The sequence below is a fragment of the Pseudomonas asplenii genome, from assembly GCF_001293465.1.
Taxonomy (GTDB): Bacteria; Pseudomonadota; Gammaproteobacteria; order Pseudomonadales; family Pseudomonadaceae; genus Aquipseudomonas; species Aquipseudomonas fuscovaginae_B.
This window is the reverse complement of sequence record NZ_JSYZ01000023.1, coordinates 1-55274: the sequence shown is the minus strand read 5'-3', so window position 1 is coordinate 55274 and position 55274 is coordinate 1. Positions and strand designations below refer to the sequence as shown.

Genomic DNA, 55274 nt, shown 5'->3' with positions numbered 1-55274 from the left:
AATGCCACCTCGGCCTCGGAAGCGTCCGGGCAGACCAGCAGGGAGGCCGCCAACGGTCGCGACCAGGCCCGCGAAGCGGTCAAGGCCATCACCAGTGTGAACAACGAGATTGGCCAGTCGACGGTGATCGTCGATGAGTTGGCCGGCAGTGTGCGCGATATCGCCAAGGTGCTCGATGTGATCCGCGGTATCGCCGAGCAGACCAACCTGCTGGCGCTCAACGCGGCCATCGAGGCGGCCCGGGCCGGTGAACAGGGGCGCGGCTTTGCGGTGGTGGCTGACGAAGTGCGGGCCCTGGCGGCCCGTACCCAGGCCTCGACCGGTGAGATCGAGGCGATGATCGCCAGCGTGCAGTCGCGCGCCGACGACGCGGTCAAGGCCATGGGCAACAGCCGGACCCTGGCCAGCAGCACCCAGGAGCTGGCCCAGGCGACGGGCGAATCCCTCGAACGCATCGCCCAGAACATCGCCGCGATCAACGACCGCAACCTGCTGATCGCCACGGCCTCGGAAGAGCAGGCCAACGTCGCGCGCGAAGTGGACCGCAACCTGGTCAACATCCAGGACCTGTCCACCCAGACGGCGGCCGGCGCCAACCAGACCAGCGCCTCCAGCCAGGAACTGTCGCGTCTGGCTATCTCGTTCAACCAACTGGTGGGCACCTTCAAGCTGTAAGGACCCGCTGTCGGGCTGCCGAGGCGGCTATCCCGCAGCTCGCCGGGCGGCGTCGCTTTCGGTGGCCTGGAACCAGGCCTCGCGCTGGCTGTCCAGCAACTGGCGCTGCCAGGCCTGCATCTGGCTGTTGGGCTGCTGCTGACGGATGAACGCCAGCAGCGGGTCCACCACCGCGGTACGCACGCCCGACAGGGCCTCCAGCGTCGCCAGGCCACAGAACGGCACGTACGCTTCGGCATAGCCGCCTTCATGCACCAGCACCAGACGACCACCGCACAGGCGATCAGCCACCTTGCGCACCTTGGCGGTCATCAGGCGGAACGACTCGCTGTGCAGCAGCATCCGCGCCAGCGGATCGACCGCGTTGGCGTCGTAGCCGCAGGCGACGAGGATGAGTTCCGGTTCGAAGCGCTCCAGCGCGGGAATGACCAGCGTGTCCATGGCGTACTGATAGGCGTCGTCGCCGCTGCCCGGCAGCAGGGGGATATTCAGGTTGGTGCCGACGGCAGGCCCCTCGCCGCGGTCTTCGGCACCGCTGTAGCCCGGTGGGAAGCAGCCTTCCTGATGCAGCGAAATGGTCAGGACGTCACTGCGCTCGGCATAGATCGCCTGCGTGCCGTTGCCGTGATGCACATCCCAGTCGAGCACCGCGACCTTGCCCAGACCGTGGCGGGCCTTGGCCGTTTCGATGGCCACCGCGATGTTGTTGAAGAAGCAGAAGCCCATGGCCTGGTCGGCCGAGCAGTGATGCCCCGGCGGGCGCGACAGCGAGTAGGCGTTGCTGGCCTCGCCGAGCAGTACCGCCTCGACGGCGGCAATGGCCAGGCCGGCCGACAGCCTGGCGATCTCGAAGCTGCCCGGCCCGATGGGCGCGTCGTTGCCCAGGCTGCCGCCGCCAGCGTCGCTCAAGGCCTGGAAGCGCTGCAGATAGTGGGCCGGATGCACCCTGAGCAGGTCGGTGTCGGAGGCCGGCTCGGCGCTGCGCACTGCCAACTGGCGGGTCAGGCCGCTGACATCCATGAGGTTCTTCAGGCGTCGTTTGGTTTCCGGCGACTCGGCGTGTCCGGCCGCCGACGGCGGTTGCACCCAGCCGCCCACCGGCAAGGTCAGGGCGTGCAGCCCGGCGCTGTGCCACAGGCTGAGTTCGTCGAAGAAAAAGGCGGTCTTGTGCATGTTATCGGTCTCTTTCAAGGGTGTACGGTAGCAGCGGCACCTGGGCGCCGGCCCGCGAGGATCAACAGCAGCGACAGCAGCGTCAGGGCCGCCGCGCCCAGGAGTGTGGTGCGGTAGTCGCCGCTGGCCTGGATCAGGTGCCCGGCGATCCCGGGGCCGATGGCCAGGCCGGCGCCGATCACCAGGTTGCTGAGGTTCATCAGCCGGCCGCTGGGGTCGAGTTCGGCCAGGCAGGCCAGGATCAGCGGCAGGACGAAGGTCCAGGTGAACTTGAAGATCAGCGCCGCGCAGGCGAAGCGCAGGGCGGCCGGTTCGTTCTGCAGGAGCAGCACGGCGCCGAGCATCAGTGCGTAACCCAGGATCAGCAGCGGGGTACGCGGCAGGCGGCCACCGATCAGGGCGGTGCACGCCGCGCCGACGATGCCCATCAGGGTGGCGATTGCCAGGATCTGGCCGCTGTCCTGGGGGCTGATCGAGGCATGGCTGGCGATGCCGCCGATGAAGGTCCAGACGCCGCTCAGGCTCACGTAGAAGCACAGGATGGCCAGGATCCCCAGGAGCGCACGGCCCTTGGCGACCGGTGCCCGGGGCTGATCCGCAGCGCTGCTGAGGGCAATCGGGAAGGTGCGCACCAGAGGCAAGGCCACGGCCATCAGGGCGGCGAGGCTCAGGTAGCAGGCCGCCAGGCCATGGCGGGCGAACAGCAGGGGCAGTACCTGCAGGCCGATGGCGCCGAGGACCAGTTGCCCCAGCACCCAGAAGCCATACACGCGGCTGCCATTGCCCATCAGGGCGGCACTGACCATGCACAGGATCATCAGCGACCCGCCGCCCAGGCCCGCGGTGATGCGCATCAGCATCAGCAGGGAGTAGTCGCTGACCAGCGCCGAGAGCAGGTTGCCGACGACGAACAGGGCACCGGCGAGCAACCCGGCCTTGCGCAGGTCGACCCGCTTGAGCCACCAGAAGGCGGGCACTGTCGCCAGGCTCATGGCGCCCAGCTCGGCCATGAACAGGTTGCCGATCCGGGCCGGTGCCAGCCCCCACTGACTGGCGAGCTGCGCCGCCACGGCCGGGGCCGTCATCAGCAGGGAAGGGGTGATGGCCGCCAGCACTACCAGGGCGATCATCAGGGGCCGTTGGCGGGTGATTGCCGGGGCGGATACCTGAGTGTTATCGATGGAAAGGCTCATGAAGGAACGCTCCGGTGCGGGTTAAAACACATGGACCAGACGCAGCAGCGCCTGACTGCCGTGGTAGCCGTTGTCGGTGTCGACATTGCGGGTCAGGGCCAGCAGCCCCTGGTTCCGCTTGTCGAACCAGTGGCCCAGCTCGAAGCCGACCTGGGTGTAGCGCTGGTGGGTGTCGGCCAGGCGGTTGTCATTGAGGCGCAGTTCCCCGCCGTCGGCGTGGATCAGGCGCAGTGCGCCGTAGGTGGCGGGGGTGAAGTCGTAGGAGGCGAAGGCCTGCAGGCGATAGAGCGGGTCCTGCTTGAGCGTCGAGCCGTAGTAGTCATCGTTCTTGCCGTAGACCTGGGCCTCGAGGTTGGCCTCGAGCAGCCACTTTTCGCCGATGCCCTGGGTGAAGTTGTAGACGAAGTGCCCGGCCCAGCGATTGGCGCCGGGCGAGACGTCCGGGTTCTGGCTGTGGTATTCGCCCACCGGCAGGCTGATCAGGCTCAGGAAGCCGCTGTAGGTGCGGCTGGCCGGGTTGTTGATCAGGTACAGGGTGCCGCCGACCTGTGGATCGCCGAACCCGCTCTCGTGGCTGCGCGAGGTGGCGCCGGGCAGGCGGGCGTCGATGTCGGCGAACGGTACGATGAACTGCGGCGTGCACAAGGTGCCGCAGATGTCGGTGAAGATCAGCTGGCGCCAGGCCAGGGCGTTGACGTTCAGGTCCGCCCGGCCGGTGCTGTTGGCGCGGCCGTGGTAGTCATTGTCGCGGGTCATGGGCAGGTAGAAGACGCCCAGGGTCGTGCCCACGGGAGCGCTGACGAAGTCGCGGGCGTTGAGGTCGGCGGCCTGGGTGCCCGTCGAACCAAGGGCTGCGGTCAGTGCCAGTGCTGCGGTAAAGCCGGGTGCGTGGGGCGATTTCATCGATCAGGCTCACTTCTGTCGGGAGAGGGGAAGGGCAGATTTCAGGCATGAGGGCGCCCAGGCCGCCGGTGGGGCGGCAGGATTGCTCAGCGTGGAAGACGTGGCCGGGTGGTCAGTCGGGTGTGGCGCGCAGCAGTTGGGCGATGCGCGCCTTGTCCTTGACCCCGAGCTTCGTATAGATCGTGCGGATGTGATGGCGCACGGTGTTCGGCGCCAGGCCCAGCTCGCGGGCCACTTCCTTGTAGGTCTTGCCTTCGCCGAAGCCCTGGGCGACGTCGTACTCCCGTGGGCTCAAGCGTTGCAGTGGCGTGCGCGGACGGGCCGCGAGCACGAACAGGTCTCCGGTGCGGGAAATGCTCAGTTGCAGCGTGCCCAGTGTCTGTTCGCCCTCGGTGATGGCAATGGGCAGGTTCGGCCCGCTCCAGTCGGCAAAGCAGCCCAGCCAGCGCTCGATGAAGCCGCGTTCGGCGCACTGCAGGGTGCCTTTGCGATCACACACGGCCAGGGCCAGGTTGTGCGGGGAGTCGAGGCTCTCGCGCTGGGCGATCAGGGTGCGGATCTGGTTGGCGGAAATGGCCGCCGCCAGGTGCGGCATCACGTGGTCCAGCAGCAGCCGGTCGGTGTCGCTGAAGCGCGGCTGGCCAGGGCTGCGGTACAGCGCCAGGTGTTCACTCAGTTGTGTCAGCGGGTCGATGACCATCACGCACAGCAGCTCCTGGATGCTGTGCCGCGCTCCCAGCCAGCGCAACCCTTCAGTGCTGTGCATGTCGATGATCACGGCCTGGCCCGGGTGCGAGTGGGTCATGGCAAGGGTGATGTCATCCTCGTGGATGCAACGCCAGTCCTGCAGGTAGTCCGCGGGCAGGTGAAACAGATGATTGCGGTGCTCTTCAAGCATGCCGTCAATCAGGGCGGCGCGCCCCCACCAGGCCTTGTCGAAGGAGACCAGCCCCTGCAACCGGGCCAGCATCGCGTCATGAAAGTGCTCGACGCTCCGGTCATTGGCCAGGCGCTGGATATCCAGAAGGGCGCTGCTGAATAGGCTCAGCAGCATGTTGCCGGTAGGGCTGCTCATGGGCGGTACCTCGGTGCGACCTGTTATTTTTATTGGCACGCGATCGGTTGGACCAGACGCCGGGGACGGCGTGGGCAGGGCCAGTGGGGGCAGTATCCGCCGGGGGATGGGGGATGGCTATCCTACAGATGCAGGATGCGGAACCCCCAGGGTGTCGTGCGCCGGCCCTGGGGATCGACGACAGGCCCGACTGGCCGCTCTAAAAAAACGTGGCGGGTGGTTTTGAGGGAAGTCATTACCCAAATGGCTTTCTTTATGATTCGCCCATGGAGGAGGCTGTACCCGCTGATGCCATGTACTGCTCGGCCTCTGCCAGCAGCCACGCTGCAAAGGCATCTCGCCGTACTGCCGAGCGCGACTGCAGAGGTTGTACCAGCCAGTAGGGGTAGGGATACGGCACGACATGCTCGGACAACTGCACCAGTTCTCCCCGCTGGATGGCGTCATGCACCAGGCTGCGACGCTCCAGGGCGATCCCCTGGCCCAGGGTCACGGCGCGCAGGACGAGGTTGGAGTCATTGCTGCGCAGGCCTCTTCGAGGCGCCTCGATATCCAGGCCCGCGGCCTGGCACCACGGCTGCCAGGACTCCATGCTGAAGATGATCGGGCTGTCGACGATTTCTGCGGGTGTTCCTGGAAGGCGCCCGCCATTGAAATGCGGGGCGGCCACCACGACCGACTCATCCTGGAACAGCAGGCGGCTCTGCACGCCCTCCCAGTCGCCACGGCCCATGCGAATGCCGATGTCCATGTTTTCCTTGGGCGAGCGGGACACCGCCAGGCTCGCCTGCAGACGGACATTCACGTCCGGGTGCAAGGCCTGGAACCCGGGCAATCGGGGTACCAGCCAGTGGGCGCCGAACGAGGGTACGACGGCCACGACCAGTTCGCTGGCGGCGGGCTGGGTTTTGACCGAGCGCGTGGCTTCAACGATGTGGCCGAGGGCTTCGCGAATCTGCAGGGCGTACAGCCGTCCATCCTCGGTGACCCGCACCCCGCGACCCTCACGAGCCAGCAAGGTGACGCCCAGGGTCTCTTCCAGCAGTTTGATCTGCTGGCTGACCGCCGAATGGGTGACGTGCAGTTCCCTGGCGGCCGCGGTCACGCTGCCCAGGCGGGCCACGGCCTCGAAGCTGCGCAGGCAACTCGTAGGAGGGATATCGAACATGTAAGTCAGGCTTACCAAAAGTGACAGTATTTACCGATATTACGCCGATTTTCAGTCAGGTAGTGTAAGTGGGAGTGAAATAACCCCTGATGCAAGGAGCTGGAATCGTGAAACTACTGGGTATGCTGGATTCACCTTACGTGCGCCGCGTTGCCATCTCGCTTGACCTGCTCGGTGTCGAGTTCGAGCATGCGTCGCTGTCGGTCTTCAGCCAATTCGATGCCTTCGCCGCGATCAATCCGGTGGTCAAGGCGCCGACGCTGGTACTCGACGACGGCACGGTGCTGATGGACTCCTCGCTGATCATCGATTACCTCGAAGCGTCCCAGGCTCACGACCATGGCTTGTGGCCCCGGCAACCTCAGGCGCTCGCCAGTGCATTGCGCACCACCGGCCTGGCATTGGCCGCCTGCGAGAAGGCGGTTCAACTGGTCTACGAGCGCAAGTTGCGCCCGGCCGAAAAGCAGCACCAGCCGTGGATCGATCGTGTCATCGGTCAACTGGTTGCCGCCTGTCGGGCGCTGGATCAGCAAACCGCATCGATGGCACAGGATTCAAGCGGGCGGCCGGATCAGGCCGCGCTCTCTGCGGCGGTGGCGGGGTCGTTCATCGAGCTGATGCTACCCGACCTCATCAGACTGGAGGACTTTCCGGCCTTTCATGCACACACGCAGCGCCTGGAGCAGACCGAGCTGTTCAAGCGCTACCCAGTGCAGTAGTTCTGGCTGGCGGAGATATCCTCCCAGAGATCCACAGGCTCGATCTGCCGGTGCGTGGTGTCCGTGTCGATCTTATAAGTCGACAAAACGATCAGCCTGGGTCAGTAGCAGGGCAAAGAGACGCGGCATTTTCTGGCAGGGCAGGCGCATTGGCTCGATCAGTCGCCTGCATAGCGTTGGCTTGGGTAGTCAGTGGGGAAGGGCGGGTCTGGCGGCGTTGAGGAGGGCAAGTTGTTCAGGCCTGGTGCGAGCAGCCAAGGGAGCGGCAGTTCAGCTCACTTGGGCATAACGCTCGATGGGGGGGGGCCCGCGTCGTTACTCGAACAGCTCCGTCATCCCTCCGCCCCCGGCGCATAACCAAAATACGCCTTGTACGCATGATTGAAATTCGCCGGATTGGCGTACCCCAACCGATACGCAATCTGCGCCACCTGCCATTTCTTCTGCTGCAACAACGTCCGCGCCAACTCCATCCGCTGTTGCCGCACATACTCCAGCATCGACTGCCCGAACACCTGCCCGAACGCTCGTCGCAAGGTGGTTTCGCCGACTCCCAACTGCTGCGCCAAAGCCAGGCTGCCAGGCGGGTCGAGCAGATGAGCATCCAGTTGTCGGCGTGCCTCATGCGCCAGGTCCCGATGCCCGCGTACCGCTGGTGCCTGCTTGGCCACCTGGCCCTTGAGATGCGCCGCCAGTTCCACCAGCACCGCCAAACTGAGGCTCTCCTGGTGCAGGCGTTCCAGCGCACCTTCGTACGGCGAATGATAAAGCCGCTCCAGCAGACTCCCCAGCGCCCGGCAACGCTTGAGCGCCGAGAACTGCATGCCCTTGTCGAGCAGCTCGAGCAAGGGTTGCAAGGTTGAATCCTCTTCGGCCAGTTCCCGCAGGTAGTCACCGGCGATCCGTAGCCCGGCCATGCGCGCATGGCTGCCGGCCGGCAACTGGTCCACCGCTTCCATGCTCTCGCTCAGGCCCAAAACATGCGGGGCACCGATGGTGTACTGGTTGAGCCGGCCGTCGACCCGATGCTGCCACTGCCCGTGCAGCACCTGGACGATGCACAGGCTGCCGGGCAGTACCTTGTCGATGCGCAGGGGCTCGGGGAACTGCAGGTCGCAGTCGAAGTACTGCAGGTGCGGGCGCACGGTCCGTGCACGATAGTGACCGCTGGCGCTGCCCAGCACCTGGCCGATCGCGGGATCGAGCACGCCGGTGTGGGCCAGCGAGGCGGGGCGGTCGAAGCAGAATTGTGTATCCAGATAGGCGTTCCAGCGTTCCATCGACACGGCGTTTCCATGAAAACTTGGCTACATGGTCACAAATGTTAACGCGATCACGGGCACGGCGTCAGCGCTTGTGATCGACGGCGTGATTGTTGTGGGTGGCGGCCATGGCGGTTGGCAGTACGCCGGGGGCGGACTTCAATAGTCGCCCCTCCCACCTTCAAGGAACCTGAACGATGCTCGATTTTCGCAAGTGGGCGCTGCTGTTCGTCACCACGCTGGCCCTGCTGGCCGGCTTCGCCCAGGCCGAGGAACGCCCGCCGGTGGCGGACAAGGTCCTGGCCTATTCCGGCCAGCAAGGCGTCAAGGTCTGGACCCTGCGTATCGGTGAGCGCAGCGATAACCAGGCGCTGGTACAAGTGGAAGACGTGGACCATGACTGGAACCTGCGCATCCAGAAAATGAATGTGGAGAAAACCGCGAAGGACACCCGCTATTCCACCACCGTCGATGGCCAGAAGTTCGTCGTGCTGATCCTCCAGGAAGGCTGGGGCGAGCTGTATCTGCCGGGCGAGTCCAAAGCCCTGACCGTCGGCTATGACGAGAACCTGTCCAGCCGCGGCGATGCTCAGGCGTTTCTCACCGAATACCTCAAGAAGCAGTAAGTGATGAGCCAAGAGAGCGAGACTCCGATGACCAATCCTCAACAACCCGACCTGTCGGCCAGTCTCGGCGGTGAGTACGACCGCTTCAGCGCCGCCCAGCGCGAGCAGACGATCGCCGAACTCAAGCAGGTGATCGAGCGTGTACCCGAGCAGTCCGAGTTCACCAACACTGGCCGCTACAAGTTGCTCGGCCCGCTGTTCACGGTGATTGCGCTGGGCATGCTGGCCCTGGGCGTGCATCATGGCAAGACCGGCCTGATGGTCTGTGGCGGGTTCCTGGCCCTGCTTTTCCTGCTGGTCACCTGGCAGCACCGCAACGCCGGTCAACACGCGTTCATGCGCCTGACCCGTCGCCAGTTGTTCGTCGACACCCTCAGTGCGCCGGTCAACCTGGCGGACGTCGTTGACATCTTCGTCAAGGACGAGGGCTTGGTGACGCTGCAGAAGCTGACCCTGCGTCCCGGCAGCCCACTGCCGACCCACCGTGCCGTTCGGCAGTTGTTCGGCAACCAGGCCATGGCGTTGAAGAAGCCGGAACCGCACATCCGCATTCATTCGGCAGGGCTGATGAGCAATGGCCGCAAGCTGGACTGCGACGAGATCGACGCGCTGCTCAATGCCTATTGGCAGGCCGCACATGCTCAGCAGGAACTGGATGCGTTGCAGCGCAACGGTTGAGAAAGCGGGCACGGCTTCGGCTCGTGCCAACCGCGTGAATGCTTGCTGAATCAAGCCCGGCTCCGGGCAACCCCTGCCCGGAGCCGGGTCACCGTTACTCGAGCAGTTGTTCCAGGCTCGGGTCGCGAATCACGCGCTGCAATGGCAGTTGAGGCGCGCTGCCGGACTTGAGCATTTTCAGCTTCGGACTGGCCACTTTCGTGCAGGCATTGCCGCCGTTGGCGTAGATCCCGCCCATGGCGCATTTCCACTCGTAGAAGTTCGCCAACCCATTGGACATCTGCAGGCTGAAGTCCGTGCTCTGGGTGCCTGGCGTGAACGGATGACCGGCCTGGATGTTCTGGAACCACTTCATCCATTCAGGCGAGCCCACCGGTGGCACCTTGTCCGGACTCTGGAACGTCGGGTTCATGAGCGCAACTTGCGGTGACTCGGCCGTCATGTGGCAGCTCTGGCAGGAACTGACGGGGTTGTCCACCGGGCCATTGAGGCGCCCGTTCCAGCCCAGGTGGGTCGGTGGCAGCTCCTGGGTGTTGGCGTTGATGGCGGTCTGTTTCAGCGCGGTGTTGATCTTGGTGACGGTCGGCTGCTTGTTGGTGAAGTCATCGCCTGTCTGTTGCGGATCGTTGCCCCACATGATCCCCACCGGTACCAGGTTGTCCCAGCCGGCCTTGCCGGTCTTGGCCCCGTTGTACTGGAAGGTGCCGAAGATCCAGCCGGTGTCTTTCATGCGCGTGTCGCGCACGGCGATGTCCATCTGGATCAGCGCGACGTCGCGGACCACACGGTTGGTCGACTTGAAGGTATCGGTGATGTATGCCTGCCACAGGACCGGGTTGGCCAGAAATGGCACGGTGCTGCGATCGATGTCGGCGAACAGCGCCTTGCACACCACTGTCCCGTTGGGGAAGCTGTTGGGTTGCGAGGTGTAGCTCGGGTCGGGGTTCTGCGGGTCTTTCCAGACCTGGCCGACGGTGTAGGCGCCGATGTCGTTGTAAATGCCCACGGCATAGGTCTGGCCGGTGGCGGTCTGCGTCGGTGCCAGTTGCTTGACCTGGATCTGCGCTTCCTTGGTCAGGCCATGGATGCCCTCACGCCCCAGCGGACCATAGTGCTGCCACGGCATGTGGTACCACTGGCGCACCTTGTTCTTCTGCACGTCCCAATTGACCTCGATGTTGCCCTCCAGGCAGTAGTTCTTCACCTCGTTCATGTAGACGCGCCAGGTTTCGAAGTTGTTGTCCGGCTTGGCCGGCAGTTTCTTGAAGAACGCCGGTGGCGAGCCGGTCGGCGGCTGGGTGGGGTAGTTCTGGCTGAGCACGAATTTGGGGCCGGTGTAGCTGTCCGGCGGCGCATAGCCGTAGTCGGGGTAGGTTCCGGCCTGTGCCGCGACGCTGAACAAGGCGGCCGCCACCGCCAATCCTGTGAGTGTTGTCTGGTGCTGGTTCATCGATTATCTCCTTGATGGGGAATACGCCGGGCACGTTTCGAGTCTGTGCTCGTGCTCAGCCGGGCTTTCCTTTTTTTCTTGGTCTGGGTCTCGGTTTGGCCATCGAGACGGGCTTCACGGGTCAGCAGGGCATGGGGTGGTTCACCTCCTCGGCAGTGCCGGACAAACGAGTTCAATCCCCGGCAATTGCCGGAAATGCGGGAAAAGGGGAGACGGATTGTGCGCAGCGGATGCGAGGGGGGAATTGCCTATCGACTCCTTGTCGATCGCGTGCCGTTCTTCCTTGCTACAGGTGTAGGCGACTTCCGTAAAAACGCCATGCCCTGGGTGAAAAATAGCGGTCTTTCGGTTGCCCGGGGTTCTGCGAACTGCATCTGACCTGCGGCCGTCCACCACACTGGCGCGTTCGACAGAGCTGATCTTTACTCTCCGGCGACTCGTGGGCGAGTGTCGGGAGGGGATCCCTGTGTGGGGCCGCTGCCGGGAGCGATCGTCTGCGAGTGTCCGTGATGACCGACTGTACCCTCGATCAGGGACAGGGAACGTTCGATTATTAACCTCAGGAGGTTGCAAATGAAGAAAGTACTGTTGGCCGTGTTCCTGCTCTGTGGCGTCTCTCTGACTGCCCAAGCCGCCTGCCCGGTGTTCGGCCCGTCCAAGGATCCGTGCAGCGGACCGGTGTTCGGTCCGTCGACTTGCGAATGTCCTTGAGGTAGGTCGCATGGCGGATCCGGTGCGCCGGGTCCGTCAAGGATTCTCTGATCAAGTCACCACAGGCCATCCGAACGCTTGGGCAGCAGGATCGTTTTGTATTGGAACCGGACTTGAATGCGTTATTTAGCCAGGAGGGCTAAGGATATGTCTGCGCAACCGCTTACACATGTGCTCGTGGATACCGATGTCGATTTCGACGACTACATGGCCATCTCGTATTTGCTCAAGCACCATGCGATCAAGGTTGACGGCATCACCGTGACCGGAGTGGGGGCTGTTCACCTGAGTCACGGCGTGGAAAACATCAACAACTTCCTCACGCTGTTCAATGACAAGACCATCGAGCAGACGCCGGTCGTGGCGGGCTTCCAGCGTCCGCTGCTGTATAGCAACACCTTTGCCTTCGATACACGCCAGGCGGCGGATAAACATTACGACGCCGCATTTCCCCGCAAGAATGCCAACCCGACGCGCACCGGCGCGGTCGAGTTCATCAGGGAAACCCTGGAAAGCGCTGACCACAAGTTCACCGTGCTGCTGATCGGCGGCGGCACGACCTGGGGCCACCTGTTCCGGCAGGCCAGGACGGACGCGGTCTTGCAGAAACTCTTGCGCAGCAAGGTCGAGCGCATCGTGGTGATGGGCGGCAACCTGCTGCCGCAGTACGTCAAGCCCGGTGCGGGCGGCAACATCAAGGACGCGCTGGGGTCTACGCCGTACTACACCAACGAGGTGGCCGAATGGAACATCTTCCTGGACCCACTGGGCGCCCAACTGGTCTTCGACAGTGGGATTCCCGTGCAACTGGTGGCGCTCAATGCCTCCAATGATATTCCCATCACCCAGGATTTCGTGCGCCAGCTCTCGCAGATCAAAGATCCGGTCGCACAGTTCCTCACCCAGGTGCTGGGCAGCTCGACCATCGTCCACGGCATCGGCAACTACCTGTATTTCTGGGACCCGCTGGCGGCCGTCGCCATCACCGATCCGCAACTGATCACATTCAAGCCCTACAAGCTGCGGGTGGAGCAGGAACTGAACGAGGAGCAGGACACCAGCGGGCAACTGATCCCGGACGAGGCCAAGTCTGCGGTCGACGTTGCTCTGGACGCCGCCAGCGGGTTTGTCCTGTCGCTGTATCTGGCCACTCTCGCAGGTCGATCGACCGAGGCCACGGTAGAAAACACGCGATGATCGTCAGGGGCTGCGTGGCCCCACAAACGGCAACGCCAGGGAGCACCGGTCTCGTCGAGTCTGACCCTGCGTTGCCCATCCCCCTCTTGCAGACAATGGAAATGCTGTTGCTTCAGGACACTCCACGGCCTGGGGCAGCGGTCACTTCAACGGAGTGAAAACATGAACCTCAGAACGGTGCTTGGCCGCTCGATCGTGTGCCTGTGTGGTTTATTGGCGACCTTTTCGATCCATGCGGAAAATTTCATTGTGGCGACACCGCAACAGGGTGTCGGCATTGCAGTCGATGTTTTCGATAAACCCGACGCCGCCAGTGGCACGCCTGCCTTTTCGAGTACCGTCAGATTTACGCTGCCGGCCTATTTCGTGCCTTCAGTTAATTCGTTCAAGGGCAAGGTGTATATGTTCTGGTCGAACAACTATGACCAGAAACATGTCTACTTCTCCAGTTCGCCCGATGGGCGCAACTGGTCCAGGGCGCAAGCCATTGACGTGGGCAGTGTACTGGGCAATGTCTCCGTCAGTGCCTTCAACCAGAAGCTGGTACTGACCTTCACCGACGCCCAGAGGCGGCTCAAAACCGTCAGTTCCGAGGATGGAACGGCCTGGTCCACGGCTCAGCCGATCGATACGAATCACACTGCCGTCACCAATAAGCCTGTGGTGTATAATGGCAAGTTGTTCGTGCTGTACAGCGAGAACTCGGGCAAGGCCGTGTACTCGGTCAGCTCCCGCGACGGGATCGCCTGGAGCCGCGAAAGCCTGGCCTTCCAGGAGACCGCCGATTCGATTCTGACGATGGTCCCGGTGGTCTACAACGGCCAGTTGTGGGCTTACTACGCCTTTGAAAATGGCGCCACGTTCGCGCGTACCTACGACCGGGCTGGCCAGTGGGGCGCCCGGCGTGACCTGCAGGGGATTGCCGGCCAGGGTGGGCTCAAGGGGTTTCTGAACAGCGCCGCGATGATTGACGATCGGGTGTTCATCAGCAGCAGTTCCACCACGTTCTATTCGACCGATGGGTTGAACTGGCATCCGTACTTCTCCAAGCGCTTCTCCGGCAATTCGGCCTACCCCTCCGGGCTGGGTGTGTCCTATGCGATCAGCGCAAACGACCTGACCCGCAGCAACCCACCATTGCCATCGGACCTGGCGACCGGCATCAGCCATACCGACTATGCCACCTTTGCCTGGCGCAGCTTCATCGCCCTGAACAACACCGCCAACACCCCGTTGCCGGCCAACCGCGGGGTGGGCAACCCGAACGGCAGCTTCGCCGATTCGGGCAAGGCCTCCCAAACGGCCAACCCCCTGCTGTGGCAGACCTTCGCCCACCGCACCGAGCTGTTTCCGGCGGTAGGCAAGAGCGCTGTCGGCGGCCCAACCCGTCCGTTCGGCTCCAGCCCGCAGTACAGCTACGTCCAGTTCCCCGATGGGGCGCCGTTGGCGCCGGGGGCCAGCTATGCCCATTACAACAACCTCGATGAGGCGACCCAGATCGGGCAGAACGCGATATTTTTCCCGGTCAATCCGCCGAAGGCGGCGATGAAGGGGAACGATTACGCGCCTTCGAACGACAGCCAGATCCTGTTCGAGGCCAAGGCCAACCCGGTGGTCTACGAGTATGCGAAGAGCCTCAGGAGCTACCCGGATCACATCGTCCTGCCCAACGGTGCCGTGGAAGTCAAGGCCGCCTGGCGCAAGCTGGCTGACATCCCGGTGGCGCAGCGTTCGCGCTACCACACGGCAACCGTGGTGACCTACCACGGCGATGACAGCAAGCCGGTGGCCTATAACGAGGAGTACGCACTGGTCGCCTTGCACATCATCCACAAGACGCCCAACTACCCGACTTTCATCTTCGCCACCTTCGAGCATGAAGATGCGCTGAACCTGCCCGACAATTCGCCGACCGGGCTCTACTACATCGCCAACTACGACAGGATCGCCTACGCCTCGCCGCCGGATGACACGCCGCCGCCGGTGGCGACCTTCTCGGACGGCAAGGGCATTCACCGGGTGACCTTGCCCAAGGGTTACCTGGCCGATGCGAAGCATACGCCGCCGATCTACTCCGGCAGCAACGGGATTCCCAAGGGACAGGCCGGTCCGATCACGGTGGTGCAGCCGCAGACCACCCATGCTGAAGTCGCCGCAGTGAACGAGCAGGTCAGGCAACTGATGGACGCCAGTGGCCAGTTCGGCAATTCAGTCTGGAAGCACTACCGGCTCAAGGGCGTGCAGGCCATCCCGTCGAGCAACGAGACCGACCCGGACTACTACCTGGCCAACATCATGGTCGAGAGCAGCCAGCCGGGGATTCAGCTGTTTCGGGGGACCAACATTTTCCCGGTTCCGCAGAACAACACCCTGACCAACATGCGCAACGTGGCCAACATCAAGGTGCCGGACTATGACCACAGCAGCCAGAGCCTGACCATGGGCGGTTGCATGGGCTGTCACGGTGTGGCCCAGTCTGCACTGAAGCAGGGTTTCAGCTTCCTGTTCGATGCCATCAATATTCCGGCTGGCTCCGGTACCCCCACCGGTTTCGCCAACCCGGAAACCATTGGCCTGCCGGATGTACGTGTCCAGCAGCAGCGGGCCCTGAAGTACTCGCTGAGCGTCAAGGACCGGGGCGCGGCCCAGTAAGCCAAGGCCGGGCCATCCCTTGTGGGTGAGGGGATGGCCACGGCCAGGGCATCATGGACACGGGCCTTAACCCTCCGGGCGTCCTGTACAGTGCCACCGGCCGGTGGCCTGGGTGATGCCGACTTATCTGTCCGCAGATCCGCCAGGCGTACGCAGCGAGTCGCCGAGAAAGCTGCACAGGGCTTGCAGTTTGCCAGAACGCTGCTTGCGCGTTGGCACCAGCAACAGGATCGGTGCGGACTCGAACTGCCAGTCGGCCAGCACCCGCAGCAATGACCCGCTGGCCAGGGATTCGGCGACATCCCACTGCGATCTGAGCACCAGCCCCAGATCCTGTTCCGCCCAGCGACGGGCCACGCCGCCATCGTTGGTCACCATCGCCGGTGTGATAGGCAGGGTTGCCTGAAGCTGCCCTTTGCGCAGTTGCCAGACCGTCGCCGGTTCATGGTTTTCCCGAATCGAAATGCAGCGGTGCCGGTCCAGTTCGTCGGGATGTCGAGGCACACCGTACTGCTTCAGGTAGCCGGGGGAAGCGCAGAGCCAGCGCTCGTTGCTGGCCAGGGTCTGCGCCGTCCACGAGCTGTCGCTGATGGGGCCGATATGGATCACGGCATCGCAGTTGTGTCGATCCGCCCAGGGTGCTTCGCGCAGATCGAGTTCGAGCCTGAGCCGCGGGTGCAATTTGGCAAAGCGCGCGATGATGGGGGCGATGCGCAAGCGACCGAACCCGAAAGGGGCTGCCAGTTTGAGGTGGCCCCTCAGTCCCCCGTCGGGTGACACCATCGAATCGGACAACTCCTCCAGTTGCCGCAGCAACTGCAGGCCTTCCTGCGCCAGCCGCTCACCTTCCTCGGTCAGCCTCAGGCAGCGGGCATCCCGGTTCGCCAGACGTACTCCCAGGTCCGCCTCGAGCTTGCGCAGGCGCATCGAGAGTGCTGGCGCAGTCACCTGCAGATGGCGAGCCGCCTCGCTCAGCGATCTGGAGCGGGCGAGGGTGGTCATCAACTGCAGGTCGGGGATGCTGATCATGTAGCTGAGCTTAACGTATGGATAATGGGACGTTAACCAGGGAATGGGGTGTCTGTATTAGTTTTCAGCGCTCACCATCCCCCTGGAGATCAGCCATGAGTGCGTCGCTCGAAACCCTGAACACCCCCGCCGCGATCATCGATGTCGCCCGCATGCACCGCAACATTGCGCGCATGCAGGCCCGGGCGGACAGGCTGGGTGTGCGTTTGCGGCCTCACGTCAAAACCTCCAAGTGTCTGCAGGTGGCTCGGGCACAGATCGCTGCCGGAGCCAGCGGGATTACCGTGTCGACGCTCAGGGAGGCCGAGGCCTTTTTCGCGGACGGCATCACGGACATTCTCTACGCCGTGGCCATGGCCCCGAGCAAGCTCGACCAGGCCTGGGCACTTCGCCGTCGGGGCTGCTCGCTGAAAATCATCACCGACAGCGTGCTGGGCGCCCAGGCCATGGTGGACTTTGCCCGTAGCCACCGCGCCAGCTTCGAGGTCTACATCGAAATCGACAGCGATCATCATCGCTCGGGAGTGCGCAGCGACGATCCGTTGCTGATAGAGATCGCCAAGGTCCTGCACGACGGCGGCGTGACTCTGGTTGGGGTTCTGACCCATGCCGGCGAAAGCTACAAGCTCGACACCCCGCAGGCCTTGCAGGCCCTGGCCGAAGTCGAGCGTCGCGAGTGCGTGGCGGCGGCACAAGCCATTCGCGCGGCAGGGTTGCCATGCCCCGAGGTGAGTGTGGGGTCCACGCCGACGGCATTGAGTGCCGCGGATCTGGCGGGTGTCACCGAACTGCGTGCGGGTGTCTATGTGTTCTTCGATCTGGTGATGCTCAACATCGGGGTCTGCGCGATGCCTGAGCTGGCGTTGAGTGTGTTGACCACCGTCATCGGTCATCAGCCGCAGAAGGGTTGGATCATCACCGACTCGGGGTGGATGGCCATGAGTCGCGACCGTGGTACCCAGTCCCAGGCCCGGGACTTTGGCTATGGGCAGGTCTGTGCCGCTGATGGGACGCCTATCGAAGGCCTGCTGCTGAGCAGTACCAACCAGGAGCACGGCGTCGCGTCCCATGAGTCGGTCGAGTGCGATGTGCTGGAGCGCTACCCGATCGGTACCCGTTTGCGCATCCTGCCGAACCATGCCTGCGCCACGGGTGCCCAGTTCCCCGGCTATGAGGCCCTGGAAGAGGACGGGAGCCTGCGGCGGTGGGGACGCTTGCACGGTTGGTGATCGGCCCGGCGGGCCACGCACTCGCTGGCATCAACCCAGCGGCGTCAGTTCCTGTAACTGCTCGCTGGTGGGAAAGCCGGTCGTGCGATAGCGCGGAGGATAGACACTGGCCGGTGTCAGCAGCGTTGCGACCCTGGGCACCAGCTCATCCCATGCGAACACCTGGGTCCGGGCGCTGCCATCCTCCTGCGGCTCGACCAGGACCACCCGGTCGGTCTGGGGCAGCAGGCTGTCGACGCTCTGTGTCCAACTGCACATCGAGAAGGTCCGGCTGTCGTCCTCCGAGCGCTGGTAGAGCATGTAGGAGGCCACGAACACGTCTTCCTGCTGCTCTTCATGGATCTTGTCGAGCAGTTCCTTCTGCGTGTGGTAGGTACCCTGCAGCAGCAGGTGTTCCAGGGTGGCAAGACGCGCCTTGAGCGCTTCGTTCCCGGCCTGGAAGGGGACGATGTCCTGCTCCTGGTAGGTGTAGATCTGGCTGGAGACGGCCCGGCCGTTTTCCATCGCCTTGAAGCTGACCTCGACCATCTGGGCCATGCCTTGCTCGTCCTTGTCGCCGGTCACCATCAGCACGTCGTTGGTGGGGATCATGAACACCGGGCGGCCCTTGATCGGGGCACGCTGCAGGACATCCGGCAGCAGCACCCGGCTGATGTCGTAACCGTCGCCCCAGCGACCCAGATACAGCCCCGGGATGATGGGTTCGAAGGCCTCCGGCGTCGTTTCCCGCAGGTTCTGCACCGCGCTCGACAAGGCTTCGTCGAAGGTCACGCCCCAGCTTTCCTCCGGCCCCTTGGTCAAGGTGGCCGTGGATTCGGGGGAATCGACCGCCAGCAGCATCACGCAGTCCTTGCCCAGGGCGCGGTGGACCACCGTGTAGGGGGCTGCCCAGCCTTCGCTGCGAACATGATGCAGGCGCACTTCATCCAGCATGCCGAGGTTGCGAATGACCGGCCGCAGCGCGGGGCGGACCTGTGCGAAGGTTTGCGGGGTCTTGCTCTTGGTGTTGAGCAGCGTGGCCACGTAGCCGTCGAGTACGGCGGCCTTCTTCGGCTTCTCAGCCTTCTGGTAGTCGCGAAACGCGTTGTGAAGGTTGAAGTAGCCACCGTTGCCGTGCAGCAGCCGAAACTCATCGGGCACGTATTCGAGGTGGTCGCCATAGCCGGCCTGACGAGCGGCCTGGATGAACTTCCGGGCGAACTCTTCTTCGGTCAGCGGGCGATTGAAGAGTTTGCCGAGTAGGGTGCCGAACATGCGCGACGTTCTCCTTGAGTGCGAAGGCGTTATGGTGCGGGGTGAACAGGGCGGGGGTAAAGCACCTGCACGCAGCGCCGTGTGCCGCTCACGGCCCGGCAGCCGCCCTGTAGCGATTCTGGATGCGCTCCAGCTCGCCTGACTGACGCATGTGTTCCAGTGCGCGAGCCCAGTTGGCGACCACCTGGTCGTCGGAGTCGAGGCTGAAGGCGATGTAGAGTGAGGACCGGTACAGCTCGATGGGAACCTGCCGCAGTGTGCCGGGCTCGATGCCCAACTGGCGGCAGTAGTAGGCCACGCCGGCATCGGTGTCGCCGACGACGATCTCGGTGCGTCCGGCCAGCAGCATGCGATAGAGCTGCTGGCTCCCGGTGGCGCTTTTCTCGAGGTTCTGGAAGCCCTGCGCCTGCAGGGTGTCGGGGATCAGGCCGGCATGCCGGGTGGTGATGCGTGGAGCCTGCATCAGTTGCTCCAGGGTAGTCACCGGCTGCCGCGTATTGGCCAACTGGTAGGGATGAATGGATTCCTCCGCGATGGGCCCGACCCATTTGTACAAGGGCTCGCGCTCCGCCGTGCGAAACAGCGAATACATGATGGTCCTGGGCTGGTTCTGCAAGGAACGGGTGGCGCGCATGCTGGGCACCATCATCATGTCGAACTCGTCGCCGGTCATTGCCATGATGCCCCGTACCACCTCCGTGGCCATGCCGGTAAGTTGGCCGTTCTCCAGATAGTTGTACGGCGCCCACTCCTCGGTGACGACCTGATAGTGCTCGGCCCTGGCAGGAGTGCCGGGCAGCAGGCAGAACAGCACTGCAACAAGTACCGAATACTTCACGTCTTGGGCCTGGTGAGCTGTGGGGTGATCAAGGAAGGGTATGGTTCAACGGCTAGCGTGAGTATAGACACTAAACCCCTGAGAACGGTTCTCATGGGCTGCGGATGTTCAATTCTGTTAAGGCTGGAGGAAGGGCTATACGGCAAAGTGTGTGGCAATCGTTAGGGGTGAGGTGCTCGTGCATCAGCACTGTCACGTTGATGGAGCTGATCTACGGCGCTGAAAAATCCTCGAACCCTGAGCGCAACCTGGCTGATGTCGAGGGCTTTGCAGCACGCCTGGAGGTGCTGGCTTATGATCAGGCCGCAGCGGTACACACTGGCCAGCTTCGTGCAGAGTTGGCCAGGGTTGGACAGCCCATTGGTCCCTATGACCAGATGATTGCAGGGCATGCCCGCTCCCAGGGACTTATTGTCGTCACTAACAACGCCATTTGAGTCGGGTTGGGTGGTGTTACTGGCACCACCCTCGGAAAACCAACAGTCAGTAGACCCCACCCCCCGACGTTGCGGGTTGTCCGGTTTCCTTGAAACGCGCCGCCAGCGTCTGCAATCCACGCATCAGCACCGTGGTGTCGACGCCCACCGCGACGAACAGTGCGCCCAGTGCCAGGTAGCGTCGAGCCAGTGTCTCGTCCGCACTCAGAATCCCCGCCGCCTTGCCAGCCTTGCCCACCCGCAGGATGGCATCCTCGATCGCCGCCTGCACTTGCGGATGGCCCGGATTGCCGCGATGGCCCATCGACGCCGACAGGTCGGCCGGGCCGATGAACACCCCGTCCACGCCCTCGACCGCAGCGATTTCGTCGAGGTTGGCCAGGCCCTCGCGGTTCTCGATCTGCACCAGCAGGCACATCTGCTCATCGGCCTTGTCCAGGTAGCCGGGCAGCGTGTTCCAGCGCGAGGCCCGGGCCAGGGCGCTGCCCACGCCGCGAATGCCCTTGGGCGGGTAGCTGATGGCGCGGACCAGTTCCCGTGCCTGCTCCGCGGTCTCGACCATCGGCACCAGCAGGGTCTGCGCGCCGATGTCCAGCACCTGCTTGATCAGCGCGGTGTCGCCGATGACCGGGCGGATGATCGGCTGTGACGGGTAGGGCGCCATCGCCTGCAACTGGCCGAGCAGGCTGCGCAGGTCGTTCGGGGCGTGTTCGCCGTCGATCAGCAGCCAGTCGAAACCGGCATTGGCCGCCAGTTCCGCGCAGTAGGCATCGGCCAGCCCCAGCCAGAGGCCGATCTGTGGCTCCCTGGCTTTGAGGCGAGCCTTGAAGGTATTGATCAGCATGAGCGTGTCCTCCGGTTCAGACGAAGCGGCAGGCGATGCTGCCGAGCAGGTCGTAGTCGACGTGGAAGGTATCGCCAGGGTTGGCGGCGACCGGACGGGTGAACGAGCCACCGAGGATGATCTGTCCAGGCAGCAGAGTGACGTCGTACGGTGCCAGCTTGTTCGCCAGCCACGCCACGCCCTTGGCCGGGTGGTTGAGCACCGCGGCGCTGACGCCGGATTCCTCGATCACGCCATTGCGGTACAGCACCGCCGGCACCTTGCGCAGATCGATGTCGGTCGGTCGTACGGCGCGGCCACCCATGACCACGCCGGCGTTGGCGGCGTTGTCGGAGATGGTGTCGAAGACCTTGCGCGTGGCCTTGGTCTGCGGGTCGATCTGCTGGATGCGCGCATCGATGATTTCCAGGGCGGGGATCACCCACTCGGTGGCGTCGAGCACGTCGAACACTGTGCAGTTGGGGCCCTTGAGCGGCTTGCCGAGGATGAACGCCAGCTCCACTTCGACCCGCGGGACGATGAAGCGCTCGAAGGGAATGTCGCTGCCTTCGTCGAAGAACATGTCGTCGAGCAACGCGCCGTAGTCCGGCTCGGTGATGTTCGACGACACCTGCATGGCACGCGAGGTCAGGCCGATCTTGTGGCCGACCAGCTTGCGGCCGCCTTCGATCTTTTTCGCGACCCAGGCGCGCTGGATCGCGTAGGCGTCCTCGATGGTGATGCCGGGGTGGTCGAGCGAGAACTGGCGGACCTGTTCGCGCGAACGTTCGGCCTGGTCGAGGCGGGCGGCGGCTTGCTGGATCAAGGTGGAGTCGAGCATGGAGGCAATCTCTTTCAAGGGTTGACGGTGGCGGCCCGGGTGCGCAGCACCAGCAGGCCGCCGAAGACGATGAACAGGGCCAGGATGTGCAGGGCCAGGCTCGGGCTGTGGGTGGTGTCGCGCATCCAGCCGATGAAGTAGGGGGTGAGGAACGAGGCGATGCTGCCCAGGGAACTGATCAGGGCGATGCCGGTGCCTTGGGTCCGGTCATTGAGGTAGGCCGGCGGCAGTTGCCAGAACATCGGCAGAGCGGCGCTGGCGCCCATGCCGGCGATGATCAGCCCGGCCATCACCGGTAGCGGCTGCTCCGGTGCGAGGCCGGCCAGGGCGATGCCGAAGGCGGCCATCAGCAGCGGCACGCACAGGTGCCAGCGGCGCTCCCGGCGACGGTCCGAAGAGCGGCCGCAGGCGAGCATGAACACGCAGCCGATCAGGTACGGCAGTGCGCTGAGCAGGCCGACGCTGGCGTCGTTGCCGATGCCGGCGCCATGGATCAGGCTCGGCATCCAGAACGCCAGGGTGTTGACCGCCAGCATCACCGCGCAATAGATCGCCACCAGCAGCCAGATCGCCCGGTTCGCCAGCAGGCCGGCGAAGGAGGTGACCACCTTGCGCTGTTCCTCGCGGCCGAATGCCTCGCGCAGGGCGGCTTTCTGCCCGTCGTCGAGCCAGGCCACGCTTTCGAAATGCTCCGGCAGCACCGCCAGCACCAGCAGGCCGAGCAGGATCACCGGCGCGCCCTCAAGCAGGAACATCCATTGCCAGCCGGCCAGGCCGGCGGTGTTGTGCATGAGGCTGAGAATGGCACCGGACAGCGGTCCGCCGACCACGCCCGCCAGGGGCACGGCAATCGCGAACAGCGCGGTCACCTGCGCCCGGCGCCCGGCCGGATACCAACGGTTGAGGTACACCAGAATGCCTGGGAAGAAGCCGGCCTCGGCCGCCCCCAGGGCAAAGCGCAACAGGTAGAACACGCCGCTGCTGTCGATCAGCAGCATGCTGGTCGACAGCGCGCCCCACACCACCATCAGCGTGGCGATCCAGCGCCGTGGCCCGATCCGCTCCAGCGCCAGGTTGCTCGGCACGCCGAACAGCGCGTAGGCAATGAAGAACAGCCCGGCACCCAGGCCGTAGACCGTATCGCTCAGGTGCAGGTCGGCGGCCATCTGCATCTTGGCGAAGCCGATATTGATCCGGTCCAGGTGCGCGAACAGGTAGCACACCAGCAGCAGTGGAATCAGTCGCCAGGTCACCTGGCGGTGAGCGCTGGCAGCAGGGTCCTGTGCCGCGCACAGGGTCGAGGCGGAGTGGGGCGTGCTCATGGTCTTGTACTTTTTATGGGATGAGACGGGATGGGCTCAGGCGCGGCCGTTGAACAGCGGGTGCAGGCTGCTGTGCTTGCCGTCGTAGACCTGGGCCTGGCTTTCGTCGATCTGCAGGGTGATGCCGATCGGTCGTCGCTTTACCAGCGGGTCCAGGACTTCCTTCAGCACCGCCAGCAGGCTGTCGCCGACCGCACTGTGCACGGCCCGGCTGCGCCCTTGGCCCATGCGCAGGTTGGCGTAGAGAAAGCCGTAGTCACCCCGGCCGTCGGCCACCGCGCAATGCGCGGCGGGGTAGGCCAGCACCCGGGTGCCGCCGGTGGGAAACACCGCCTTGCCGCTTTCGTCGCGGGCCTGGAGCATGGTGTCGGCCAGGCGTCGGCACAGCGACGGGATATCGGCCTCGGCCTCAAGGTCCGGGGTGTAGAGCAATACCAGATGGGGCATGAGCGGCTCCTGGAGTCAAAGGCGGTTGGCAAGGCCGACCGACGCGGGGTTGGAGGCCTGGGCGGCGGGGATCGCCGAACCGTCCTGGGGCGTGACCGGGAACAGGGCGTTGATCTGCCCGGTGCCGGAGGAGCCGAAGTACGGGGTCAGCACTTCGACATGGCCGTCATAGGCCGACCAGCCGAGTGCACCGAGCAGCATCGCCGTGTCATGCATGAAACCTTCGCCGTGGCCCTTGGCGGCGTATTCCGGGAGCATCGCGCAGAAGTCCGCCCATTCGGCGTCTTCCCACATTTTCACCACGCGGTTGTCCAGGGTTTCCAGGAACGGGCTCCAGACCTTGGTGGCGAAATCCGGCGCCTGGCCGTTCTGGGCAAAGCGATGGGACAGCGAGCCGCTGGCGAGAAACGCCACGGTACCGTCGTAGTGGTCCTCGACCGCCTTGCGCATGGCCCAGCCCAGGCGCGCGCTGTCGGCGAGGAAGTGCGAGGTGCACAGGGCCGAGACCGAGACCACCTTGAAATGCTGGTCCTGGTTCATGTAGCGCATCGGCACCAGCGTGCCGTATTCCGGGCCCAGGGTGGTGGCGTGGTGGGCCATGGTCTCGACCCCGAAGCGGTTGCAGGTGTCGGCCAGCAGCTTGCCCAGTTCACTGTTGCCGGGAAAGGCGTAGGGCATGTTGCTGATGAAGTGCGGCAGCTCGTTGCTGGTGTAGACGCCCTCGAAGTGCGGGCTGCAGAGCACGTGGTAGTTGGCGTTGACCAGCCAGTGGGTGTCGAACACGACGATGGTGTCCACGCCCAGTTCGCGGCAGCGTCGGCTGATCTCGTGATGCCCGTCGATGGCGGCCTGGCGGAAGCCCTGGCGTGGGCCGGGCAGTTCGGACAGGTACATGGACGGCACGTGGGTGATCTTGGCGGCCAGAGCGAGCTTGCCCATGGGGTTCTCCGGTAGTTGATTGTTGTTGTAGGCCCGCGTCGGCGGTAGGAGCCGGCCGGGCCGGCTCCAGCAGGATCAAGTTACACGCCCCAGCGCGGGATGTGGTGGCTGCCCATGGAGATGCACACGTTCTTGATCTCGGCGAACACCTCGAAGCTGTACTGGCCGCCTTCGCGGCCGGTGCCCGAGCCTTTCACACCGCCGAACGGCTGACGCAGGTCGCGTACGTTCTGGCTGTTGATGAACACCATACCGGCCTCGATGCCGCGGGCCAGGCGGTGAGCCTTGCCGATGTCCTGGGTCCAGATGTAGGAGGCCAGGCCGTACTCGGTGTCGTTGGCCAGTTTGAGCGCTTCGGCTTCGTCCTTGAACGGGATCAGGCAGACCACCGGGCCGAAAATCTCTTCCTGGGCGATGCGCATGCTGTTGTTCACGTCGGCGAACACGGTCGGCTGGATGAACTGACCTTTTGCCAGGTGCGCCGGCAGGTTGGCCGGGCGCTCCAGGCCACCGGCGAGCAGGGTGGCGCCTTCCTCGATGCCGATGCGGATGTAGCCGGTGACCTTGTCGTAGTGCTGCTGGGTGATCATCGAGCCGACCTGGGTCTTCGGATCGGTCGGGTCACCGACGATCAGGCGTTTGGCCCGCGCAGCGAACTCGGTGACGAATTGCGGGTAGACGCTTTCCTGGATGAAGATCCGGCTGCCGGCGGTGCAACGCTCGCCGTTGAGCGAGAAGATGGTGAACAGCGCGGCGTCCAGTGCACGTTCCAGATCGGCGTCTTCGAAGATCAGCACGGGCGACTTGCCGCCCAGTTCCATGGAGTACTTCTTCAGGCCCGCGGTCTGCATGATCTTCCTGCCGGTGGCGGTGCCGCCGGTGAAGGAGATCGCCCGCACGTCCGGGTGACGCACCAGCGCGTCGCCGGCGGTCGCGCCGTAGCCCTGGATCACGTTCAGCACACCGTTGGGAATGCCGGCCTCGACCGCCAGGCGGCCCAGCTCGTTGGCGGTCAGCGGCGACAGCTCGGACATCTTCAGCACCGCAGTGTTGCCCAGCGCCAGGCAGGGCGCGGTCTTCCAGGTGGCGGTCATGAACGGCACGTTCCACGGCGACACCAGGCCACAGACACCCACTGGCTGGTACAGGGTGTAGTTGAGCATCTGGTCGTCGACCGGGTAGGTGTGGCCATCCATGCGGGTGCAGACTTCGGCGAAGAAATCGAAGTTGTGCGAGGCGCGTGGAATCAGCACGTTCCTGGTCTGGTGGATCGGCAGGCCGGTGTCCAGGGTCTCCAGCTCGGCCAGATGCGGCACGTTCTGGTCGATCAGCTCCCCGAGCTTGCGCATCAGCCGGGCGCGTTCCTTGGCCGGGGTGTTGGCCCACTTCGGAAAGGCTTCCTTGGCCGCAGCCACGGCCTGGGCGACTTCCTCGGCGCCGCCGCTGGCGACTTCACCGATCGCTTCGCCGGTGGCCGGGTTGTAGTTGATGAAGGTGTCTTTGCTCTCGACCTCACGGCCGTTGATCCAGTGCTTGATCATGCTGCTCATGCCTTGTTGTTCTTGAAGAAGTCAGTTTCACTGACGATTCGATTGACCAGGCGGCCCACGCCTTCCACTTCCACCACCACTTCATCGCCCGGCACCACGTCGGCCAGGCCCTCCGGCGTGCCGGTGGCGATCATGTCGCCCGGCTGCAGGGTCATGAAGCTGGAGAAGTATTCGATCAGGTACGGGATGTCGAAGATCATGTCCGCAGTGGTGCCTTCCTGTTTCAGTTCACCGTTGATCCAGGTGCGCAGTTTCAGGTTCGACGGGTCCGGCACATCGGCGACATCGACGATCCACGGGCCGACCGGGGTGGTGGCGTCGCGGTTCTTCACCCGCAGGTTGGGGCGGTAGTAGTTTTCCAGGTAGTCGCGGATGGCGTAGTCGTTGCACACGGTGTAGCCGGCCAGGTACTGCAGGGCGTCCTCGCGCTTGACGTTCTTCGCCGGTTTGCCGATCACCGCGACCAGCTCGCACTCGTAGTGCATGTAGGTCACGCCGTCCGGGCGCCAGGTCTGCTGGTTGTGGCCGGTGTAGGTGCCCGGCGACTTGATGAACGCCAGCGGCTCGGTCGGCGGGGTGAAGGCCAACTCGCGGGCGTGGTCGGCGTAGTTCAGGCCCAGGGCGAACATGTTGCCGGTGGCCGGTGGCAGCCAGGTGACCTGCTGCTCGCCGAGCACGCGGCCGTCTTCCAGGCGCACGCTGTGGTCAGCGTCGACCAGCACCGCATGCACGGCGCCTTCGAACTGGATACGGGCGTGTTTCATGGGCGTGGCTCCTGTTCGCTGACGATGTGGTTGGTCAGGCGGCCCAGACCTGTGATCTCGACGTCGACCCGGTCGCCCGGCTGCACATCGACGCGGCCTTCCGGGGTGCCGGTGATCAGTACGTCGCCGACATCCAGAGTCATGAACTCGCTCAGTTCGGCGATCAGCCTGGCCACGCCACGCACCTGGTTGGCGGTGGTGTTTTCCTGCACGACTTCGCCGTTGACCCACAGCTTGATGGTCAGCGTCTGCGGGTTGGGCACGTCCTGGGGCGGTACCAGCACCGGGCCCAGGGCACAGAAACCGTCGCGACACTTGGCCTTGACCGCCGGGCGGTAGTAGCTGTCTTCCGGCAGGCTGAATTCGTTGGCGATGGTGTAGCCGGCCACATGCTCCAGGGCCTGGGCCTCGCTGACCCGGCTGGCGCGCTTGCCGATCACCACGGCCAGAGCCGGGCCGGGTTGCAGGCGCTCGCCGGCGGGATGTTCGACGGTACCGTCGTGCTGGTTGCGGGTGTTGGGCGTCTTGATGAACAGCACCGGTTTGACCGGTGGTTCCTTGTAAGGCGCCGCGTTGAACTCGGGCAGGCGCTGGGCGAGCAGGCCTTGGTAGTTCAGGGCGATGCCGAACAGCGTTCCGTGGGCCGTGTCGTACAGGCTTCGGGGCATCTCGATCTCCTGGAGGGGCCTGGGGCCCGATATTGTTAATGTGTTAACGTTATAATTAAGATGTTAACGATCGTCAAGCCAGGTTGCGTCCGGCCAACTGTTCAAAGCCGGTAAAAGCGCGCAGCATGCAGCCATAACAACAAGGAATTCCCTGATGCGCAGCGAACGTTCGCCCATCCCCAACATCAACATCGGGCAGGTCTACGACCAGCGCTACAGCGATGCCGAGATCCATTACGACCGCCTGAGCAACCTGGCCGGGTTCTTCGGCCGCAACATGCCGGTGCACCGGCACGACCGGTTCTTCCAGGTGCACTACGTCAAGAGCGGTGCGGTACGGGTGTACCTGGACGACCGCCAGTTCGTCGAAAGCGGGCCGATGTTCTTCCTCACGCCGCCGACCATTCCGCATTCTTTCGTCACCGAGTTCGACGCCGACGGGCACGTGCTGACCGTGCGCCAGCAACTGGTCTGGCAACTGCTCGAAGAAGACCCGGCGCTCGCGCCGCCACCGCCGATGGCCCCGGCCTGCGTGGCCCTGGACCGGCTCGAAGGCGAGCAGTTGGCCGAGGCCAGGCGCCTGGAGCTGATGTTCGACGCGCTCAGGGAAGAGATCGAAGGGCAGGCCAGCGGTCGTGCGCCCGCGCTGCATGCCCTGACGCGGCTGGTGCTGATCAGCCTGCTGCGGCTGTCGGCGCATTCGCTCACGGCGCAACCGGCGCGGCATGAGGACCTGCAGGTGTTTCACCGCTTCAACGCGCTGATCGAGGCCCATTACCTCGAGCACCTGCCGCTGGCGGCCTACGCCGAGCGCCTGGGGGTGACCGAGGCGCGGCTGAACGACATTTGCCGGCGCATCGCCGACCTGTCTTCCAAGCGCCTGGTGCTCGAGCGTCTGATGCAGGAAGCGCGGCGCCTGCTGCTGTTCACCGGTCATTCGGCCAACGAGATCTGCTACCAGCTCGGCTTCAAGGACCCGGCCTATTTCAGCCGGTTCTTCCAGCGTTATGCGCAGATGACGCCGGGCGAGTACCGACAGCGCCAGGGCGGTTTCAGAGGATGACGGCATGGTGCGGCCTTGGGGTGAGAGCCTGTTGTGCCGTTATCGTGGCGGCGCCCGGAACGACGGCCAATGCCTTTTCCGGGCAAGCGCTGGTACTTTCCATGAACGGTGCCAGTGTCGCTTGCCACCGCCTGTCGCCGGCTCGTAAGCTGATCGGCCTTTCACTGACCTTGTCCTGAAGATGCCCGTGCCACGTCCCTCACTGACCCTTTCGTTGCTCCAGGCCCGCGAAGCCGCGATGGCCTTTTTCCGTCCTTCGCTCAACGCCCACGATCTGACCGAGCAGCAGTGGCGGATCATCCGCATCCTGCGCCAGAACGGTGAGCTGGAGAGCTACCAGTTGGCCGAGAAGGCCTGCATCCTCAAGCCGAGCATGTCCGGGGTGCTGGTGCGCATGGAGCGCGACGGACTGGTGCGCCGTTTCAAATCCAGCGAGGACCAGCGACGCATGTTCGTCGCCCTGACCGAGGCCGGTCAGCGGCGGTTTGTCGAGATGGCCGATGACATGGAGTTGAACTACCAGCGCCTGGTGTCGCGCCTGGGCGAAGACAAGCTGGCACTGCTGCACGAGCTGCTCGACGAGCTGAAAGCCATCGAGCCGTGACAGACGTCGGGGTGGCCAGGGGGTCGTGAAAAGTACAATCGGCCCTGTGGAACGTCCATTTTCCCAGCGGGGGCTGCGGGAAATACTGGAGGGGAGTCCAATAATAATTCGGTACCCCCCCATGAAACAGCCCAACCCGCTGCTCGAAGACCTCAAGGCCATTCTGCCGACCATCGCCGCCAATGCCGCGCAGGCGGAAAAGGACCGCCAGGTCCCCGCCGAAAACATTGCCCTGCTCAAGCAGATCGGCTTGCACCGGGCGTTCCTGCCCAAGGTCTACGGTGGCCTGGAAATCTCCCTGCCGCAGTTCTGCGACTGCATCGCCCTGCTGGCGGGTGCCTGTGCCAGCACCGCCTGGGCGATGAGCCTGCTGTGCACCCACAGCCACCAGATGGCGATGTTCTCCAAGCAGATGCAGGACGAGATCTGGGGCGAAAACCCCGATGCCACCGCCAGCAGCTCGATCGCGCCGTTCGGCAAGGTCGAAGAAGTCGAGGGCGGGGTGATGTTCAGCGGCCAGATGGGCTGGAGCAGCGGTTGCGACCATGCCGAATGGGCGATCCTCGGCTGCCGCCGGCTCAACAGCGAAGGCGGCCAGGACTATTGCTTCGCCGTGCTGCCGCGCAGCGACTACGAAATCCGTGACGACTGGTTCTCCGCCGGCATCAAGGGCAGCGGTACCAAGACCCTGATCGTCGACAACGTGTTCGTCCCCAACCATCGCATCCAGAAAGCCAAGGACATGATGGAAGGCAAGTCAGACGGTTTCGGCCTGTACCCGGACAGCAAGATCTTCTACTCGCCGTACCGTCCGTACTTCGCCAGCGGTTTCGCCACCGTCAGCCTGGGCGTGGCCGAGCGCATGCTCGAAGCCTTCAAGGAAAAGACCCGCAACCGCGTGCGGGCCTATACCGGTGCCCAGGTCGGCGCCGCCACCCCGGCGCTGATGCGCCTGGCCGAATCCACCCACCAGGTGGCCGCTGCACGGGCCTTCCTGGAAAAGACCTGGACCGAGCACGCCGAGCACAGCGAAGCGCATCGCTACCCGAGCCGCGAGACCCTGGCCTTCTGGCGGACCAACCAGGGCTACGCGGTGAAGATGTGCATCCAGGCCGTCGACCGGCTGTTCGAAGCCGCCGGGGGCGGGGCGTGGATGGAGTCCAACGAGCTGCAACGGCTGTGGCGCGACTCGCACATGACCGGCGCGCATGCCTACACCGACTACGACGTCTGCACGCAGATCCTCGGCCGCGAGCTGATGGGCCTGGAACCCGATCCGAGCATGGTCTGAAACCGCTCCATCCATAACAACAATCGAGGGGCTGCCGGTGTGGCGGCTCCGGGAGTCTTGCATGTCTGCTGAATTCGATTCGCGCGCGTTTCGCCGTGCGCTGGGTAACTTCGCCACCGGCGTGACCGTGGTCACCGCCGCCACCGCCGACGGTCGCCGGGTCGGTGTCACCGCCAACAGCTTCAACTCGGTGTCGCTGGAGCCGGCGCTCATCCTCTGGAGCCTGGACAAGCGCTCGGGCAGCCTGGAGGTGTTCGAACAGGCCAGCCATTTCGCGGTGAACATCCTGGCGGCCGACCAGATCGACCATTCCAATCACTTCGCCCGCAGCAAGGACGATCGCTTCGCCGACGTCGAGCATGAAGTGGGCGAGGGCGGGGCACCGCTGCTGGCCGACTGCTCGGCACGCTTTCGCTGTGAAAAGTACCAGATGGTCGACGGCGGCGATCACTGGATCCTGATCGGCAAGGTCATTGCCTTCGACGATTTCGGCCGCGCACCGCTGCTGTATCACCAGGGCGCCTACTCGATGGTGCTGCCGCACACCCGTATCACCCAGCCGGACCTGGCGCAGCGGCCGAGCAGCCACTTCCAGGGCCGCCTGCGCGACAACCTCTACTACCTGATGACCCAGGCGGTGCGTTGCTACCAGAGCAACTATCAGCCACGCCAACTGGCGACCGGCCTGCGTACCAGCGAAGCACGGATGCTGATGGTGCTGGAGAACGACGCCGGTCTGAGCCAGGCCGAGCTGCTGCGGGAAGTGGCGATGCCGCAGCGGGAGGTGGAAGAGGCGATTGCCAACCTGTGCCGCAAGGGGCTGGTCACCGAGACGCAAGGGCGTGTGCGGTTGTCCGTGGCCGGCATCGACCAGACCGAGGCGCTGTGGGCCATTGCCCGCGAGCAGCAGGAGCGGGTGTTCAGCCAGTTCGAGGATGAGCAGGTAGCGAACTTCAAGCAGGTGTTGCAGGCGATCATCTCGGCCTGAGCGGGTTAGCCACCGCCATGACATGACGGGCGTTTTGCGCTGAGGCGACTGGCCTGTTCGCGGACAAGCCCGGCTCCTGCAGGATAGAGGCGATCATCCATCCGATGAGCGCCAACATGCCGTAGGAGCCGGGCTTGCCCGCGAAGCGTTTGACCTTCAGCCTCTCGGCAGATCCAGCGGTAGCAACCGGTCCGTAGAGGTATCGGACGCGCTCGTGGCCCGCCCGGCCGGTCATCGTTGTGCAGACCCCCGGCCAGCGTCCGGATAGGTGGCTTGTTGTCTCCAGGACCGCGGCGTCATCCCTTCAGCTTTCATGAAGGTTCTGGAAAAGTGCGCCTGATCGCAGAAGCCGCACTCAAGCGCGATGTCCACCACCAGCATCCTCGAGCGGCTGAGTAGCTCCTTGCTCTTGCTCAGCCGCTGTTCGCGCAGCCACTCCTGAGGAGAGAACCGAGTGCTTTCCTTGAACATGCGCGTAAAGTGACTGCGTGACAGTGCGCAGGCTTGTGCGACCTCTGTCACCGATATGCCGCTATCCAAATGATCCAGCATCAACTGCTTGGCCGTGCTGACTTGCCATGGCTTGAGTCGTTGGGGCAAATCCACTTCAACCGTCGCCAACACGATGCAATCGTCACCCCGGGTGTCGGCATCGTCCACGCCCGTACCGCAGGCACCGGCGTGCTCCTTCACCTGTGCCATGACCGCATCGTAGGCGTCGCCATCTTGAGGCTGCTGGCCGATGGAGACCCGTTGGCTGTTGAAAGGCGTCAGGGTTTCAGTGTGTGGACGGCTCATGGTTCTTCCCTTTTGCTGAACGGTGGCGAGAGTGCTCTTGGCGGGTTGTCGCCGAGTGCCAGCAAAAGATAGCGAAACATGTCTCGAAGTGATGGCGCATTTTTGCGCCCTTGAAAGCGCATTAATGCACCCTATGCGGCTGTCTTCACGGTGCTAGGATCCGCGCTACCCGGATCACGTCGATCCCACTCGCCAGGAGAATCCAATGGCTGCTTCACGACCTTTCAACGACGACACCGCCTACTGGGGCGTTCCCTGGGAGGACAGCTACGGTTATCCGCAGGTGCGGCGGGTAGGGAACGAGATCTTCGTTTCGGGGCAGTTCAACCACGACGAAGAGGGCAACCTGGTCGCCCCCGCGCCGCTGGATGCCGACGGTAGGCCGAGCGATTACTCCTCGATGGGAGAACAGATGCGGGTCGCCTATGACAACATTGCCAAGCTGCTCGCCCTGTTTGGCGCCACGCTGCAGGATGTCGTCGAAGAGACGCTGTATGTGCTGGACATGGACGCGGCCTTTGCTGTTGTCGGCAAGGTGCGCAAGGCGGCCTATGGACTGGAGCGCCCTCAGGCCGCCAGTAACATCATCGGCGTATCGCGCCTCGCCCAGCGGCCGCAACTGATCGAGATCGTGTGCCGGGCGGTGATCGGCGCGCAGACCCGATAATCGGGGCCGGATGACGACCTATGAGGCCTGGAAAGGCTGATGCCCTTCCACGAGGGGCTTCAGGTCGGCCACGGCCGCTGCGCAGAAGGTCATGAAGGCCTTGACCCGCCAGGACTTTCGGATGTCCTGGTGGGTGAGCAGCCATAGCTCGTCCTGCAGCTCTCGCACCACCGGGCCGACGCGCACCAACCCCGGGGTGATGTCGCCGAGCATGCAGGGCAGAAAGCCGAAACCCAGGCCGGCCGCGATGGCCGCGCTGGCGGCGGCAACCGAATCGGTGCGGTACGAGATGCGCTCCGGGGGTACCCGGCATTCGACATGGTTTGTCGCCTTCAAGCCGTATAGACCTCCCGAGTAGGACACCCATGACTGACCTTCGGTGAAGGGATCGGCAGCGACCGTATGCCTGGCGCTGCCGTAAGCGGCCCAGGCGATATTGGCCAGCTTGCGCCCCACCAGTGTGTCCGCCGGCTTTCGGGTGGCCCGCACGGCGATATCCGATTCATCCCTGGCCAGGCTCAACGTCTGGTTGCCCACCAGCACTTCAATCGTGATGCCTTCATTGAGGGCTTTGAAATTCGCGATGATCGGGGTGAGAAAGTACAGAAGCAGCGAGTCGCTGGTGGTGATTCGCAGTTTGCCCAGGGGCCCCTGGCCGGCACGGGAAACCCTACGGGTGACACTGACGATGTCCAGCTCGACCCGTTCAGCCAGTGCACGCAACTCCGCGCCTTCGGCCGTCAGCAGGTAGCCCGCCTTTCGGTGATCGAACAGCGCCACCCCGAGTGATTTCTCAACCTGAGCGATTCGCCGCGACACGGTGGAGACATTGATGCCGAGCTTCTTGGCCGTGTCAGCGCGATTGCCACAATCGCTCAGGGTCTTGATGATCCGCAAATCGTCCCATGAGAGCTGGCTGACAGCCTCGCCAGCATCCCATTTGGGGCCTTGGGGAGCAGCAGGGGCAGGCGAACTACTTTCAGGTGACGACTTCACGTAAATCATTCCAGATAGGGTGCGCTGATGATACGAGAAGGGACCGGTTCAACCAATATGGCGAAAATCCCCTCAGTAGAAGTCGTAGTAAAGCAGCCATTCCCCCGTCACCGTGTTTTTCCAGAACATCAGGCTACCGCTGTCCACCACGTTCAAATGGATCTTGGCATCTGACGAAATCTGGAACACGAACTCAAAACCCTCCCCCGGGTCAACGCCCGACTGGCAAAACGAGGGATAGCCGCCGATCTTGTGCTCGTAAACATGGGTGATCAGGTCGTAATAACTGCCTATCGTCCCCGCCCGCTCAAGTTGGAGTATCTCCTCCTCAAGCTCTCCGGGAACGCCACCGCCATCCCATAACGGAAAATCCTCCATCAACTCGGCCTTCAAGGGAAAAGCCTTGAGCGGAGAGTCCGCCACTGAAAGCGATTTGTTGACCAGGGTATCGGCATCGCCGTACTCCCTGATCAACCAGTTGTCGCCCATAGGTTCGAATGGCTCGGGAAACGCCCGGGAAACGAAGAGCGTGAGCACCCGCACGTTTGCCAGTGCCGGGCAGGTGGACGGCAGGCTGGGCAGGTGAAACTGCGCATAGGGCAGCATGGGCTCACCCGCGGCGTTCACCGGAATGGTCTCATCAGGTCGGAACAGGAAGACCTTGCCCAGCCAGCTTTCGTCGTGCGCATGGGTAGGGCGAAATCCACCGGCGACAAACTTTGTGGCTGGCCTTGCCAGGCGTAGCTTGATTTCTTCGATATCCATTCGGGCGTTAACTTGATCGGGAAAAATCGGCAGGGGAGTATACCATCTGTAGGGAGGTAGCCATTTTGATCATGCTCAGGCGGGAGTGTGTATTGCTACCGGGTCACTGACCGCCAAGTCACCAACCCATCCAGCCCATGGTCGGACTTCAGGTATTTGAGCATGTTTTGCGCCTCGGCCTTTTCTTCAAACGGGCCTACGAAAATGTGGGGCGCTTCATCGAGAATGGTGGGTAGGTCCAATAGCGTCATCTGTGCAGCCATCCGTTCAAATTCCTCATCGGTAGGGGCAGTCATACGTGCTACCCAGCCGCTGCGATTTTTCAGGGCGATAGGCTCCACTTCGGCTCCGCAGCGCTTACATCGTGAGGCGGCAGCTTTGATGCTTTGGGTGCAGGCCGGGCAAGGGCGCAGATCTTCGTGCACCAGGGCGTCAACACCGGTCTTTGCCAGCCGGGGCATTAACAACACGGCGACCAGGGCTACGCCGGGAAGGAAAAGCCCGATTGCAAACATCTTGGCCCTGATCGACCGCGTGTACTCGCAACGTAAGCGGTCACGGCTGTGAGAATAAGCCAGAGGGGGAGGGGGACGCCCATTGCACTTCCTTGTTTTAAACATTGAGTGATAACCCCGCCGAGCGGACTCATCAAATTATCTACTCTTTGTCCGTAACCGCGTCGTTCTCGGTTGAACAGGTGGCCGAGCTCAGCGCGAGGGCAAAGCCCAGGAGGAGTGTGTTGAGTGTGCGCATGCCGGCAGTCCTTGTCGTGCGTGAGGAGTAGAGAAAGGGGGGCATTATGCTGATCTGGTCAAGAAGCGGATAGCATTGACGAACGACCCTCATCGGCCCAATGCGAAGGTCAGATTCACGCCTCTTCAAGGTTTCCTCATACCGACCGGATGCCAGGTGGTCGGTCGATGGATTGCCTCCAGATCTACTCTGGTGTTTCGCACAAACGATTGCATCTGCTGGCGATGGCTCTATCAATATCCGTCGTATTGGATCTTTCCCTTATGATCTGTCGCTCTAGACTGGCTCCATTCTCACGATTCACCGGGAAAGGAACCCATTTTTGTGCGTGACTTCGACTGCCAACCCGTTTTGTGTGGGAGCACACTAAGGCTCAGGCCTCTCGCCGAACATGATTTTGAAGGCCTGTTTCTGGCGGCCAGTGACCCGTGCATCTGGGCCGACCATCCCGCCAGTGATCGCCATGAACGGCAGGTATTTGAAGCGTACTTCGCCTCTCGATTGGCCACCGGCAAAGCGCTCACCGTCATCGATATCGACTCAGGGCAGATTGTGGGGATGTCAAGCTACTACCCGCCACCTGACCGGCCGGAGAGTATCGCCATCGGCTTTACCTTCTTGGTGCGGGCGAAATGGGGTGGAGATACCAATCGTGAGCTGAAGCGTTTGATGGTGGAACATGCATTCAAGACGTACGACACCGTCTATTTCCACATCGCGCCTTCGAACATTCGCTCACAGAAAGCTGCCTTGAAGATCGGCGCCGTGCACTTGTATGACGCCGAGCTGAAAGTGTCGACTGCGCCTGCGGTGTGCATGTGTTACGGACTCACCCGGGCACAATGGGCTGCGTCGCAACGAAGCGCCTGAAACAGCGGCGCCATGGATGCCCCCCTCCAGAAAATCCGGAACCATGCTTATGTCGCGAACCGGATTTGCAGAGACAGGATGTCTGTACTGGCCGGATTCTGCCATTCGCGAGAGGCAGCTTCGGGTTGATAGCGGCTCCTTGACGTCAGGCACTCTTTTACCTGAGACGCCTTGTACGTAATTACAATTCAGTTCAGATGTATCCGTGCGCTATTTCTCTGCGCAGGCCGATAACGGAACATATGACTTTCAATCTAGGGATGCGATGTTGAACAGATCGTTTTTGATGTGCTTTGTGATGTCGCTCGGAGGGTGCGTTGGACATTATCAGCAACCTGCTCCGAGTACTCCCCATGCGACGCTTGAAGCCAAGTGGGGCGACAACAATCTCATTGATGGTGGAGCCCAAGGTTACTGGGCTTTCTATGACGCACATTGTCAAGACACCAATCAGACGGGGGTCCTTGGTGCGATCTCTCCATCTTCGCCTGGTAAGAACAGATTTCTGATCCAACCTGATCGGCGCATCTACCTCAGTGCGCTGAGCTCTGGCATCAGGCAACGAGAGGGCCTGATGCAAGCGACCGTTCACAGAAGCTGCCTGAGCGTCAGCAGCTTCATCCCTCAAGCTGGAGTGACCTATCAAGTCACTCATACAGCGCCCAATTCCGGTTGCTCATTGGAAATCGTTGAGGTCCAGACCGGGAGGCCACCATCAACGTTGATTATTGAACCGGTCACAAAAGAGTGTGGCCTCTGAGACTGCTGTTGGAGCGGAGTTATCGCTGTTCAGTGAGCTTGTACCTGATCCGCGGAGGCAGGTGCAGAAGATGATTTGTATCTGCCTCAGATCGCCAGCTACCGTCCGATCCTGACCGCTATCGCCCCAGAGCAGACGGTTGTGAGAGGCAGCTTTCGGCCAGAAGCGGGGACTCGGATGGCGTTTACCAACCGGGTCTCCTGTACGGTTAATTCGAATATTCAAATTACCGTACAGGAGTCTAGCGCATAAATCTGTGGCTTAAGCGGATTGCCGTGTTCGGTGCTCGGCAAAATCAAGGGTCAATTAAACAACGGTAAGGGCGGGAGTTCATTCTATCTGGGCGGTTAATAGACCCTAGCATGCCTAGGGCAGCGCATCGTACAGAAAGCCAGTGGTCAAGCAGTTGCGCGCGACATTCAGAGATTGGCAAAACTAGCCTTTGAATCCTCAAGGTGCGCTTAAGTAACATCGTGCTATTCATCTGCCACAACGGAGAGGCAATGCCAGCAGAAGTAAGTCAAAAGGACGGGTTGACCCTGACCATCATGCCGTGCCCAAACGGCCAATCTGGCTGTGTTCTGGTTCGGCTCACTGGCGCTACGCTTCATGCAGAAATAACGTCGGAAAAAATTTCCGCTACGGACAATCCGAAGGCACTTGACGAATTTTTCGCTTCGGTAGCGCAGCTTGAGGAGGGAGTCACTCAAGACTGGCTTTCTGAAAGCCAGGATTTTGCTATCTCCGCCTTCCTGGACCCACTTTTTCCCGGATTCGTTTTTCTGCGCGTCTACTTAGGCTCAACTTCAAATGACGACTGTGATTGGCAGATAAATGGATCCTTATTACTTACCCCTACCCAGATCAGTGTTTTTGCAACAGAGTTGATGAGCATTTAACTGCTCCCCTCCATAGCCATCTCTCGCTTGGAGTCGATAGCGGATTGTAGAGGTTTCCGTACCAAAACGACTACCAAGGTCACACTCAGCCGAGCCTTGGCTGTGATGTGAGGGAGAGCCTTGTCTTGATAGCCGCTACCGCTCGCGACGCTGACTCTCAGCGCCCGAAACCGTCGCGGCGAACGCAGCCATCAACGCAGGATAATCCTGTGGATCGGGAAAGGCTTCGTAGCCGACTTTTGCCCCGGTGCTGGTCCAGGGCAGTTTTTCTCTCGTCCAGGTCTCCATGTAAGGTGCGTAGCGCTCGGGCTTGTCGAGCAGGCTGCTGCGCACGCCCACGAAGGCATCACTTCCGTCAGGGCGAGTGAACAGCCAGGACAGGCAGTGGCGACAGAAGAAGTGCCGGGTTGGGCCATGCATTCCACCGATCATGGGTGAGCCTTGGGTGATGGAAAAGGCTTCGGCCGGAAACAGCGCTGTCAGGGAAAAGGCGCTACCCGACATTTTCTGGCAACCGACGCAGTGGCACGCGCTGGTCATCACCGGTTGTGAGCGCACTTCGAACGTTACCTGGCCACAGCGGCAACTGCCGGTTGCACAGAAGTCATCAATGCTCATCGATACCTCCACTCGGTCAGGATCGGCCAGCATTCAGCCAGGCCATAAATTCTTGGGATGTTGATCAATCAACACTCGATGCTTTATGCCAAGCCTCGATCGGGTTAAGAATGCCCCATCTTCAAGCTGATGAAAATTGATCAGACCTGACAACCTACTCATAGGAAATGTATGAACATCCCGCCACTTCAGTGGGAAACCCAGCGCGTGTTCCTGGCCGTTCTGCGAACCGGCAGCCTGTCGGCCGCGGCACGAGCACTGGGCATCGCCCAGGCCACCGCGCGACGGCGAATCGACTCCCTGGAACAGAGTGTGGGGACCAGCCTGTTCGTCCGCTCGCCGGCGGGATTGATGCCCACGGACACCGCCCGGGAACTGGTCGAGCATGCACAGGCGATGGCCCTGGCCGCCGAAGCGTTTGCCCGTGCCGCTTCTGCGCAGGCCAATGTGCAAGGCGGAACTGTGCGCGTAACCAGCAGCCAATTGCTGGGCGTCGAGGTGCTGCCTCTGATGCTGGGCGAGATCCGAGCTGCCCAACCCGAGTTGGCGGTCGAGCTGAGCGTGTCGAACCGGATGGAAGACCTGGCCTTGCAGGAAGCCGATGTGGCCGTACGTATTCGTCGGCCCTCCGAGGCGGCGGTCGTGACCCGCCATGTCGGCGACTTGCGCATTGGTCTCTACGCAACCGCTCAATTGATCGAACACCGAGGGCAGCCGCGTTGCGCAGAGGAGTTGCACGAATACCCTGTGATCGGCCCGGACCGTAACCTGACGGAACAGACATTCCTGAAAGAGCGGGGATTTTTCTGCACGGGTGAGAACGCCGTCCTGCGCAGCGATGACCACCTGGCCCAGTTCGCATCGTTGCGGGCAGGCCTGGGTATTGGCGTATGCGCAAGCCAACTGGCGCGACGTCATGGCCTGGTGCGCGTGCTGCCCGAGCGGGTGGACTTTCCGGTCGATGTCTGGATTGCGATGCACCATGACCTCAAGCGGGTACGGCGTGTCACCTTGGTATTTGATGCGCTTTCGCAGGCGCTTTCACGCTTTCTGGCCGACGCCTGATGGGATAACCACGCGTCCGTAATCGACCCCAAGCGCACGGCGGCGAAAGGCAGATTTCCGCCAACGGGCACTCTTCACATTGAATGGCGAAAACCTGAAGCTGCCGCCTACCGATGGGGCTCAAACGCCGCCGCTTACAGCCCTTCATCGAATTCGGCCCATTGCCATCAAGGAAACGGCATTACTGGCGTTACACCACACTCGCAGTGGGCTAACCGCAGGGAAGGAGCACGTATGACTCAAGTTTTCGAACTCAACGACGTCACCAGGCACACGGCGCACGGCGATGTGCAGATGACGAGCGCCGGTAGCCCGATCAGCAAGAACCCGATCGAACTCATCGTGCAGGGTACTCCTGGCAGTGACTACCTACGGGGTGGGCTGGCGAATGAACTGCTGATGGGCGGGGCGGGCAACGACCAGATCGTCAGCGGAGGTGGCAACGATGTGCTGGTCCCGGGTGCCGGATACGACACCTTGTACGGCGGCGCCGGCAACGATGTATTCCGCTTCGATCGCATCGGCGACAGCTATATCAAAGCCACAGGCGAGTTCACCGATGCCATCAACCATTTTGATCCCGCCCACGATATTCTCGACGTGTCGGCCCTGGGCTTCAGCCGCTTGGGCGATGGCTATGGCGATACCCTGCACATTCGTAGCGAGCCTCTACGCGGCATCTACTTTCTGGAAAACTACGAGCAGGACCAGAACGGTCGACATTTTTCCGTGCAGTTCCTGGCCAACAGCGGCCTGATTACGGATGCCAACCTGCAACCACTGATTACCGGCACTTCGCGCAGCGACCTCCTGGAAGGCACAGGGGCCAGCGAAACCTTGAAGGCCGGCCCTGGCCGCGACACTGTCGAAGCAGGCGCGGGCAATGACCGGCTATTGGGCGGTGCCGGCGGCGACACCCTAAGCGGCGACGCGGGTGCCGACACCTTCGTGTATACCCAACTCAGCGACAGCTATCGTAACGAGGCGAGCGGCCGCTACAGCAGCCGCGACCTGATCACCGACTTCAGTGGGACCGATCATGACATGATTGACGTGTCCGCCTTGGGTTTCACCGGGCTGGGTAACGGCTATAACGGTACGCTGAAGGTCGTTCTCAACCAGGCCGGCGATGCCACCGCGCTGAAATCCCTGGAGGCTGACGCCAATGGCAACCGCTTCGAAATTCTGTTCAGTGGGAACCACGTCAATGAACTTAACACCAGCACTGTGCTGTTCGCTCCGTCCAGTAACGCCACAGCTGTGACCACCCCGCAGCCGATAACGCCCGTGAACCTGGTCGGCGACGACAAGGCCAACACCCTGTATGGCTACTGGGGCAACGATACCCTGGCCGGTGGCGCCGGGAACGACACCCTTGAAGGTAACGCCGGCGACGACGTATTGACGGGTGGGGTGGGCGCGGACAAGCTGACGGGCGGCAAAGGCAGTGACCGTTTCGTGTTTACCAGCAGCGCCGATAGCCATGCCGGCAGCAGCGACTTGATCACTGACTTCATCTGGGGCGAAGACAAGCTTGACGTCTCCGCGCTCGGCGTGACCGGTTTGGGCAACGGCCGTGATGGCACCTTGTACATGGCTTACGATGAAATCAACGACCGTACCTACCTGCGTAGTAGCGAGGCAGGTGCCGATGGGCATGCCTTCCAGGTCACGCTGGCCGGATTCGACTACACGCATCTGATCACCAATGCCGACCTGGTGCTTGCTGATACGACAGAGGTGGGGCTCATTGGACAGCCCGCTGTTGACCCCATGAGCTGACACCTCCTTGATCGCCGGCTACCAGCACCCACCTCTAGTCCACGCGACCGCTACGGTGTGGGTGCTGAACGACACCAGGGGTCGATAGCTGCCATACGTAGACAGGCTGACATCACCCGAACCCCATTCGCCGTCCTCAACCCACTGGGTTAAGCTTCGCCACAGCGACTTCACCCACCAGGGAAGATAAACGGCGATGGGCTTGTTCGATCGATTGTTCAGCGGCCGCTTCACACAACCCCCACCCGATGAACCACAGTTGAGCGATGCGGCGATAATGCGTGAGCTTTATCCATTCGCTGCGCAGCTGAAAACGTTCACTCATGCCTTGTTGGCACACCTGCCTGAAAAAGAACGCGCGCGTCTCGTCAGGAGGGTATCGCGCTATTACAACTTGGGTGAGGAGCCGGCCACCGCACTGGTCCGTGGTCTTTTGGGCACTGAGAAAGACCCGTTACCCGATCATCGGGTTCTCATGGCCGTGGACGTGCACGGCGTCAACGATTTTGGGTACTTGGCGCCGAAACTGCTTGAAACCAGCGGTATTGAACAGGCCTATGCCTACGCGGGGGAAGAGACGCCGACAATGGTTCAGGTACTGGTCGATTTCGATCAGTGGCTGACCCGGTTCGCGAAGCGCTTTCTGCATGTGGATACCGGCGGCGACGAGTACGTGGGGTGCATCGTTGAGCAAGACGGCGTCGAAAACCTGATGGCGCTGGCCAAGCAGGCGGGGATAGACGCGCGGCTCGATCCCTTTTGAGGTTTGCTCCTACAAAGGCTCAGTTCTATGCGCCACAGCGCAGCCAAGAGTTAGAGGGCTGTCGTGGCCTGCCGTAGACCATTCGAGCGCCGCCAGCAGGCGAGCATGCAAACCGTCCTTGCGCTGCGCTCGATGCAACATGACCCCGCGCCTAGCTCGCAGGCAAGAGGATCACGAAGTTCTTTTTCATGTCTTCCAGCACGGTCCATTTGCCCTTGGCGCCCGGTTCGATAATGAACGTGTCGCCAGCGGCCAGTGTGACGGGGGCGCGACCCTCAAGCTCGATGACGCAGCATCCGCTCAGGACATGGCAGAACTCCCACACTTTGTAATCGATGCGCCACGCTCCGGTGCTGGCTTCCCATTCTCCGGAAATGCGACCCTGCTGTTCATCGTGATAGTACTTGGACGTTAGCGTATGAGGGTCGCCTTCCACGACCTCTTCAAAAAAGGGCAGGTCGCGCACCGGTTGGATATCCAGTTCGCGGAATACGGTCAGTTTCTTGTTCATGGTCTTTTCTCGAGCACGTTGTGGTTAGGGCGATACATCAAATAGGCTTCACCGGTGACACCCAGCATCGGGTGCGGGACGATCTGGCAGGTTTTAACGATTTGAAAGCCGTGACGTTCGTAGAAGCGGCGTGCCCCGTGGTTTTCTGCGTAATCGATCAGGCATAGCCCATCCAGGCCTAAGTCCTCGGCACGCTGCTGGGCGTGGCGAAGAAACTCGACGCCCAGCCCCTGGCTGCGCCAGGCCTCATCCAGGGCCAGGCTGGAGATGTATAAGGTGTCGGGTATTTCCATGTCGGCATAAGGCGCGAGGACCGGGTCTGTCTCGACAGGCCTGTCAGGGGTCTCGCGCAAGGCATAGCTATGCATCATGCCGATGACGCGCCCTTCGAAAGTGGCCATCAGGCAGTTCTTATAGGAAAAGTCGCCCTGTTCCCTGGCATAGCGAGACGCACCGACACTCAGCAAGGCTTCTCCAGGTGCGGCAAGCTTGCTCCATATGTAATCGGCCATGCCCTCCGATGTCAGTTGAAAGAAGCGCGCAATGTCGTGCGCGTCCGAGGCTTGAGCGGGCCTGAAGCCGATAGGCATGTACAGTGCTCCCATGGGATCGGGTGGTTGGTTTTCAAGGATTGCGCCTTTGACAGGGTGGCAGGGTAGGCGGGTTGAGCGGTTCCCATCATGCTCTGGGCGAACACCGTCAGCACGATGTGCGACGCTGCCCCCTGCTCAAAGGCACGTGGCCGTCCAATGAGCAGGCCTGGGGAATCGATCGTGCAGTTGCCGGTAGTCGTGGGCTGTCACGTGCTCGGCGCAAGCCGATGAAAGCGCTTTCGGAAAAGCGCGGGTGAGATACCAACACGCCGGCAGAAAAGCCGCCTGAACGAATTGCTGTCTTCGTAGCCCACTTGGTGGGTGATGACCTCAAAACCAAGGCGGGTGGTTTCCAGCAATTGCTTGGCCTTTTCCAGGCGCAGGGTCTGGAGGTAGGTCAGCGGCGTTTGGCCGGTGGCTTCCTTGAAGCGACGCTTGAAGTTGCGCACGCCGAAGCCGAATTGATCGGCCAGCTGGGCGATACTGTTGGGTTCGGCGAAGTTGGCCTCCATCCAGTCCTGCACGCGCATGACCGCCTCGTCCGCATGCCCACGCGGCATCGACCAACTGATGTAAACCGTCTGCTCGCTGCGCACGCCGTCAACCAACAGGTAACGGCCACACTGTTGTGCCAGTTCAAACGAGGCAAAACGGCGAACCAGGTGCAGCAGCAGGTCCATGGCGGCACTCGCGCCGGCACTGCTGATCAGGCGACCGTCTTCGCAAAGGATACGGCGCTCATCCAGGCAGACCTTCGGATAGTGCCGGCGCAGAAAATCGGCGAACGCCCAGTGAGTCGTGGCCTCTACACCGTCGAGCAGGCCGGCTTCGGCGAGCATGAAGGCGGCGGTGCACATGGAGGCGATGATGGCGCCCTTGCGGTGCTGGTGGCGCAACCAGCTGCCGTACTGGGCAAAAGCCGGCAGGGCCTCACGCAGGCTGAAGAGAAAACCAGGAATCAGTACAAGGTCTGTTCTATCAATCGTATCGAGCCCTGCATCCACGGGCATGGGGCGTCCCAGGGCATTGTTCACAGGCAGCCCATCCAACGAGGCGATGCACACGGTAAAGGGCTTCTCGGCAGGAGCCGCCAGGCGGTTTGCCGCATCCAGTACCTCTATTGCCAGGGCGGCAGAGGCCTGTGAGCTGTACTCGGCCAGGAGAAGCGTGACGTGCATGAAAATCCCTTTGCGCAATCGGCATGAAATTAGTCATTTCTGCATCTACCTTACTCCGAACAGCGCCTCTAGAGTGCGGCATCTTTCCGCTCCAGCAGGTATTTTTTGCATGAACTTATGGTTTCGCCTTTTCCTGATGCTATTGCGCCGACCGTGGCGTCGCCCTGTGCACGGTCTCGCCACCACGGTGGTGCCCCTGCGCGTCTGGCCATTGGACCTGGACTTCAACCGCCACGTCACCAATGGCCGCTACTTCACCCTGGCCGACGTCGGCCGAATGGATTATGTGCTTCGCAGCGGCGCGTTTCGCGTGGCACTCAAGCACCGCGCAATGCCTATCGTGGGCGATGTGTGGGGCAAGTTCCGCCGCGAACTCAAGCTGTTCGAGCGCTTTGAAATTCACACACGCATGCTCGGCTGGGACCACAAGTGGAGCTTCGTCGAACACCGCTTTGTCAAAGACCGGCGCGTGATTGGGGTTGTGGTCATGCGCGGGTTGTTTCGCGGGCCAAAAGGCAGTGTCGCACCGGCCGAATTTGCCGATGCCTTGGGCCTGGACAAGCAATCGCCAGCGCTGCCTCGATGGCTGGCTGAATGGTCGGCCAGTTGCGACGGTTTGAGCGCCGACCTGCGCGAAGCAGAGCAGTTGGAGCAGCCGCAGGCAGCGAAATCAGCGTGATGTGTTGACGGGAAAGAAATCCTGATGGGATCTAAAAGATCAGCGCTTGGCCGACAGCGGATGCGTAATGGCCGCCATCGGCCGGGATGCCGTCAACGGCTGGCGACTACCACCTGCTGCTCCAGCAGGCCCATTCTCAACTGTGCCAGTTCAATCAGGTGCACCACCCCCATCGCGACCTTGCGATTCGGGCCGGTCTGGTTGTCGGCGTTCTCATAGGCCGTGGCGGCGGCTGACTGCAGGATCGAGTGGAGGTCGAGGAGGGTGTCTTCGTGATTCAGCGAGGTTGGTGGTGGGTTCGGTGGTGCGGCAGCGACAGAGGTGGACGCCGGTTTCGGCATGGCATCTGGTCTCAGGTCATAGTGGGCCAGCGCCTGGTCTACGACGCGAGGATCGATGGTTCCGGCATGAGATGAGGGCGGCGGATTGGGGGTGGGTTTGAACATGGTTCACGATACTCCTAGTGCAAGACAGGGAGCCGTCACCATCGCTACCAAACGATGTAGGGTGGCGGCCGTACGCAGGTTGGTAGACCGGTGCACTAGGAACCCGGCGCGTCCGAGGACGCCCTGCGCACGGCCACCATGAAACGGAGGCCGAAAAAAAGCGCCTCGCTCAAGGTGGCGCTTTGCGCCTAGTGACACCAGGGCTACCAAACCCTGTCACTGATGTGCAGTGACAGGCCGAAGATAGCCACCGGCGCTAGACCGGCGCAAGCGGTCGGGATTTTCTAGGAAATTTCACTCAAGGGAAAGGGAGTCGTCTGTTGGGTGCCGAGTGGGTAGAAGCTGCCTCTCGTGAAGAGCACAATCGGCCAGGAGCATGCACAGTCCCACTGCATGCCCCTGGACCGCAACTCAAGTCATCGACGGTGCTCGCTCACATGTCTATGCCAAGGCTGTCTGCTAAAGCCCTCAGCTTCATTGATATAGCGATGATTTCATCTTTCGTCATCCCGCAATATGTGGGGAGTGATTTGCATGGGATGTGCTGCGCCAGAGCGGGTCCACATGCGATGAAATACTTCAGCTCTTGCTTGGTAACTGCCAGATGCACAAGGTCAGCTTCGGAAGGTTCGTTCATTCATATACCCAAGTGAATGAGATCAATTGTTGATCATAAGCCGTCAGCAGCGTTCCAACTACGCTAAATCATACGGTGGTGCTCTCTATTCAGAGCCCCTCAAAAATAAGCAAACCAAGGCAAAATAGCGCTACCGTCATGCCCTTCGTACTGTGCCTGCCCTCGAAGATCCTTGATGCACAGACATAAACTGATTGTGGCTGGAATAGCTAAAATGTTTAGCATCCATAAAAGGGGATTGCTGGATTCAAGCGTCACCAGCGAGATGATGTTAATGACCAGGACGCTGATTATCAGGGTGTTGTACTTGAGGTGCTGGCGTCTGACAGCGGAAAAACTTCCCCAGTCATAAATCAGCCACTCATGAGAAAAAACTCCGCATTCTTGGCATTTATGAGTAGGCGAGAGCCTGATGGGGATATGGCCACAGTTGGGGCACCGAACCTTCAAATCCTGATCCATGGTGAGATGATGTTCCTGACTACGTTTTCTTAGCGATGCTATCGCAGAAGGCGCGAGGCCTATTTGGAGCGCCCGGCTTTGGTGGCGAGACTAGCAGGGCAGCTTGTTGCCTGGTAGCTGCCTTTAGCCTCGTACCGTTGACGCTGATAGGCTTTACGACCGATTTACCTTACGGCTCCGCAAATTGCTCGTAACCCAGCGAAATCCCATCATTGGCCGGGTAGCTGACGTAAACCACGATATTGTCACTGGTGGCCACGATTGCGTACGGCCATTTCCCATTGGCTTTGCGCATTTCCTCGTAGAGCGGAAGGAAAAAGTTTTTCGTCTGCCCAGTCGGATCGTATGGCACTTGCCCGGTGAAGATAGGGTAGTGGTCGCCGTTGCACAGCTGGACCCGTTCCAGCTTGATGTCATGTTTTTCCAGAACAGCGCGGGCCGGGTGCTGCCAAGTCTTGAGATCCACATCGTGACAGTCCGTCGCCTTGCTGCTGTAAAGCTCGGTGTCCTTCAGCGCCGGCAGCGCCCAAGCCAGAGAGGGCAGCATCAATAACAACACGGAAAGAAAACGCATCGCACGGGCATCCTTGAACGTTGGGATGCGGATTGTAGAGGTTTCCGTGTGCAAGCGACTATCGGCACCACGCGTAGCACGGCTACAAGTGCCTCGGGCGTTAGGCTTTCCGACCAGGTTGCGAGGTTGGCGGGCAGGCTCAGCCAAGGTTGCGATGCTCCACGACCTGAAGCGGGTATGGCGGGTCACTCAGGTGTTTGATGCTCTCTCGCAGGCGCTTCCACGCTTTTTGAGCGACGCTTGATGGGCCAAATGCCCCGCAGTCTTCATCGGCTCAGGATGCTTGACCCTGAAGTGGCTACAAGCCTCATCCTGATAGCAGTTCATCTCTATCAGGAATTCATCTATGGACAATCGTATTCCTCCGCCGCTCGTTGCTACCTTGTTCGGCCTACTGGCGTGGTTCGCTGCCCGGCAGTTGCCGGGTACCTTGGCGCTGGCTATCGAGTGGCGTGTGGGTCTGGCGCTGATCGTGTTGCTGGCAGGTGTGACTATTTGTCTGGCTGGCGTATTTTCATTCCGCCGTGCACGGACCACGGTCAACCCGCTGAGGCCGGAAACGGCTTCTGCTCTGGTCCGCTCGGGCATCTACCGGTACACCCGCAACCCCATGTATTTGGGCTTCGCCACCGTGCTGGTCGCCTGGTCCATCTTCCTCGCCTGGCCGCCAGCCCTCCTGGGCGTGCTGGGTTTCGTGACCTACATGAACCGCTTCCAGATCGGGCCGGAGGAGCGAGCGCTTGCCGGTCTTTTCGGCAGGGACTTCACTCAGTACTGTAGTCAGGTCAGGCGTTGGCTCTAGCAAAGGAACTGTCTGACATTGACGTTCCTCCTCGTGTACTCCAGCCGATGGGTCTCTGTGTCTCCCTGAAACGGGTTCATACGTTGCCGCGTCATACCAGGCGTTTTGTGGTGAGGCGGCTGGCCCATTCGCGGGCAAGCCCGGCTCCTACAGAATGGAGGCGATCACCATTTTGATGGCCGCCGCAACCCGGTAGGAGCGTGGCTTGCCCGCGAAGCTTTTGATCTTCAGGCACTCGACAGAGGTTGCCGGGTTAGGCGTTGCCGGCAGGCTATGACGCCGAGACCGGCTCAGGGACAGGCAGGTGAGCCATCATCTGCCCGTTGGCAATGGCACTGGCTTCAAGCTTCGCCCGTTCGCCGTCCAGAAAAGCATACGTGGCCTGCAGGGTGGTGATCTTCGTTTGAATCTCGGCCATCTTGCTGGCGACCAAGGCCGCGCCTTGCGCGCAATTGATCGTATTGCCCCGCCTGGCCGCCAGGATCTCCCCGATCTCGGCGAGTGAAAACCCCACGCCCTGGGCACTCTGAATGAACGCCAGATCAGCCACGGTCTGATCGCTATAGCTGCGGTAGTTATTGGCCTGTCGATGAGCCACGATCAGCCCGAGCTGTTCGTAATAGCGCAACGCATGGCGGCCGACTCCACTGCGGCGCTCCAACTCTCCGATGTTCACGAAAAAAACTCCTTGACTGTAGAGTAGGCTCTACACCTTAGCCTGCGCCGATCATCCAAACAAGGATTCAGACATGAGCGTGGAATGCTTCGTCACCGGCGGCAGTGGGTTTGTGGGTCAACATTTACTGGCCCGTCTCACGGCGACAGGACACAAGACCTGGGTGCTGATGCGCACCCCCGAAAACATTGCGCGGCTCAGAGAGCAGGTAGGCCGGCTGGGCGGTAACCCCGCGCATATTCACGCCGTTGCGGGCGATATCAGCAGAGAGGGACTGGGACTCAGCGAGGCGGACCAGCAGCGCGTGTCTTCGGTCGGTGTGGTCTTTCACCTGGCGGCGCAATTTTCCTGGGGGCTGACAATGGAGCGCGCCCGCACGATCAATGTGCAGGGGGCGCTGAGAGTCGCCAGGCTTGCGGCGACCCAGCGCATCCGATTGGTGATGGTGGGCGGCTATATGCTGCAGAACCTTAGCCACCTTGCCAACATCGGGGTGGATAATGAGTGCCCGGAAAACACCGATTGGCCCGCAGTCTATGGTCGCGTGGGCGGCTACGAAGGCAGTAAGCTCGAGTCCCATTTCGCCGTCATCCGCCACATGCAGGAAGCGGGCGCGGATTACACGATCGTTCACCCTGCAACGGTGTGTGGCCACAGCGAGAGTGGTCACATCGTCGAAGGACAACCCCTGGTCGAACTCATTCGAAACCTGGCGCAAGGGCGGTTCAAGGCTATCCCCGGTTCCGCCAGGCACTGGTTGCCATTGGTCAGCGTCGATTACCTGGTGTCGATGATCGCCTGCGTGGCATTCGACCCCACGATGGTCAACCGCCAGGTCCTGGCGCTCTACGAGCACACACCGAACCTGAAGGGGATGCTTGAGCAGATGGCAAAAACCCTGGAGGTCACGGCCCCCCGCCGCCATGTGGCGATAGGGTTGCTCAAGTGGCTTTTGAAAATTCCCGGCCTGGCGGCCCGATTGGCGATCAGCGCCGAGTCACTGGACTTCATTCAGACGCAGCGCTTCGACATGAGCCACAGCGAGCAACTGGAGCGCAAGTATCGGCTGACCCATCCCGACATGACCCGGACTCTGGAAAGGACGGTGCGCTACGCCAGGGGTCACTTGCCCCATTGAGGCCAACCGGTCAGGCCATCTTCGAGTCGGTAGAGAATGCCTTGTGTTCGGTTAGGCTCATGCTGAAACGCTTGTTGGATGCTGTTCGAAGGGGGTGCGCAATCCCGCGGTGATCGGTATGGGCTGGCGACTGACCGCGGATAAAAAGCCCCGCCGAGGCGGGGCTCTCTCCATCATGATGACCACCGCCGTACTGTAGGAGCAGGGCTTGCCCGCGAAGCTTTTGACCTTCAGCCAGCCATCAACCGCTGACCGCCACAACCTGCTGCTCCAGCGAACTCATTCTCAACTGTGCCAGCTCAATCAAGTGCACCACCCCCATCGCGACCTTACGGTTCGGGCCGGTCTGGTTGTCGGCGTTCTCATAGGCCGTAGCGGCTGCTGATTGCAGAATCGAGTGGAGGTCGAGCAGGGTGTCTTCGTGAGTTTGCGAGGTCGGCGGCGGGCTTGGAGGCGTGGCGGCTGCGGTGGAGGCGGGTGCCGGTTTCGAGCCTGCCTCTGGCCCCAGGTCATAGTGGGCCAGTGCCTGGTCGGCGATACGAGGATCGATGATTCCGGCACGATACGTAGCAGGCGGATTGGGGGTCACTTTGAACATGCTGGTAACTCCTAACGTAGGTTAGAAGCCGCCAAAATCACTGCTAAATGATGGGTGGCGGTCGTACGCAGGTTAGCAGACCGGTACGTTAGGAAACCGGCGCATCCGAAGATGCCCTGCGCACAGCCACCATGAAGCACCGAGCACAAAAAGCCGGTGGGATGGGTGACGCTGTGCGCCTAACGATTTGCCGAGCTGCTAAACCCGATCACTGGATTGGCAGTGACGGGCCGAGACTAAACCACCGAAATTATTAGGCGCAACCGGTCGGGATTTTCTAGGAAATTTAATTCAAGGGAAAGGGACATGTCTGGTTTGGCGCTGAGTGGGCGGAAGCTGGCAGCAACAAATGACAGCTATCGGGCAATAGCTGCCCGATAGCAGCGTCCAGGAATTTACAGTCATTCAGGTTAAAAAGCGGCCTGAGTAACCGTCAGCCCGTGCTTTCGCCAGCGAGCCAAGTTAGAAAGAAAGGAGTTCAAGTGGGTGAAAATAGCCCTTCAAGGAAGACGAGAGCGACCCTGTTTAATGACTGGTTGGATCTTCCTTCGCGCAAAGCTCGACTAGGATAGCGCGGCGGGGGGAATAGCTCCATAATCTCGCAAGAATCCATTTTCTGAAAAAATAAACTCGTTCCCATTTATGCATCAGGTTTTTCCATGTTCAACAGAAGCGATTTTGATCAGCTCACCGTGGAAGAAAAGTCTTATTGTAGAGCGATCGGTGATTGTCGCGGTCTCCATTTTGTGACGTATCCATCAGTCGCCTTTCAATACCCCGATTCTGAGGAAACCATTCGAATAACCCGCGCGCCCAAACAGCAAGGCGAAAACGGATTGAAATTCTGGCTTCATGCCGAATGTGTAGATTGGCATCATGAAAGGGAAAGCTACTTCGTGGGCTATGTGTCTGACGCCAAGTTTGAGGCGATTTCGGAAGCTGTTTTCAATAAGATGGTCGCGGAGCAGGCGCATTATTTGATCGCTCCCCTCAAGCAGCCGCTGCATGAGCCCAGCGGTTTCATCGGAGCGTTGTTGATGTATTCAATGAAGACGGAGTTCATCGTTTCACTGTTCGCGGAGTATGAAGACGAGTACATCCATTTCTATTGGGACACGACTTCATGAGCGGCGGCCAAGGACCGAAAGCGAATTAGGCTGAACGCTAGACTGTCGCCGAGAAGGGGCTGTTGTGAACGGCACCTATTGGCCGAGTGCTGCCTCTCGCGCAGCGCCTCAGGCAGCAGTGACTGCGGGTAGTTCTGGTAGCAAACCGGACGCAGGAAACGATCGATCGCCAGGGTACCCACCGAAGTACCACGGGCACCGGAAGTCGCCGGGTACGGCCCGCCATGGACCATCGCGTCACACACTTCAACACCGGTTGGGTAGCCGTTGATCAGGATCCGGCCGACTTTATCTTCCAGCAGCGGCACCAGCCAGGCGAAGGCTTTGAAGTCTTCCGCTTCGGGCCCTGACCCGGCGACAGTGACTTAGTTACCTATTCGGCACACCTCGACCTGGTAACCCATCGCACTGAGTCGCTGGGCAAATTGCCTGAAATTCACCTTCGAGAAAAACGGCATGTGTAACTCTGCGTTGGGTTGCATGATGGCGAACACGATCCTGTTGCGAGGCTGCGTGGTAGTGTTGAAGACAAATCGGAAATCACCGAGCTCTGCGAGATGTGCGTTCACCTGGGTAACGACATCCGGTGAGTTGATCAGGGCCTCAGCAGACACGTAAGCCTGTGAAAAAAGGTGGCTCAATACGCTCGACGATGAGTACTTTTTGACGTGGATGATGTGGTGGTCCGGCGTGAGTAAGTCACAGAACTCGAATGGGCCGCCTGCGCCGGTCAGTCTCACCAGTTTCTGGTCGAGTAGATAGAAACTGACGTTGTCGGCGATACGCCTAAGGTAGGCGCCTTCGTGGTCAGTACCATATGGAGGAAACACCAGGTCGCTAGGAACCGCAGCCTCAAAAAAACGGTTCACTTGCTCGGTATAGTCGCGATCAATCTGGTACCAATCACCTTCGCTGAGTAGATAGATATTGCCTTCGTGTTCGATCTCGGCCTCCAGGCACATATACAGAGGCCAGGTGGCAAGTCGTTGTTCGTCCGCGCCATATAGGTAGATGCGCTCAGACTCCAACGCAGGACGGGAGATTACCCTCAGCAAGTGCTTGGCGAGCAGAGCTTGTCGCAGATCCAGATCAAATGCGATCGCTGGGCCATTCCGTGATCGGGTACTATGTTTGACATAGCCAAAACCGCTGATGTCATTTCCGAGTAGTTCAGGTGCAGCCGCGCGGACGCGGTCAAACTGCTCAGCGTTCATCGCTCTCACCAGTACCTCATCCAGTTGCCCTCTGAGTGCGGAATCGCGTACAGGAACTATAAAGTCCATCCAAGGATACTTTTCCTTGCAGTGTTCATCCTCGTAAGCCGTCAACAGCCGAAGCGCGATTTCCGGGAAATCCTCAAGCTTCACATCGGAGTGAAGCGCCAATGAGTCCGAGCCGCTTACGTACTCGCCTTCATCCTGGTCGTTTTCCACGATCCCGGTCAGCGACTTGAGGATTTCCGAATCAAATTTGAAGTCGAACTCAGAGATGGACAACAGCCTCGATGACTGCGCTTTTGAGCGAAGCGGCGTACGATCAATATTGGATTTTTCCACAGATTTGATCAGCAGAGGATCTGTCAAGCTGAGCGCTGTACGAAGCCCAAAGTAGCGTTCAATCGCGAGCGGATCGATCAGATGCCTGGCATGACCAAAGGTGAAGCAAAAGACTCTGTTATTGACTGCCATGACCAGTAGCGCTTTGAGAGATCTACCGGTCAAGTCGAGGCCGGCTACTTCTGGAACCGCTCCGAAGAGTTGTGTCCACTTTGGGTGGGAAGGATTTTTTTGGTGAAAGAAGAGACACTCAATATCGCCCAACGAAAAAGCGATAGGTTGCAAATTGGCCTCGTCGGAAAGCGCGTCCCGGACGGTTCGCCCCTCCTTAAGCAAGAACACGTTGATAGTGATCTTCACGCGTCACTCCTTGATTTTCCTCCTTGATGTTAAATTGGCATTTGCCCTCGTATTCGTCAAGCCAAGTAAAATGTAATCGGCGACAGTCCTTGCTCAAATGCATTAAGGGTATAGCTCGCGTAGATCGCGCTACGCCTCTGCATCAGCAATGCATCTGGAGCGGCAATGAAGTGGAGTTTGGCGACGATGGTTATACCCGACTATCCCAGTTGAAGAAATTTCAGCGTTCGCTAGCACACGAATGAGGGGGGCAGCCGTGCGCAGGTGTGCAAGACCGGGCATATCGGACCCCGGCAGACTCGAAAGTCTCCCGCGCACGGCTACCACCAAACGGGGATCGAAGAGGGTATAAGCATCTGCCTAAGCGGCTTGTTTGAGGATGCGTGATGTATTGATATGAGTGTGCTTTCACATTCGTATCATCCATTAGGATGGCCTTACGAAGACTATCGGCAAAGTATGGCCCAAACAAACGGTCGGGTTTTTCTAGGAGGTTTCAGTCAAGGGAAAGGGAGTTGTCTGGTTGGGCGCTGGTTGGGGGATGCAGTTGACCAAGAGTAGGTAATCGACCCAAAGCAATCCTTTGTGGTTACAGTAATGACTGGGCCGGAAGTCGCTGACCCACCAGCGCCACGGACTAACAGTCCTAGAACTGGCACCGTATACAAGGTTGCTGCACCCCTCATGAAATGGAGGATGGGTAGAAGAGCGACAGAATCAGCAATAGTTCTCAATCAAGTCGGTCGAGACCCCAAGCGAATGTGGGGCCTGCCAGAGGGGGAATAAGTGTTAGATATTTGCAATATTTAGTTACATTTTTCACATAGCTAAAATCGGTCGTGTCACGCATCTTGAGAGTGTCGGCGATAGCAATAATTTTACTCTGTAATAATCAATTCTGAGGGGAATTTTATGGCGCTTAAACCTGGTCCGAAGCCTATTGCTAAATCAACTGGTGAGGTAGACAAACGTCGTCGTGACAATAAAGATACGCCAGGTAATAATCCTGATTTGAAGCCTAGCAAGTCCTCAAAAAAATAGCGTATCACTGGCAGAAGCTACTGTAATGGTAGCTTTTGTCATTGGGTTTATAGCGACTAAATGCATACCCTGATAGCTGAGCTACCTTAGCTTTTCTAGCTGCTCTAAAGGCTCACTGGGTAAAATTTTCAAATCAACAGACTCTGAATTGCCGTCGTCTCGCAAAAAGCTGATTGATCGCTGCTGGCTGGTAGCAGTCATTCAGGCTTAGCATCATACGACATGATATTGCCCCGGTCATCCAACCTGCTCAACAACGCGGGACCATCAGCAACCCCCAGAATTTGATCGATTGCGGCGATTTTCAGGCTCGCAGCGTCGGTCTGAAAATTCACGCCATTGAACGCCGCATCCGCCTCATTGTGAAGCGCATAGGCCAGATGCGCTGCGACCGCCTCCACATCGCTGCCCAGATAATCAGCAAGCAACCCCCTGATCTCAAGCAGCGCGAGCGCGAGTAGCCTGGTCTGATCTGACTGCATAAGGATTCCGATTCCCAAAGGTGGATATGCGAACGAATTCAGCAGGGCCAGATTAGTCCCTGGACGGATAAAGCAAAACACCGACCCCATGTCTAGTCCTGAAATAGGT

56 protein-coding genes and 2 pseudogenes (1 of these 58 running past the window's edge) are annotated in these 55274 nt (G+C 61.2%); 23 read left to right on the top strand and 35 right to left on the bottom strand.

Annotated features, from left to right (window positions below; genetic code table 11):
• Positions 1-675 carry the 3' portion of a methyl-accepting chemotaxis protein gene (locus tag PF66_RS34065; protein WP_425357918.1) on the top strand. The gene continues 189 nt to the left of window position 1, outside the view, so only the last 675 of its 864 coding nucleotides appear in the window; its start codon lies off the left edge, out of view; the stop codon is at positions 673-675.
• A gap of 27 nt (positions 676-702) precedes the next feature.
• Here the strand turns inward: PF66_RS34065 and PF66_RS26320 are convergent, their stop codons facing one another.
• The 5 genes from PF66_RS26320 to PF66_RS26300 all read right to left on the bottom strand — a co-directional run bounded on the left by PF66_RS26320 (position 703) and on the right by PF66_RS26300 (position 6187).
• Entirely contained in the window at positions 703-1848 is a 1146-nt protein-coding gene (locus PF66_RS26320) for a class II histone deacetylase (RefSeq protein WP_054064264.1), read from the bottom strand.
• Positions 1849-1862: 14 nt separating this feature from the next.
• On the bottom strand, positions 1863-3041 hold the full coding sequence (locus PF66_RS26315) for an MFS transporter (protein WP_054064263.1): 1179 nt from the start codon (positions 3039-3041) through the stop codon (positions 1863-1865).
• 21 nt (positions 3042-3062) lie between these two features.
• On the bottom strand, positions 3063-3944 hold the full coding sequence (locus tag PF66_RS26310; RefSeq protein WP_054064262.1) for a transporter: 882 nt from the start codon (positions 3942-3944) through the stop codon (positions 3063-3065).
• A gap of 112 nt (positions 3945-4056) precedes the next feature.
• The gene (locus PF66_RS26305) at positions 4057-5019 is read right to left on the bottom strand and encodes a helix-turn-helix transcriptional regulator (protein ID WP_054057348.1); all 963 of its coding nucleotides are present in this window, start codon (positions 5017-5019) and stop codon (positions 4057-4059) included.
• A gap of 253 nt (positions 5020-5272) precedes the next feature.
• On the bottom strand, positions 5273-6187 hold the full coding sequence (locus tag PF66_RS26300) for a LysR substrate-binding domain-containing protein (RefSeq protein ID WP_054064261.1): 915 nt from the start codon (positions 6185-6187) through the stop codon (positions 5273-5275).
• A 107-nt stretch (positions 6188-6294) separates the two neighbouring features.
• Between PF66_RS26300 and PF66_RS26295 the strand changes: the two genes are divergently transcribed.
• Complete coding sequence (locus PF66_RS26295) at positions 6295-6906, top strand: glutathione S-transferase (RefSeq protein ID WP_054064260.1); 612 nt, start codon at positions 6295-6297, stop codon at positions 6904-6906.
• A 332-nt stretch (positions 6907-7238) separates the two neighbouring features.
• Here the strand turns inward: PF66_RS26295 and PF66_RS26290 are convergent, their stop codons facing one another.
• The gene (locus PF66_RS26290) at positions 7239-8186 is read right to left on the bottom strand and encodes a helix-turn-helix transcriptional regulator (RefSeq protein WP_054057345.1); all 948 of its coding nucleotides are present in this window, start codon (positions 8184-8186) and stop codon (positions 7239-7241) included.
• 179 nt (positions 8187-8365) lie between these two features.
• On the opposite strand from PF66_RS26290, the gene PF66_RS26285 reads away from it, so the two are divergent.
• Together PF66_RS26285 and PF66_RS26280 are read left to right on the top strand one after the other, a co-directional pair.
• The gene (locus PF66_RS26285; RefSeq protein ID WP_054064259.1) at positions 8366-8794 is read left to right on the top strand and encodes a hypothetical protein; all 429 of its coding nucleotides are present in this window, start codon (positions 8366-8368) and stop codon (positions 8792-8794) included.
• Between the two features lie 27 nt (positions 8795-8821).
• Positions 8822-9472 carry a hypothetical protein gene (locus PF66_RS26280; protein WP_054057354.1) on the top strand — a complete coding sequence of 217 codons (651 nt, stop codon included), beginning with the start codon at positions 8822-8824 and terminating at the stop codon, positions 9470-9472.
• 94 nt (positions 9473-9566) lie between these two features.
• Here the strand turns inward: PF66_RS26280 and PF66_RS26275 are convergent, their stop codons facing one another.
• Positions 9567-10922: a hypothetical protein gene (locus PF66_RS26275; protein WP_054057343.1), complete on the bottom strand. Its 1356-nt coding sequence runs from the start codon at positions 10920-10922 to the stop codon at positions 9567-9569.
• Between the two features lie 573 nt (positions 10923-11495).
• On the opposite strand from PF66_RS26275, the gene PF66_RS33230 reads away from it, so the two are divergent.
• From PF66_RS33230 to PF66_RS26265, 3 genes are all read left to right on the top strand, one after another.
• Positions 11496-11633, top strand: a complete 138-nt coding sequence (locus tag PF66_RS33230) for a PA0050 family protein (protein WP_017904532.1) — start codon at positions 11496-11498, stop codon at positions 11631-11633.
• A gap of 147 nt (positions 11634-11780) precedes the next feature.
• Positions 11781-12830, top strand: coding sequence for a nucleoside hydrolase (locus PF66_RS26270; RefSeq protein ID WP_054057342.1), 1050 nt, complete (start codon positions 11781-11783; stop codon positions 12828-12830).
• A 162-nt stretch (positions 12831-12992) separates the two neighbouring features.
• The gene (locus PF66_RS26265; RefSeq protein WP_054064258.1) at positions 12993-15482 is read left to right on the top strand and encodes a hypothetical protein; all 2490 of its coding nucleotides are present in this window, start codon (positions 12993-12995) and stop codon (positions 15480-15482) included.
• A gap of 123 nt (positions 15483-15605) precedes the next feature.
• Here the strand turns inward: PF66_RS26265 and PF66_RS26260 are convergent, their stop codons facing one another.
• A complete protein-coding gene (locus tag PF66_RS26260; RefSeq protein WP_054057340.1) occupies positions 15606-16511 on the bottom strand; it encodes a LysR family transcriptional regulator in 906 nt (301 codons plus the stop codon).
• Positions 16512-16606: 95 nt separating this feature from the next.
• Here PF66_RS26260 and PF66_RS26255 point away from each other — a divergent pair, with 95 nt between their 5' ends.
• Positions 16607-17740, top strand: a complete 1134-nt coding sequence (locus tag PF66_RS26255; RefSeq protein ID WP_054064257.1) for an alanine racemase — start codon at positions 16607-16609, stop codon at positions 17738-17740.
• Positions 17741-17770: 30 nt separating this feature from the next.
• Here PF66_RS26255 and PF66_RS26250 read toward each other — a convergent pair whose 3' ends face one another.
• On the bottom strand, positions 17771-18994 hold the full coding sequence (locus PF66_RS26250) for a DUF1444 family protein (RefSeq protein ID WP_054057338.1): 1224 nt from the start codon (positions 18992-18994) through the stop codon (positions 17771-17773).
• An 88-nt stretch (positions 18995-19082) separates the two neighbouring features.
• The gene (locus tag PF66_RS26245; protein ID WP_054057337.1) at positions 19083-19832 is read right to left on the bottom strand and encodes a substrate-binding periplasmic protein; all 750 of its coding nucleotides are present in this window, start codon (positions 19830-19832) and stop codon (positions 19083-19085) included.
• Positions 19833-20011: 179 nt separating this feature from the next.
• Between PF66_RS26245 and vapC the strand changes: the two are divergent.
• Positions 20012-20269 (top strand): annotated as a pseudogene (gene vapC / locus PF66_RS26240) (tRNA(fMet)-specific endonuclease VapC); the annotation flags it as partial.
• Between the two features lie 46 nt (positions 20270-20315).
• Here vapC and hpaI read toward each other — a convergent pair.
• The 8 genes from hpaI to PF66_RS26200 all read right to left on the bottom strand — a co-directional run bounded on the left by hpaI (position 20316) and on the right by PF66_RS26200 (position 27623).
• On the bottom strand, positions 20316-21113 hold the full coding sequence (hpaI, locus tag PF66_RS26235) for a 4-hydroxy-2-oxoheptanedioate aldolase (protein ID WP_054057335.1): 798 nt from the start codon (positions 21111-21113) through the stop codon (positions 20316-20318).
• 16 nt (positions 21114-21129) lie between these two features.
• Positions 21130-21933 carry a 2-oxo-hept-4-ene-1,7-dioate hydratase gene (hpaH, locus tag PF66_RS26230; protein WP_054057334.1) on the bottom strand — a complete coding sequence of 268 codons (804 nt, stop codon included), beginning with the start codon at positions 21931-21933 and terminating at the stop codon, positions 21130-21132.
• Positions 21934-21947: 14 nt separating this feature from the next.
• A complete protein-coding gene (locus PF66_RS26225) occupies positions 21948-23255 on the bottom strand; it encodes an MFS transporter (protein ID WP_054064256.1) in 1308 nt (435 codons plus the stop codon).
• Positions 23256-23291: 36 nt separating this feature from the next.
• Positions 23292-23702: a 5-carboxymethyl-2-hydroxymuconate Delta-isomerase gene (locus PF66_RS26220; RefSeq protein ID WP_054057332.1), complete on the bottom strand. Its 411-nt coding sequence runs from the start codon at positions 23700-23702 to the stop codon at positions 23292-23294.
• A 15-nt stretch (positions 23703-23717) separates the two neighbouring features.
• On the bottom strand, positions 23718-24641 hold the full coding sequence (gene hpaD / locus PF66_RS26215) for a 3,4-dihydroxyphenylacetate 2,3-dioxygenase (protein WP_054064255.1): 924 nt from the start codon (positions 24639-24641) through the stop codon (positions 23718-23720).
• A gap of 80 nt (positions 24642-24721) precedes the next feature.
• Positions 24722-26182, bottom strand: a complete 1461-nt coding sequence (gene hpaE, locus PF66_RS26210) for a 5-carboxymethyl-2-hydroxymuconate semialdehyde dehydrogenase (protein WP_054057353.1) — start codon at positions 26180-26182, stop codon at positions 24722-24724.
• A gap of 5 nt (positions 26183-26187) precedes the next feature.
• Complete coding sequence (locus tag PF66_RS26205; protein WP_054064254.1) at positions 26188-26955, bottom strand: fumarylacetoacetate hydrolase family protein; 768 nt, start codon at positions 26953-26955, stop codon at positions 26188-26190.
• A complete protein-coding gene (locus PF66_RS26200) occupies positions 26952-27623 on the bottom strand; it encodes a fumarylacetoacetate hydrolase family protein (RefSeq protein ID WP_054064253.1) in 672 nt (223 codons plus the stop codon). Before PF66_RS26200 ends, PF66_RS26205 begins: the two co-directional genes overlap by 4 nt.
• 154 nt (positions 27624-27777) lie before the next feature.
• Here PF66_RS26200 and hpaA point away from each other — a divergent pair, with 154 nt between their 5' ends.
• The 4 genes from hpaA (at position 27778) to PF66_RS26180 (ending at position 31569) form a co-directional block, all read left to right on the top strand.
• Complete coding sequence (gene hpaA, locus PF66_RS26195; protein ID WP_054057328.1) at positions 27778-28686, top strand: 4-hydroxyphenylacetate catabolism regulatory protein HpaA; 909 nt, start codon at positions 27778-27780, stop codon at positions 28684-28686.
• 181 nt (positions 28687-28867) lie between these two features.
• The gene (gene hpaR, locus PF66_RS26190) at positions 28868-29290 is read left to right on the top strand and encodes a homoprotocatechuate degradation operon regulator HpaR (RefSeq protein ID WP_054064252.1); all 423 of its coding nucleotides are present in this window, start codon (positions 28868-28870) and stop codon (positions 29288-29290) included.
• A 121-nt stretch (positions 29291-29411) separates the two neighbouring features.
• Positions 29412-30581, top strand: coding sequence for a p-hydroxyphenylacetate 3-hydroxylase oxygenase component (locus PF66_RS26185; RefSeq protein ID WP_054064251.1), 1170 nt, complete (start codon positions 29412-29414; stop codon positions 30579-30581).
• A 61-nt stretch (positions 30582-30642) separates the two neighbouring features.
• Positions 30643-31569: a p-hydroxyphenylacetate 3-hydroxylase reductase component gene (locus PF66_RS26180; RefSeq protein WP_054057325.1), complete on the top strand. Its 927-nt coding sequence runs from the start codon at positions 30643-30645 to the stop codon at positions 31567-31569.
• 231 nt (positions 31570-31800) lie between these two features.
• Here the strand turns inward: PF66_RS26180 and PF66_RS26170 are convergent, their stop codons facing one another.
• Positions 31801-32229, bottom strand: coding sequence for a helix-turn-helix domain-containing protein (locus PF66_RS26170; protein ID WP_054057352.1), 429 nt, complete (start codon positions 32227-32229; stop codon positions 31801-31803).
• A gap of 343 nt (positions 32230-32572) precedes the next feature.
• Between PF66_RS26170 and PF66_RS26165 the strand changes: the two genes are divergently transcribed.
• A complete protein-coding gene (locus PF66_RS26165) occupies positions 32573-33034 on the top strand; it encodes a RidA family protein (protein WP_054057323.1) in 462 nt (153 codons plus the stop codon).
• Between the two features lie 18 nt (positions 33035-33052).
• Here the strand turns inward: PF66_RS26165 and PF66_RS26160 are convergent, their stop codons facing one another.
• The 3 genes from PF66_RS26160 to PF66_RS26150 form a co-directional block, all read right to left on the bottom strand.
• Entirely contained in the window at positions 33053-34039 is a 987-nt protein-coding gene (locus PF66_RS26160) for a LysR family transcriptional regulator (protein ID WP_193394234.1), read from the bottom strand.
• Between the two features lie 63 nt (positions 34040-34102).
• Positions 34103-34795 carry a DUF1963 domain-containing protein gene (locus PF66_RS26155; protein WP_054064248.1) on the bottom strand — a complete coding sequence of 231 codons (693 nt, stop codon included), beginning with the start codon at positions 34793-34795 and terminating at the stop codon, positions 34103-34105.
• Between the two features lie 95 nt (positions 34796-34890).
• Entirely contained in the window at positions 34891-35310 is a 420-nt protein-coding gene (locus PF66_RS26150; RefSeq protein ID WP_241494447.1) for an SPOR domain-containing protein, read from the bottom strand.
• A gap of 562 nt (positions 35311-35872) precedes the next feature.
• Here PF66_RS26150 and PF66_RS26140 point away from each other — a divergent pair.
• Complete coding sequence (locus PF66_RS26140; protein ID WP_054064246.1) at positions 35873-36418, top strand: GNAT family N-acetyltransferase; 546 nt, start codon at positions 35873-35875, stop codon at positions 36416-36418.
• Positions 36419-37681: 1263 nt separating this feature from the next.
• Entirely contained in the window at positions 37682-38077 is a 396-nt protein-coding gene (locus PF66_RS26135; protein WP_054064245.1) for a DUF6228 family protein, read from the top strand.
• 135 nt (positions 38078-38212) lie between these two features.
• Here PF66_RS26135 and PF66_RS26130 read toward each other — a convergent pair whose 3' ends face one another.
• Positions 38213-38695: a GFA family protein gene (locus tag PF66_RS26130; protein ID WP_054064288.1), complete on the bottom strand. Its 483-nt coding sequence runs from the start codon at positions 38693-38695 to the stop codon at positions 38213-38215.
• Between the two features lie 171 nt (positions 38696-38866).
• Between PF66_RS26130 and PF66_RS26125 the strand changes: the two genes are divergently transcribed.
• From PF66_RS26125 to PF66_RS26115, 3 genes are all read left to right on the top strand, one after another.
• A complete protein-coding gene (locus tag PF66_RS26125) occupies positions 38867-39760 on the top strand; it encodes a LysR family transcriptional regulator (RefSeq protein WP_054064244.1) in 894 nt (297 codons plus the stop codon).
• A 234-nt stretch (positions 39761-39994) separates the two neighbouring features.
• Positions 39995-41542 carry a M10 family metallopeptidase C-terminal domain-containing protein gene (locus PF66_RS26120; RefSeq protein WP_054064243.1) on the top strand — a complete coding sequence of 516 codons (1548 nt, stop codon included), beginning with the start codon at positions 39995-39997 and terminating at the stop codon, positions 41540-41542.
• A gap of 196 nt (positions 41543-41738) precedes the next feature.
• Complete coding sequence (locus PF66_RS26115) at positions 41739-42305, top strand: DUF6630 family protein (protein ID WP_054064242.1); 567 nt, start codon at positions 41739-41741, stop codon at positions 42303-42305.
• 151 nt (positions 42306-42456) lie between these two features.
• Here PF66_RS26115 and PF66_RS26110 read toward each other — a convergent pair whose 3' ends face one another.
• From PF66_RS26110 to PF66_RS26100, 3 genes are all read right to left on the bottom strand, one after another.
• Positions 42457-42816 (bottom strand): cupin domain-containing protein, encoded by a 360-nt coding sequence (locus PF66_RS26110; RefSeq protein ID WP_054064241.1) that lies wholly within the window; start codon positions 42814-42816, stop codon positions 42457-42459.
• On the bottom strand, positions 42813-43406 hold the full coding sequence (locus PF66_RS26105) for a GNAT family N-acetyltransferase (protein WP_241494446.1): 594 nt from the start codon (positions 43404-43406) through the stop codon (positions 42813-42815). Before PF66_RS26105 ends, PF66_RS26110 begins: the two co-directional genes overlap by 4 nt.
• A 209-nt stretch (positions 43407-43615) precedes the next feature.
• On the bottom strand, positions 43616-44587 hold the full coding sequence (locus PF66_RS26100) for a GlxA family transcriptional regulator (RefSeq protein ID WP_054064239.1): 972 nt from the start codon (positions 44585-44587) through the stop codon (positions 43616-43618).
• Positions 44588-44696: 109 nt separating this feature from the next.
• Here PF66_RS26100 and PF66_RS26095 point away from each other — a divergent pair, with 109 nt between their 5' ends.
• Positions 44697-45266: a thioesterase family protein gene (locus tag PF66_RS26095; RefSeq protein ID WP_054064238.1), complete on the top strand. Its 570-nt coding sequence runs from the start codon at positions 44697-44699 to the stop codon at positions 45264-45266.
• Between the two features lie 92 nt (positions 45267-45358).
• On the opposite strand, the gene PF66_RS26090 is transcribed toward PF66_RS26095, so the two are convergent.
• The 4 genes from PF66_RS26090 to PF66_RS26080 all read right to left on the bottom strand — a co-directional run bounded on the left by PF66_RS26090 (position 45359) and on the right by PF66_RS26080 (position 47385).
• Positions 45359-45712: a DUF6124 family protein gene (locus tag PF66_RS26090; protein ID WP_054064237.1), complete on the bottom strand. Its 354-nt coding sequence runs from the start codon at positions 45710-45712 to the stop codon at positions 45359-45361.
• A gap of 433 nt (positions 45713-46145) precedes the next feature.
• Positions 46146-46349 carry a hypothetical protein gene (locus PF66_RS26085; RefSeq protein ID WP_054064236.1) on the bottom strand — a complete coding sequence of 68 codons (204 nt, stop codon included), beginning with the start codon at positions 46347-46349 and terminating at the stop codon, positions 46146-46148.
• A gap of 99 nt (positions 46350-46448) precedes the next feature.
• A complete protein-coding gene (locus PF66_RS32300) occupies positions 46449-46811 on the bottom strand; it encodes a hypothetical protein (protein WP_081009914.1) in 363 nt (120 codons plus the stop codon).
• Between the two features lie 169 nt (positions 46812-46980).
• Positions 46981-47385, bottom strand: coding sequence for a hypothetical protein (locus tag PF66_RS26080; protein ID WP_054064235.1), 405 nt, complete (start codon positions 47383-47385; stop codon positions 46981-46983).
• A 346-nt stretch (positions 47386-47731) separates the two neighbouring features.
• Between PF66_RS26080 and PF66_RS26075 the strand changes: the two genes are divergently transcribed.
• Positions 47732-48187, top strand: a complete 456-nt coding sequence (locus PF66_RS26075; RefSeq protein ID WP_054064234.1) for a methyltransferase family protein — start codon at positions 47732-47734, stop codon at positions 48185-48187.
• 271 nt (positions 48188-48458) lie between these two features.
• Here PF66_RS26075 and PF66_RS26070 read toward each other — a convergent pair whose 3' ends face one another.
• Positions 48459-48863 carry a MerR family transcriptional regulator gene (locus PF66_RS26070; RefSeq protein ID WP_054064233.1) on the bottom strand — a complete coding sequence of 135 codons (405 nt, stop codon included), beginning with the start codon at positions 48861-48863 and terminating at the stop codon, positions 48459-48461.
• Between the two features lie 73 nt (positions 48864-48936).
• On the opposite strand from PF66_RS26070, the gene PF66_RS26065 reads away from it, so the two are divergent.
• Positions 48937-50001 carry an SDR family oxidoreductase gene (locus PF66_RS26065; protein WP_054064232.1) on the top strand — a complete coding sequence of 355 codons (1065 nt, stop codon included), beginning with the start codon at positions 48937-48939 and terminating at the stop codon, positions 49999-50001.
• A gap of 241 nt (positions 50002-50242) precedes the next feature.
• On the opposite strand, the gene PF66_RS26060 is transcribed toward PF66_RS26065, so the two are convergent.
• Positions 50243-50599 (bottom strand): DUF6124 family protein, encoded by a 357-nt coding sequence (locus PF66_RS26060; RefSeq protein ID WP_054064231.1) that lies wholly within the window; start codon positions 50597-50599, stop codon positions 50243-50245.
• Positions 50600-51258: 659 nt separating this feature from the next.
• On the opposite strand from PF66_RS26060, the gene PF66_RS26055 reads away from it, so the two are divergent.
• A complete protein-coding gene (locus PF66_RS26055) occupies positions 51259-51726 on the top strand; it encodes a hypothetical protein (RefSeq protein WP_054064230.1) in 468 nt (155 codons plus the stop codon).
• Here PF66_RS26055 and PF66_RS32295 read toward each other — a convergent pair.
• From PF66_RS32295 to PF66_RS26045, 3 genes and pseudogenes are all read right to left on the bottom strand, one after another.
• A pseudogene (locus PF66_RS32295) lies at positions 51705-52067 on the bottom strand (hypothetical protein); the annotation flags it as partial. The gene PF66_RS26055 and the pseudogene PF66_RS32295 sit on opposite strands and share 22 nt — an antisense overlap.
• Positions 52068-52091: 24 nt before the next feature.
• Positions 52092-53642 (bottom strand): TIGR04141 family sporadically distributed protein, encoded by a 1551-nt coding sequence (locus tag PF66_RS26050; protein WP_054064229.1) that lies wholly within the window; start codon positions 53640-53642, stop codon positions 52092-52094.
• Between the two features lie 1238 nt (positions 53643-54880).
• Positions 54881-55274 (bottom strand): hypothetical protein (locus tag PF66_RS26045; RefSeq protein ID WP_241494445.1); only part of this gene is annotated, 394 nt, incomplete at its 5' end.

Bases quoted from the DNA above. Each gene is read 5' to 3' on its own strand.
- PF66_RS26130 (WP_054064288.1), bottom strand. From the start codon at position 38,695: ATGAGCATTGATGACTTCTGTGCAACCGGCAGTTGCCGCTGTGGCCAG.
- PF66_RS26185 (WP_054064251.1), top strand. From the start codon at position 29,412: ATGAAACAGCCCAACCCGCTGCTCGAAGACCTCAAGGCCATTCTGCCG.
- PF66_RS26055 (WP_054064230.1), top strand. From the start codon at position 51,259: ATGTTCAACAGAAGCGATTTTGATCAGCTCACCGTGGAAGAAAAGTCT.
- hpaR (WP_054064252.1), top strand. From the start codon at position 28,868: ATGCCCGTGCCACGTCCCTCACTGACCCTTTCGTTGCTCCAGGCCCGC.
- PF66_RS26300 (WP_054064261.1), bottom strand. From the start codon at position 6,187: ATGTTCGATATCCCTCCTACGAGTTGCCTGCGCAGCTTCGAGGCCGTG.
- PF66_RS26255 (WP_054064257.1), top strand. From the start codon at position 16,607: ATGAGTGCGTCGCTCGAAACCCTGAACACCCCCGCCGCGATCATCGAT.
- PF66_RS26080 (WP_054064235.1), bottom strand. From the start codon at position 47,385: ATGCGTTTTCTTTCCGTGTTGTTATTGATGCTGCCCTCTCTGGCTTGG.
- PF66_RS26200 (WP_054064253.1), bottom strand. From the start codon at position 27,623: ATGCCCCGAAGCCTGTACGACACGGCCCACGGAACGCTGTTCGGCATC.
- hpaD (WP_054064255.1), bottom strand. From the start codon at position 24,641: ATGGGCAAGCTCGCTCTGGCCGCCAAGATCACCCACGTGCCGTCCATG.
- PF66_RS26115 (WP_054064242.1), top strand. From the start codon at position 41,739: ATGGGCTTGTTCGATCGATTGTTCAGCGGCCGCTTCACACAACCCCCA.
- PF66_RS26085 (WP_054064236.1), bottom strand. From the start codon at position 46,349: ATGAACGAACCTTCCGAAGCTGACCTTGTGCATCTGGCAGTTACCAAG.
- PF66_RS26065 (WP_054064232.1), top strand. From the start codon at position 48,937: ATGAGCGTGGAATGCTTCGTCACCGGCGGCAGTGGGTTTGTGGGTCAA.
- PF66_RS26260 (WP_054057340.1), bottom strand. From the start codon at position 16,511: ATGATCAGCATCCCCGACCTGCAGTTGATGACCACCCTCGCCCGCTCC.
- PF66_RS26155 (WP_054064248.1), bottom strand. From the start codon at position 34,795: ATGGATATCGAAGAAATCAAGCTACGCCTGGCAAGGCCAGCCACAAAG.
- PF66_RS26220 (WP_054057332.1), bottom strand. From the start codon at position 23,702: ATGCCCCATCTGGTATTGCTCTACACCCCGGACCTTGAGGCCGAGGCC.
- PF66_RS26290 (WP_054057345.1), bottom strand. From the start codon at position 8,186: ATGGAACGCTGGAACGCCTATCTGGATACACAATTCTGCTTCGACCGC.
- PF66_RS26165 (WP_054057323.1), top strand. From the start codon at position 32,573: ATGGCTGCTTCACGACCTTTCAACGACGACACCGCCTACTGGGGCGTT.
- PF66_RS26225 (WP_054064256.1), bottom strand. From the start codon at position 23,255: ATGAGCACGCCCCACTCCGCCTCGACCCTGTGCGCGGCACAGGACCCT.
- PF66_RS26150 (WP_241494447.1), bottom strand. From the start codon at position 35,310: ATGTTTGCAATCGGGCTTTTCCTTCCCGGCGTAGCCCTGGTCGCCGTG.
- PF66_RS26275 (WP_054057343.1), bottom strand. From the start codon at position 10,922: ATGAACCAGCACCAGACAACACTCACAGGATTGGCGGTGGCGGCCGCC.
- PF66_RS26315 (WP_054064263.1), bottom strand. From the start codon at position 3,041: ATGAGCCTTTCCATCGATAACACTCAGGTATCCGCCCCGGCAATCACC.
- PF66_RS26285 (WP_054064259.1), top strand. From the start codon at position 8,366: ATGCTCGATTTTCGCAAGTGGGCGCTGCTGTTCGTCACCACGCTGGCC.
- PF66_RS33230 (WP_017904532.1), top strand. From the start codon at position 11,496: ATGAAGAAAGTACTGTTGGCCGTGTTCCTGCTCTGTGGCGTCTCTCTG.
- hpaE (WP_054057353.1), bottom strand. From the start codon at position 26,182: ATGATCAAGCACTGGATCAACGGCCGTGAGGTCGAGAGCAAAGACACC.
- hpaA (WP_054057328.1), top strand. From the start codon at position 27,778: ATGCGCAGCGAACGTTCGCCCATCCCCAACATCAACATCGGGCAGGTC.
- PF66_RS26100 (WP_054064239.1), bottom strand. From the start codon at position 44,587: ATGCACGTCACGCTTCTCCTGGCCGAGTACAGCTCACAGGCCTCTGCC.
- PF66_RS26265 (WP_054064258.1), top strand. From the start codon at position 12,993: ATGAACCTCAGAACGGTGCTTGGCCGCTCGATCGTGTGCCTGTGTGGT.
- PF66_RS26250 (WP_054057338.1), bottom strand. From the start codon at position 18,994: ATGTTCGGCACCCTACTCGGCAAACTCTTCAATCGCCCGCTGACCGAA.
- PF66_RS26270 (WP_054057342.1), top strand. From the start codon at position 11,781: ATGTCTGCGCAACCGCTTACACATGTGCTCGTGGATACCGATGTCGAT.
- PF66_RS26090 (WP_054064237.1), bottom strand. From the start codon at position 45,712: ATGTTCAAACCCACCCCCAATCCGCCGCCCTCATCTCATGCCGGAACC.
- hpaH (WP_054057334.1), bottom strand. From the start codon at position 21,933: ATGCTCGACTCCACCTTGATCCAGCAAGCCGCCGCCCGCCTCGACCAG.
- PF66_RS26110 (WP_054064241.1), bottom strand. From the start codon at position 42,816: ATGAACAAGAAACTGACCGTATTCCGCGAACTGGATATCCAACCGGTG.
- PF66_RS26160 (WP_193394234.1), bottom strand. From the start codon at position 34,039: ATGATTTACGTGAAGTCGTCACCTGAAAGTAGTTCGCCTGCCCCTGCT.
- PF66_RS26205 (WP_054064254.1), bottom strand. From the start codon at position 26,955: ATGAAACACGCCCGTATCCAGTTCGAAGGCGCCGTGCATGCGGTGCTG.
- PF66_RS26135 (WP_054064245.1), top strand. From the start codon at position 37,682: ATGCCAGCAGAAGTAAGTCAAAAGGACGGGTTGACCCTGACCATCATG.
- PF66_RS26105 (WP_241494446.1), bottom strand. From the start codon at position 43,406: ATGCCTATCGGCTTCAGGCCCGCTCAAGCCTCGGACGCGCACGACATT.
- PF66_RS26060 (WP_054064231.1), bottom strand. From the start codon at position 50,599: ATGTTCAAAGTGACCCCCAATCCGCCTGCTACGTATCGTGCCGGAATC.
- PF66_RS26075 (WP_054064234.1), top strand. From the start codon at position 47,732: ATGGACAATCGTATTCCTCCGCCGCTCGTTGCTACCTTGTTCGGCCTA.
- PF66_RS26305 (WP_054057348.1), bottom strand. From the start codon at position 5,019: ATGAGCAGCCCTACCGGCAACATGCTGCTGAGCCTATTCAGCAGCGCC.
- PF66_RS26095 (WP_054064238.1), top strand. From the start codon at position 44,697: ATGAACTTATGGTTTCGCCTTTTCCTGATGCTATTGCGCCGACCGTGG.
- PF66_RS26180 (WP_054057325.1), top strand. From the start codon at position 30,643: ATGTCTGCTGAATTCGATTCGCGCGCGTTTCGCCGTGCGCTGGGTAAC.
- PF66_RS26320 (WP_054064264.1), bottom strand. From the start codon at position 1,848: ATGCACAAGACCGCCTTTTTCTTCGACGAACTCAGCCTGTGGCACAGC.
- PF66_RS26120 (WP_054064243.1), top strand. From the start codon at position 39,995: ATGACTCAAGTTTTCGAACTCAACGACGTCACCAGGCACACGGCGCAC.
- PF66_RS26125 (WP_054064244.1), top strand. From the start codon at position 38,867: ATGAACATCCCGCCACTTCAGTGGGAAACCCAGCGCGTGTTCCTGGCC.
- PF66_RS32300 (WP_081009914.1), bottom strand. From the start codon at position 46,811: ATGGATCAGGATTTGAAGGTTCGGTGCCCCAACTGTGGCCATATCCCC.
- PF66_RS26310 (WP_054064262.1), bottom strand. From the start codon at position 3,944: ATGAAATCGCCCCACGCACCCGGCTTTACCGCAGCACTGGCACTGACC.
- hpaI (WP_054057335.1), bottom strand. From the start codon at position 21,113: ATGCTGATCAATACCTTCAAGGCTCGCCTCAAAGCCAGGGAGCCACAG.
- PF66_RS26280 (WP_054057354.1), top strand. From the start codon at position 8,822: ATGACCAATCCTCAACAACCCGACCTGTCGGCCAGTCTCGGCGGTGAG.